Annotated in this window: 73 protein-coding genes and 2 other annotated features (1 of these 75 running past the window's edge); of the genes, 69 read left to right on the top strand and 4 right to left on the bottom strand. The window is 37.5% G+C overall.

The genetic code is table 11. From position 1 onward, the window contains the following. Together corA and CW357_RS03965 are read right to left on the bottom strand one after the other, a co-directional pair. A protein-coding gene (corA, locus tag CW357_RS03970) for a magnesium/cobalt transporter CorA (protein ID WP_119415329.1) crosses the window boundary here: on the bottom strand, window positions 1-784 show its 5' portion. 179 nt of this gene lie to the left of the window's left edge; 784 of the gene's 963 nt are visible here — the first part of the coding sequence; the start codon lies at window positions 782-784; the stop codon falls past the left edge of the window. Window positions 785-1009: 225 nt separating this feature from the next. Then, window positions 1010-1237: a hypothetical protein gene (locus CW357_RS03965; protein WP_119415328.1), complete on the bottom strand. Its 228-nt coding sequence runs from the start codon at window positions 1235-1237 to the stop codon at window positions 1010-1012. A 176-nt stretch (window positions 1238-1413) separates the two neighbouring features. Between CW357_RS03965 and CW357_RS03960 the strand changes: the two genes are divergently transcribed. The 68 genes from CW357_RS03960 to CW357_RS03620 all read left to right on the top strand — a co-directional run bounded on the left by CW357_RS03960 (window position 1414) and on the right by CW357_RS03620 (window position 55143). Further along, on the top strand, window positions 1414-1731 hold the full coding sequence (locus CW357_RS03960; RefSeq protein WP_119415327.1) for a magnetosome magnetite crystal formation protein family: 318 nt from the start codon (window positions 1414-1416) through the stop codon (window positions 1729-1731). Between the two features lie 165 nt (window positions 1732-1896). Beyond that, window positions 1897-2367 carry a CtsR family transcriptional regulator gene (locus CW357_RS03955; RefSeq protein ID WP_119415326.1) on the top strand — a complete coding sequence of 157 codons (471 nt, stop codon included), beginning with the start codon at window positions 1897-1899 and terminating at the stop codon, window positions 2365-2367. Between the two features lie 13 nt (window positions 2368-2380). After that, the gene (locus tag CW357_RS03950; RefSeq protein ID WP_124217393.1) at window positions 2381-2947 is read left to right on the top strand and encodes a UvrB/UvrC motif-containing protein; all 567 of its coding nucleotides are present in this window, start codon (window positions 2381-2383) and stop codon (window positions 2945-2947) included. 31 nt (window positions 2948-2978) lie between these two features. Next, window positions 2979-4016, top strand: a complete 1038-nt coding sequence (locus tag CW357_RS03945; protein WP_164489535.1) for a protein arginine kinase — start codon at window positions 2979-2981, stop codon at window positions 4014-4016. A 27-nt stretch (window positions 4017-4043) separates the two neighbouring features. Beyond that, on the top strand, window positions 4044-6482 hold the full coding sequence (locus CW357_RS03940) for an ATP-dependent Clp protease ATP-binding subunit (protein ID WP_124217391.1): 2439 nt from the start codon (window positions 4044-4046) through the stop codon (window positions 6480-6482). 117 nt (window positions 6483-6599) lie between these two features. Beyond that, window positions 6600-7976 (top strand): DNA repair protein RadA, encoded by a 1377-nt coding sequence (gene radA / locus CW357_RS03935; RefSeq protein WP_124217390.1) that lies wholly within the window; start codon window positions 6600-6602, stop codon window positions 7974-7976. A 112-nt stretch (window positions 7977-8088) separates the two neighbouring features. Then, complete coding sequence (locus CW357_RS03930; RefSeq protein WP_119415322.1) at window positions 8089-9183, top strand: PIN/TRAM domain-containing protein; 1095 nt, start codon at window positions 8089-8091, stop codon at window positions 9181-9183. Between the two features lie 67 nt (window positions 9184-9250). Beyond that, window positions 9251-9937, top strand: a complete 687-nt coding sequence (gene ispD, locus CW357_RS03925; RefSeq protein ID WP_124217389.1) for a 2-C-methyl-D-erythritol 4-phosphate cytidylyltransferase — start codon at window positions 9251-9253, stop codon at window positions 9935-9937. A gap of 2 nt (window positions 9938-9939) precedes the next feature. Further along, entirely contained in the window at window positions 9940-10416 is a 477-nt protein-coding gene (ispF, locus tag CW357_RS03920) for a 2-C-methyl-D-erythritol 2,4-cyclodiphosphate synthase (protein ID WP_124217387.1), read from the top strand. An 80-nt stretch (window positions 10417-10496) separates the two neighbouring features. Further along, window positions 10497-11957 carry a glutamate--tRNA ligase gene (gene gltX, locus CW357_RS03915; protein ID WP_119415319.1) on the top strand — a complete coding sequence of 487 codons (1461 nt, stop codon included), beginning with the start codon at window positions 10497-10499 and terminating at the stop codon, window positions 11955-11957. A 46-nt stretch (window positions 11958-12003) separates the two neighbouring features. Further along, window positions 12004-12263 (top strand) — a binding site (T-box leader). A 48-nt stretch (window positions 12264-12311) separates the two neighbouring features. After that, window positions 12312-12959: a serine O-acetyltransferase gene (gene cysE, locus CW357_RS03910; RefSeq protein ID WP_124217385.1), complete on the top strand. Its 648-nt coding sequence runs from the start codon at window positions 12312-12314 to the stop codon at window positions 12957-12959. A 6-nt stretch (window positions 12960-12965) separates the two neighbouring features. Next, window positions 12966-14366 carry a cysteine--tRNA ligase gene (gene cysS, locus CW357_RS03905; protein ID WP_119415317.1) on the top strand — a complete coding sequence of 467 codons (1401 nt, stop codon included), beginning with the start codon at window positions 12966-12968 and terminating at the stop codon, window positions 14364-14366. A 4-nt stretch (window positions 14367-14370) separates the two neighbouring features. Further along, a complete protein-coding gene (locus CW357_RS03900) occupies window positions 14371-14790 on the top strand; it encodes a Mini-ribonuclease 3 (RefSeq protein WP_119415316.1) in 420 nt (139 codons plus the stop codon). Beyond that, window positions 14790-15536, top strand: a complete 747-nt coding sequence (rlmB, locus tag CW357_RS03895) for a 23S rRNA (guanosine(2251)-2'-O)-methyltransferase RlmB (protein ID WP_119415315.1) — start codon at window positions 14790-14792, stop codon at window positions 15534-15536. Before CW357_RS03900 ends, rlmB begins: the two co-directional genes overlap by 1 nt. An 11-nt stretch (window positions 15537-15547) precedes the next feature. Continuing rightward, window positions 15548-16066, top strand: a complete 519-nt coding sequence (locus CW357_RS03890; RefSeq protein WP_119415314.1) for an NYN domain-containing protein — start codon at window positions 15548-15550, stop codon at window positions 16064-16066. 61 nt (window positions 16067-16127) lie between these two features. Then, window positions 16128-16769: an RNA polymerase sporulation sigma factor SigH gene (gene sigH, locus CW357_RS03885; RefSeq protein WP_119415313.1), complete on the top strand. Its 642-nt coding sequence runs from the start codon at window positions 16128-16130 to the stop codon at window positions 16767-16769. 85 nt (window positions 16770-16854) lie between these two features. After that, on the top strand, window positions 16855-17001 hold the full coding sequence (gene rpmG / locus CW357_RS03880; protein ID WP_119415340.1) for a 50S ribosomal protein L33: 147 nt from the start codon (window positions 16855-16857) through the stop codon (window positions 16999-17001). Between the two features lie 45 nt (window positions 17002-17046). After that, complete coding sequence (secE, locus tag CW357_RS03875; RefSeq protein ID WP_119415312.1) at window positions 17047-17232, top strand: preprotein translocase subunit SecE; 186 nt, start codon at window positions 17047-17049, stop codon at window positions 17230-17232. Window positions 17233-17331: 99 nt separating this feature from the next. Next, the gene (gene nusG, locus CW357_RS03870; RefSeq protein ID WP_119415311.1) at window positions 17332-17865 is read left to right on the top strand and encodes a transcription termination/antitermination protein NusG; all 534 of its coding nucleotides are present in this window, start codon (window positions 17332-17334) and stop codon (window positions 17863-17865) included. 179 nt (window positions 17866-18044) lie between these two features. Beyond that, window positions 18045-18470 carry a 50S ribosomal protein L11 gene (gene rplK, locus CW357_RS03865; RefSeq protein WP_146013888.1) on the top strand — a complete coding sequence of 142 codons (426 nt, stop codon included), beginning with the start codon at window positions 18045-18047 and terminating at the stop codon, window positions 18468-18470. 127 nt (window positions 18471-18597) lie between these two features. Beyond that, entirely contained in the window at window positions 18598-19299 is a 702-nt protein-coding gene (gene rplA, locus CW357_RS03860) for a 50S ribosomal protein L1 (protein WP_119415310.1), read from the top strand. 45 nt (window positions 19300-19344) lie between these two features. Next, window positions 19345-19491 (top strand) — a sequence feature (ribosomal protein L10 leader region). 32 nt (window positions 19492-19523) lie between these two features. After that, window positions 19524-20024, top strand: a complete 501-nt coding sequence (gene rplJ / locus CW357_RS03855; protein ID WP_119415309.1) for a 50S ribosomal protein L10 — start codon at window positions 19524-19526, stop codon at window positions 20022-20024. A gap of 71 nt (window positions 20025-20095) precedes the next feature. Next, entirely contained in the window at window positions 20096-20455 is a 360-nt protein-coding gene (rplL, locus tag CW357_RS03850) for a 50S ribosomal protein L7/L12 (RefSeq protein ID WP_119415308.1), read from the top strand. Between the two features lie 79 nt (window positions 20456-20534). After that, window positions 20535-21134 carry a class I SAM-dependent methyltransferase gene (locus tag CW357_RS03845; protein ID WP_119415307.1) on the top strand — a complete coding sequence of 200 codons (600 nt, stop codon included), beginning with the start codon at window positions 20535-20537 and terminating at the stop codon, window positions 21132-21134. A 234-nt stretch (window positions 21135-21368) separates the two neighbouring features. After that, on the top strand, window positions 21369-24932 hold the full coding sequence (gene rpoB, locus CW357_RS03840; RefSeq protein WP_199670688.1) for a DNA-directed RNA polymerase subunit beta: 3564 nt from the start codon (window positions 21369-21371) through the stop codon (window positions 24930-24932). A 129-nt stretch (window positions 24933-25061) separates the two neighbouring features. Continuing rightward, window positions 25062-28661, top strand: a complete 3600-nt coding sequence (rpoC, locus tag CW357_RS03835) for a DNA-directed RNA polymerase subunit beta' (protein ID WP_124217383.1) — start codon at window positions 25062-25064, stop codon at window positions 28659-28661. Between the two features lie 134 nt (window positions 28662-28795). Then, complete coding sequence (locus tag CW357_RS03830; RefSeq protein WP_124217381.1) at window positions 28796-29047, top strand: 50S ribosomal protein L7ae-like protein; 252 nt, start codon at window positions 28796-28798, stop codon at window positions 29045-29047. Window positions 29048-29143: 96 nt separating this feature from the next. Continuing rightward, the gene (gene rpsL, locus CW357_RS03825; protein ID WP_102693539.1) at window positions 29144-29563 is read left to right on the top strand and encodes a 30S ribosomal protein S12; all 420 of its coding nucleotides are present in this window, start codon (window positions 29144-29146) and stop codon (window positions 29561-29563) included. A 35-nt stretch (window positions 29564-29598) separates the two neighbouring features. Further along, window positions 29599-30069, top strand: a complete 471-nt coding sequence (gene rpsG, locus CW357_RS03820) for a 30S ribosomal protein S7 (RefSeq protein ID WP_119415303.1) — start codon at window positions 29599-29601, stop codon at window positions 30067-30069. A 42-nt stretch (window positions 30070-30111) separates the two neighbouring features. Beyond that, window positions 30112-32193: an elongation factor G gene (gene fusA, locus CW357_RS03815; protein ID WP_119415302.1), complete on the top strand. Its 2082-nt coding sequence runs from the start codon at window positions 30112-30114 to the stop codon at window positions 32191-32193. A gap of 143 nt (window positions 32194-32336) precedes the next feature. After that, entirely contained in the window at window positions 32337-33524 is a 1188-nt protein-coding gene (gene tuf, locus CW357_RS03810; RefSeq protein WP_119415301.1) for an elongation factor Tu, read from the top strand. A 414-nt stretch (window positions 33525-33938) separates the two neighbouring features. Continuing rightward, window positions 33939-34247 carry a 30S ribosomal protein S10 gene (gene rpsJ, locus CW357_RS03800; RefSeq protein WP_119415300.1) on the top strand — a complete coding sequence of 103 codons (309 nt, stop codon included), beginning with the start codon at window positions 33939-33941 and terminating at the stop codon, window positions 34245-34247. Window positions 34248-34292: 45 nt separating this feature from the next. Then, on the top strand, window positions 34293-34922 hold the full coding sequence (gene rplC, locus CW357_RS03795; protein ID WP_124217379.1) for a 50S ribosomal protein L3: 630 nt from the start codon (window positions 34293-34295) through the stop codon (window positions 34920-34922). Between the two features lie 26 nt (window positions 34923-34948). Beyond that, entirely contained in the window at window positions 34949-35572 is a 624-nt protein-coding gene (rplD, locus tag CW357_RS03790; protein ID WP_119415298.1) for a 50S ribosomal protein L4, read from the top strand. Next, a complete protein-coding gene (gene rplW, locus CW357_RS03785; protein ID WP_102693545.1) occupies window positions 35572-35850 on the top strand; it encodes a 50S ribosomal protein L23 in 279 nt (92 codons plus the stop codon). Before rplD ends, rplW begins: the two co-directional genes overlap by 1 nt. A 40-nt stretch (window positions 35851-35890) precedes the next feature. Beyond that, complete coding sequence (gene rplB, locus CW357_RS03780) at window positions 35891-36721, top strand: 50S ribosomal protein L2 (RefSeq protein WP_119415297.1); 831 nt, start codon at window positions 35891-35893, stop codon at window positions 36719-36721. A 60-nt stretch (window positions 36722-36781) separates the two neighbouring features. Next, complete coding sequence (gene rpsS, locus CW357_RS03775; protein WP_102693547.1) at window positions 36782-37063, top strand: 30S ribosomal protein S19; 282 nt, start codon at window positions 36782-36784, stop codon at window positions 37061-37063. 21 nt (window positions 37064-37084) lie between these two features. Next, complete coding sequence (gene rplV / locus CW357_RS03770) at window positions 37085-37429, top strand: 50S ribosomal protein L22 (protein ID WP_124217378.1); 345 nt, start codon at window positions 37085-37087, stop codon at window positions 37427-37429. A 3-nt stretch (window positions 37430-37432) separates the two neighbouring features. Beyond that, the gene (gene rpsC, locus CW357_RS03765; protein ID WP_119415295.1) at window positions 37433-38089 is read left to right on the top strand and encodes a 30S ribosomal protein S3; all 657 of its coding nucleotides are present in this window, start codon (window positions 37433-37435) and stop codon (window positions 38087-38089) included. Window position 38090: 1 nt separating this feature from the next. Beyond that, complete coding sequence (gene rplP, locus CW357_RS03760) at window positions 38091-38525, top strand: 50S ribosomal protein L16 (RefSeq protein WP_124217377.1); 435 nt, start codon at window positions 38091-38093, stop codon at window positions 38523-38525. Then, window positions 38515-38715: a 50S ribosomal protein L29 gene (gene rpmC, locus CW357_RS03755; RefSeq protein WP_066790908.1), complete on the top strand. Its 201-nt coding sequence runs from the start codon at window positions 38515-38517 to the stop codon at window positions 38713-38715. The genes rplP and rpmC overlap by 11 nt, the downstream gene beginning before the upstream one ends. Window positions 38716-38735: 20 nt before the next feature. Next, window positions 38736-38999 (top strand): 30S ribosomal protein S17, encoded by a 264-nt coding sequence (gene rpsQ / locus CW357_RS03750; RefSeq protein WP_119415293.1) that lies wholly within the window; start codon window positions 38736-38738, stop codon window positions 38997-38999. Window positions 39000-39038: 39 nt separating this feature from the next. Further along, window positions 39039-39407: a 50S ribosomal protein L14 gene (gene rplN, locus CW357_RS03745; RefSeq protein ID WP_066790904.1), complete on the top strand. Its 369-nt coding sequence runs from the start codon at window positions 39039-39041 to the stop codon at window positions 39405-39407. 35 nt (window positions 39408-39442) lie between these two features. Then, window positions 39443-39754 (top strand): 50S ribosomal protein L24, encoded by a 312-nt coding sequence (gene rplX, locus CW357_RS03740; protein WP_102693554.1) that lies wholly within the window; start codon window positions 39443-39445, stop codon window positions 39752-39754. Between the two features lie 26 nt (window positions 39755-39780). Continuing rightward, complete coding sequence (gene rplE, locus CW357_RS03735; RefSeq protein WP_124217376.1) at window positions 39781-40320, top strand: 50S ribosomal protein L5; 540 nt, start codon at window positions 39781-39783, stop codon at window positions 40318-40320. A 17-nt stretch (window positions 40321-40337) separates the two neighbouring features. Next, a complete protein-coding gene (locus CW357_RS03730; protein ID WP_119415291.1) occupies window positions 40338-40523 on the top strand; it encodes a type Z 30S ribosomal protein S14 in 186 nt (61 codons plus the stop codon). 30 nt (window positions 40524-40553) lie between these two features. Next, window positions 40554-40952: a 30S ribosomal protein S8 gene (rpsH, locus tag CW357_RS03725; RefSeq protein ID WP_119415290.1), complete on the top strand. Its 399-nt coding sequence runs from the start codon at window positions 40554-40556 to the stop codon at window positions 40950-40952. A 32-nt stretch (window positions 40953-40984) separates the two neighbouring features. Continuing rightward, entirely contained in the window at window positions 40985-41524 is a 540-nt protein-coding gene (rplF, locus tag CW357_RS03720; RefSeq protein WP_119415289.1) for a 50S ribosomal protein L6, read from the top strand. 33 nt (window positions 41525-41557) lie between these two features. After that, window positions 41558-41917 carry a 50S ribosomal protein L18 gene (gene rplR, locus CW357_RS03715; RefSeq protein WP_102693558.1) on the top strand — a complete coding sequence of 120 codons (360 nt, stop codon included), beginning with the start codon at window positions 41558-41560 and terminating at the stop codon, window positions 41915-41917. A 21-nt stretch (window positions 41918-41938) separates the two neighbouring features. Further along, window positions 41939-42442 (top strand): 30S ribosomal protein S5, encoded by a 504-nt coding sequence (gene rpsE, locus CW357_RS03710; protein ID WP_102693559.1) that lies wholly within the window; start codon window positions 41939-41941, stop codon window positions 42440-42442. A 14-nt stretch (window positions 42443-42456) separates the two neighbouring features. Next, complete coding sequence (gene rpmD, locus CW357_RS03705; protein WP_119415288.1) at window positions 42457-42639, top strand: 50S ribosomal protein L30; 183 nt, start codon at window positions 42457-42459, stop codon at window positions 42637-42639. A 32-nt stretch (window positions 42640-42671) separates the two neighbouring features. Beyond that, window positions 42672-43112, top strand: a complete 441-nt coding sequence (rplO, locus tag CW357_RS03700) for a 50S ribosomal protein L15 (protein WP_119415287.1) — start codon at window positions 42672-42674, stop codon at window positions 43110-43112. Continuing rightward, window positions 43112-44398 carry a preprotein translocase subunit SecY gene (secY, locus tag CW357_RS03695; RefSeq protein WP_119415286.1) on the top strand — a complete coding sequence of 429 codons (1287 nt, stop codon included), beginning with the start codon at window positions 43112-43114 and terminating at the stop codon, window positions 44396-44398. Before rplO ends, secY begins: the two co-directional genes overlap by 1 nt. 66 nt (window positions 44399-44464) lie before the next feature. Next, complete coding sequence (locus CW357_RS03690; protein ID WP_119415285.1) at window positions 44465-45118, top strand: adenylate kinase; 654 nt, start codon at window positions 44465-44467, stop codon at window positions 45116-45118. A gap of 423 nt (window positions 45119-45541) precedes the next feature. Beyond that, on the top strand, window positions 45542-45760 hold the full coding sequence (gene infA / locus CW357_RS03685) for a translation initiation factor IF-1 (protein ID WP_038179110.1): 219 nt from the start codon (window positions 45542-45544) through the stop codon (window positions 45758-45760). 37 nt (window positions 45761-45797) lie between these two features. After that, window positions 45798-45911 (top strand): 50S ribosomal protein L36, encoded by a 114-nt coding sequence (gene rpmJ, locus CW357_RS03680; protein WP_000868344.1) that lies wholly within the window; start codon window positions 45798-45800, stop codon window positions 45909-45911. Between the two features lie 24 nt (window positions 45912-45935). Further along, a complete protein-coding gene (gene rpsM, locus CW357_RS03675; RefSeq protein ID WP_119415284.1) occupies window positions 45936-46301 on the top strand; it encodes a 30S ribosomal protein S13 in 366 nt (121 codons plus the stop codon). A gap of 25 nt (window positions 46302-46326) precedes the next feature. Beyond that, complete coding sequence (gene rpsK, locus CW357_RS03670; protein WP_119415283.1) at window positions 46327-46716, top strand: 30S ribosomal protein S11; 390 nt, start codon at window positions 46327-46329, stop codon at window positions 46714-46716. A gap of 133 nt (window positions 46717-46849) precedes the next feature. Then, the gene (locus CW357_RS03665; RefSeq protein ID WP_119415282.1) at window positions 46850-47794 is read left to right on the top strand and encodes a DNA-directed RNA polymerase subunit alpha; all 945 of its coding nucleotides are present in this window, start codon (window positions 46850-46852) and stop codon (window positions 47792-47794) included. Window positions 47795-47846: 52 nt separating this feature from the next. After that, window positions 47847-48227 (top strand): 50S ribosomal protein L17, encoded by a 381-nt coding sequence (gene rplQ, locus CW357_RS03660; RefSeq protein WP_102693567.1) that lies wholly within the window; start codon window positions 47847-47849, stop codon window positions 48225-48227. Between the two features lie 389 nt (window positions 48228-48616). Then, window positions 48617-49462 carry an energy-coupling factor ABC transporter ATP-binding protein gene (locus CW357_RS03655; protein WP_124217375.1) on the top strand — a complete coding sequence of 282 codons (846 nt, stop codon included), beginning with the start codon at window positions 48617-48619 and terminating at the stop codon, window positions 49460-49462. Next, entirely contained in the window at window positions 49438-50310 is an 873-nt protein-coding gene (locus CW357_RS03650; RefSeq protein ID WP_124217374.1) for an energy-coupling factor ABC transporter ATP-binding protein, read from the top strand. The genes CW357_RS03655 and CW357_RS03650 overlap by 25 nt, the downstream gene beginning before the upstream one ends. After that, window positions 50307-51104, top strand: coding sequence for an energy-coupling factor transporter transmembrane component T family protein (locus CW357_RS03645; protein WP_124217373.1), 798 nt, complete (start codon window positions 50307-50309; stop codon window positions 51102-51104). The genes CW357_RS03650 and CW357_RS03645 overlap by 4 nt, the downstream gene beginning before the upstream one ends. 22 nt (window positions 51105-51126) lie before the next feature. Then, complete coding sequence (gene truA / locus CW357_RS03640) at window positions 51127-51876, top strand: tRNA pseudouridine(38-40) synthase TruA (protein ID WP_124217372.1); 750 nt, start codon at window positions 51127-51129, stop codon at window positions 51874-51876. 178 nt (window positions 51877-52054) lie between these two features. Beyond that, window positions 52055-52492 carry a 50S ribosomal protein L13 gene (rplM, locus tag CW357_RS03635; RefSeq protein WP_119415277.1) on the top strand — a complete coding sequence of 146 codons (438 nt, stop codon included), beginning with the start codon at window positions 52055-52057 and terminating at the stop codon, window positions 52490-52492. Window positions 52493-52513: 21 nt separating this feature from the next. Further along, window positions 52514-52906, top strand: a complete 393-nt coding sequence (gene rpsI, locus CW357_RS03630; protein WP_102693573.1) for a 30S ribosomal protein S9 — start codon at window positions 52514-52516, stop codon at window positions 52904-52906. A 388-nt stretch (window positions 52907-53294) separates the two neighbouring features. After that, the gene (gene cwlD, locus CW357_RS03625) at window positions 53295-54008 is read left to right on the top strand and encodes an N-acetylmuramoyl-L-alanine amidase CwlD (RefSeq protein WP_119415276.1); all 714 of its coding nucleotides are present in this window, start codon (window positions 53295-53297) and stop codon (window positions 54006-54008) included. A gap of 73 nt (window positions 54009-54081) precedes the next feature. Then, entirely contained in the window at window positions 54082-55143 is a 1062-nt protein-coding gene (locus tag CW357_RS03620) for an Mrp/NBP35 family ATP-binding protein (RefSeq protein WP_119415275.1), read from the top strand. 60 nt (window positions 55144-55203) lie between these two features. Here CW357_RS03620 and gerD read toward each other — a convergent pair whose 3' ends face one another. Then, window positions 55204-55809, bottom strand: coding sequence for a spore germination lipoprotein GerD (gene gerD / locus CW357_RS03615; protein ID WP_119415274.1), 606 nt, complete (start codon window positions 55807-55809; stop codon window positions 55204-55206). A gap of 146 nt (window positions 55810-55955) precedes the next feature. Here gerD and CW357_RS03610 point away from each other — a divergent pair, with 146 nt between their 5' ends. Beyond that, complete coding sequence (locus CW357_RS03610; RefSeq protein WP_119415273.1) at window positions 55956-56639, top strand: KinB-signaling pathway activation protein; 684 nt, start codon at window positions 55956-55958, stop codon at window positions 56637-56639. 107 nt (window positions 56640-56746) lie between these two features. On the opposite strand, the gene CW357_RS03605 is transcribed toward CW357_RS03610, so the two are convergent. Beyond that, a complete protein-coding gene (locus CW357_RS03605) occupies window positions 56747-57349 on the bottom strand; it encodes a hypothetical protein (protein WP_119415272.1) in 603 nt (200 codons plus the stop codon). Window positions 57350-57671 lie beyond the last annotated feature (322 nt).

Genomic DNA, 57671 nt, shown 5'->3' with positions numbered 1-57671 from the left:
AAATAATTGTTAAAATCATCATAATACCATTCATACGAGTAGCGTTTACTGACATATGGCTATCTCTCATATCAGCTGTTAGTTCACGATTCGACTCAACCATTTCAGTTAGTTTGAGTAAATGGTCATGAATATCTCCAAAATAGACCCTTTCTTGATCGCCCAAATTAAATCGGTAAGAATTTAATATACGATACAGTAAATCGCGCATTGGTAAAATCGTTCTTCTTATATGAAGTAAATCGCTTCGTAAGTCGAATACATTACCCATGGATTTTGTGCTATTTTGATAATTCAAATGATCTTCAATTTCATTTAAATGGTCTTCGATGTTATATACCATAGGAAAATAACTGTCTACAATTTTATCTATTGCTTGGTACATAACAAAAATAGACCCCCGTTCCCAAGTCTGTGGACGATTTGCTAATCGATTCCTTACAACGTCAAATTCCGGTACAGAGGATTTATGATAAGTTACCACAAAATTAGGGGAAACGAACAGGTTTACTTCTTCAGCTTCAAATGTTTCTTCGTTAATCTTATGGACAACTAGAAAATGATAATCATCGTAATAATCTATTTTTGGGCGTTGTAGACGCATTAAACAATCTTCAATTGCTAAAGGATGAAAGTGGAAAAAGGTATCTAATAATGCATCTTCTTTGGCATCAGGTTTCACAAAATCTACCCAATACCAATCGAATTGACCTTGTTTAATTTCTTCTAATGGGAAATTCACTTTTAGTTGTTGATCATTAGTCACTCCAAGTGTTCGAATCATTGTTACGCCTCATTTCAACCATTGTTATACTTATCCTCTCACAAAAATGCTAATGTTTCCATAAATTGAATAGAAAAAGGGCTTGTCTGAAAAGCTCTTTTGAGACAAGCCTCTTGTAATGAGAATGGTGGAATCTTAATTCGACAACCATAGCTAGCAAAATTTTATAGTAGAAAGGAATAGCCTAGTAAGTTTTCTCGTTATAAATGATCCCTACTAAAGATTTCAATAGCCGGGTTTATTAGTTGAAAGTTTCTCTAGTATATTAGAATCCCGAAAATCGGGGTGAATTGAAATTTCGTGGGATAATTTATGATGCATTGTTTCGGTACATGTCGCTGATTGCTCGCTGCAATTGTGCATTAATGAACTTTTTAGTAAGTAGTAGGGCATACCGATAAAAATGAGTAAGCTGAGTAGAATTGTCCCTATAAGTAAAAGTGCTTTTTTCATAGGAAACAACCTCCTTACTTTGTTATATAAAAAAAGACGAAACAATAATTGAAATGTTCCAGTTTAGTAGAAAGGGGTTATGTAAAGTTTTATAAAAAGTGAAACTTATTTATCGTATTGAACGTAAAATAGCTATAACATAAATGCTTTTAGTACATTGAAAGTGAGTGATTAGTTTGGAGGAAAAGGGAATAAAAGTGATCTTGCATGCAAGTGCATTTTTTGCTCCATGTTTAGTGCCAATACTCTTCTTCCTTTTTATTAAAGATGAAGAAGTAAAAAAATTATCCATTCAAGCGTTGTTATTCCAATTTGTAATGTGGTTATTAGTTGGTGTTGGGACCTTCTTATCCATCACCATAATTTTAGCTATAATTGGTATTCCGATGATTATTGTCTTCGGTCTTATGGGTATTATTGTTCCGATCATTGGGATTGTTAAAGCGTTGCAAGATGAAGCGTGGGATTATCCTATAGTGGGTAAGTGGATTTAATCAGTTAATTGTTGAGCATACTGCATATAGCGGTATGCTTTTTATGTATATTAGAAAAACGAAAACCATAAAAAGTAATGCAGAATATTTGCGACATTTTTTATAGCCTTATATAATATAGTCAAAGATAGTCAAAGTCAGTGATGCGAGTGAGGTGGAAGCTAAATGCGAAATATCTCTGACATTATTGAAGGGTATTTGAAGGAAGTTATTGAATTAGGTGGTAAAGGGCATATTGAGATAAAAAGAAGTGAGATTGCCGATAAATTTCAATGTGTACCGTCACAAATAAATTATGTCATTAATACAAGATTTACTGCTGAACGTGGTTATATAGTAGAAAGTAAACGTGGTGGAGGCGGCTATATTCGAATTTTACGTGTAAAGGCTAACTCTGAGGCAGAACTGATCGATGAAATTTTACAACAAGTCGGTGATTCAATATCCCAGTCGTCGACTCAAGATTTTATTTTCCGTTTGATTGACGAAGATGTGATTACCCGTAGAGAAGCCAAAATGATGATTGCAGCACTTGATCGTTCAGTACTATGTATTAACTTGCCGGTAAGGGATGAATTACGTGCACGAATATTGCACGCTATGTTATTAACGTTAAAGTATGACAAGCAAACGTAAAGAGGTGCAAGGTATGATTTGTGAAAATTGTAAACAGCGACCGGCTACTATCACAGTTACACAAATGAAAAATGGTAAAAAATTGACTAGGCATTATTGCGATGTGTGTAATAAGCAGTTGGATCATTTTCACTTGAACCTCGATTCAGATGAAGACCCAAATGCAGTGCAAAAATTATTTTCAAGTTGGTTTGGGACACCAAGCTGGTCGGTTCAGGCAGTTCCAATTAGTAATACTCAGACAAAAGTTCAAAACGATAGTTGTCCACAATGTGGTATGACTTATAGAAAGTTCTTAGAAGAAGGGAAATTTAATTGCCCAACTTGTTATGAAACTTTTAAGGAACAATTACCTCAAGTACTTAAAAGACTTCATAATGGTGCGATTGAGCATATTGGAAAAGTACCTGGTTCTATTAACGAAAGTTACCAGATGAAAAGGCAAATTGAAGCGTTACGGCAAGACATGAAATCGGCTGTTGAGGAAGAACGTTTTGAAGATGCAGCTACTATTCGAGACCAAGTTCGAGAATTAGAGAAAAAGTTACAATCGGGGGGTGAGGAAAGTGACGAGCATTGATCATTTTCTAAAAAGTAAGCCACCTCTTTGGATGCGTGGAGATATTAATTATGGGGATATTATTATGAGTACGCGTATTCGATTGGCTAGGAATTTAACAGGCTTTCGTTTTCCAAGGGCTTTTTCAGATGATGAAGCATTACAAATTGATAAGCTTGTATCTAGTGCAGTTATTGATGAAGACAATAATCTAGATGTTCCGTTTTCCTATTTTTCACTTCATGACATGCCAGCATTACAACGACAGGTATTAGTGGAAAAACATTTAATAAGTCCACAATTGGCAAATAAAACAAAAATGGGTTCAATCTTAGTATCAGAAGATGAAACGGTTAGTATTATGATAAATGAAGAGGATCATATCCGAATTCAATGCTTACAACCAGGGTTACAATTAGATAAAGCATATCATTTAGCGGATGAAATGGATCGCTTGTTAGAAAGAAAATTACCATACGCCTTTGATGATTCGTTTGGTTATTTAACAAGCTGCCCAACTAATACAGGTACTGGACTTAGAGCTTCTGTGATGATGCATTTACCTGCTCTAACAGTTACGAATCAAATGGGTCCACTTATTAATACGATGGCACGATTAGGAATGGTTGTGCGTGGGATTTATGGTGAGGGTACAGAGGCTATCGGAAATTACTATCAAATTTCAAACCAAATTACACTTGGTAAGCCCGAAGAAGATATAATTTTAGATTTACAAAGTGTTGCTGAACAAATCGTTCAAAAGGAAATTGGTGCAAGGAGAGCGTTATTAGAACATGCATCCATTGCTGTGTCTGACCGATTAAATCGCTCGCTAGGTGTTTTACAATATGCAAGAATCCTATCGAGTGAAGAAGCAGCAAATTGTTTATCAAATGTACGATTGGGTATAGATTTGGGGTTGATACCACCTATTCCGGATCGTGTGTTAAATGAGTGCATGTTAATCATGCAACCGGGTTTTTTACAACAACATGCAGGTACAACACTCCAAGCAAATGAAAGAGATGTTTACCGTGCATCCATTATTAGAGAACAATTGCAAATGAACAATAACGACTCTAAACAGTAGAAACGGTGAAGAAGGGGAGGATTTTTTATGATGTATAATCGTTTTACACAGCGTGCTCAAAAGGTTTTGCAACTTGCACAAGAAGAAGCAATTCGTATGAAACACGAGGCAATTGGTACTGAACATATATTATTAGGGCTAATCCGCGAGGGTGGCGGAATTGCTGCAAAGGCACTTGAAGCAATCGATGTAAGTACTGACATGATTGAAGAAGGTATTGAAGAATTAGTTGGAATGGGGACAAAAAATGTTGGCCCAATCGTTCATTATACACCTAGAGCTAAAAAGGTCATCGAGTTATCAGTTGATGAATCACGTAAATTAGGCCATTCCTATATTGGCACAGAACATTTACTTTTAGCATTAATTCGTGAAGGTGAAGGTGTAGCGGCACGAGTATTAAATAATGCAGGTGTAAGCCTGAACAAAGCTCGCCAACAGGTATTACAACTTTTGGGGAGTAGTGATCATCCACAAGCAAATACGAACGCAGCTCCAGCAGCAAATACACCAACTTTGGATGGCTTAGCACGTGACCTTACTCAAATTGCTAGAGAAGGTAGCTTAGATCCTGTAATTGGCCGTAGCAAAGAAATTACGCGTGTTATTGAAGTATTATCTCGTCGAACAAAAAATAATCCTGTATTAATCGGGGAACCCGGTGTAGGTAAAACAGCAATTGCTGAAGGTCTTGCTCAACAAATTGTGAACAATGAGGTTCCAGAAACACTACGTGATAAACGTGTGATGACTTTAGATATGGGGACTGTAGTGGCGGGTACCAAATACCGTGGTGAATTCGAAGATCGCTTGAAAAAAGTTATGGATGAAATACGTCAAGCTGGTAATGTCATCTTATTTATCGACGAATTGCATACATTGATTGGTGCGGGTGGTGCAGAGGGTGCAATTGATGCATCCAATATTTTAAAACCATCTCTAGCACGTGGTGAACTACAATGTATCGGTGCCACAACGTTAGATGAATATCGCAAATATATTGAAAAAGATGCTGCGCTTGAACGTCGTTTCCAACCAATTCAAGTAGATGAGCCAACTGTAGATGAAGCTATTCAAATTATTAAAGGATTGCGTGATCGTTATGAAGCACATCATCGTGTGAAAATTACAGATGCAGCAATTGAAGCAGCTGCTAAAATGTCAGATCGCTATATTTCGGACCGTTTCTTGCCAGATAAAGCAATCGATTTAATCGATGAAGCAGGTTCAAAAGTACGCTTACGTTCATTTACAACGCCGCCTGACTTAAAAGAATTAGAACAACAGCTAGATTCGATTCATTCAGAGAAAATGGCTGCAGTTCAATCACAAGAGTTTGAGAAAGCTGCATCATTACGTGACACTGAACAAAAGCTAAAAGACAAACTAAATACAACCAAAAAAGAGTGGAAAGAAGCTCAAGGAAAAGCAGAGTCAAAAGTAACGGTAAATGATATTGCGGAAGTCGTATCGATGTGGACAGGAGTGCCTGTCTCTAAATTAGCTCAAGAAGAATCTGAGAAGTTATTACATCTTGAAGAAGAATTGCACAAACGTGTCATAGGTCAAGGTGAAGCAGTTGAAGCTATTTCAAGAGCTATTCGTAGAGCACGTGCTGGATTAAAAGATCCGAAACGTCCAATTGGATCATTTATCTTCTTAGGCCCAACAGGTGTAGGTAAAACAGAACTTGCTCGAGCTTTGGCAGAAGTTATGTTTGGTGATGAAGATGCAATGATTCGAGTTGATATGTCTGAGTACATGGAAAAACATTCGACTTCACGCCTTGTAGGTTCACCACCAGGATATGTAGGTTTTGATGAAGGCGGTCAACTAACAGAAAAAGTTCGTCGTAAGCCATATTCTGTTATCTTACTTGATGAAATTGAAAAAGCACATCCAGATGTTTTCAATATTCTTCTACAAGTTCTTGATGACGGTCGATTGACTGATTCTAAAGGACGTGTTGTTGACTTCCGTAATACTGTAGTCATTATGACTTCTAATATTGGAGCAGAAGCATTAAAATATCGTAAATCCCTTGGGTTTGGTGCTCAAAGCGCAACACAAAGTCAAGAAAATGCAAAAAATGTAATGATGGAAGAGTTGAAAAAAGCTTTCCGTCCTGAGTTTTTAAACCGTATTGATGAAATGATTGTCTTCCATTCATTAGAAAAAGAAGAATTAAATAAAATTGTTGTTCTTATGGCGAAAACATTAACGAAACGATTAGAGGAACAAAATATTACACTTGAGTTAACACCAAGTGCTATTGAGAAAATAGCGAAGGAAGGATATGATCCACAGTATGGAGCACGACCATTACGTAGAGCTATCCAAAAACATGTGGAAGATCGACTTTCTGAAGAAATTTTAAAAGGCACCGTGTTAAATGGCCAACGAGTTGTATTTGATGTAGAAGACGATAAATTTGTTGTTAATGTAAAAGAACTTATTACAAAATGATGAATTACTTATAGCGAAAAGAGTATATATGTCGTAAAAGGCATTCCAAATGAGAAATTTGGGATGCCTTGTTTTATAATATGAAGTAAAGAAATGACACTATATAAGGAGAAAAATATGGTTAAAAAAAAGACTAAATTCTTTTGCAATTCATGCGGATACGAATCGCCAAAATGGCTAGGTAGATGTCCAGGGTGCGGAGAATGGAATACGATGGTAGAAGAGGTAGAGATAGTATCAAAAGGTCCGAGAGGTGCATTTCAACATTCTGATACTGTTTCACAAAAGGCAATGCCAATCATTTCTATAGAATCAGAAGAAGCCCCAAGAGTAGCAACTGAACTTAAAGAATTGAACCGCGTCTTAGGAGGTGGAGTGGTACCAGGATCACTTGTATTAGTTGGTGGGGATCCAGGTATCGGGAAATCTACATTGTTACTACAATTATCAGCACTTTTGTCAAATAAGGGCCATCGTGTACTCTATATCTCTGGAGAGGAATCTATTCGTCAAACGAAACTAAGAGCAGAACGTCTTGGAGTGAAGTCAGCTGAATTATATATTTACTCAGAAACCAATTTAGAATTTTTAAACCAAACTATTGAGGATGTAAAACCAAAGTTTGTTATTGTAGATTCAATTCAAACAGTTTACCATCCAAATGTAACGAGTGCACCAGGGAGTGTATCTCAAGTTCGAGAATGTACTGCTGAATTCATGAGAATTGCTAAAACAAAGAATATTGCCATCTTCCTAGTTGGGCATGTAACAAAAGAAGGTCAAATTGCAGGTCCTCGTATTTTGGAACATATGGTGGATACTGTATTGTATTTTGAAGGTGAGCGTCATCATACGTATCGAATCTTACGTAGCCAAAAGAATCGTTTTGGTTCAACAAATGAGATTGCTATCTTTGAGATGCTTCAGAATGGTTTGAAAGAAGTGTTAAATCCTTCAGAATTGTTTTTACAAGAGCGTTCGCAAGGAGCACCAGGTTCGACTGTTGTAGCTTCGATGGAAGGGACTAGACCCATCTTGGTGGAAATTCAAGCACTTGTAACACCATCAAGTTTTAACTATCCTAAACGAATGGCATCAGGTGTTGACCAAAATCGTATTTCACTATTGATGGCAGTGCTAGAAAAAAGAATGGGTATGCTACTACAAGCCCAAGATGCCTATATTAAAGTGGCTGGTGGTGTTAAATTAGATGAACCCGCCATTGACTTAGCGGTCTTAGTTAGCATTGTATCAAGTTTTAGAGACGTTGCAGCGAAACCGATGGATTGCTATATCGGAGAAGTAGGCTTGACCGGTGAAGTGCGTCGTGTTTCTCGCATTGAACAAAGAGTGCAAGAGGCAGCTAAATTAGGTTTTAAACGTGCTATAATTCCATCATCAAACATAGGTGGATGGGATTATCCAAATGATATTGAAGTGCTTGGAGTTGATACCGTGAACCAAGCATTAAAACTTAGTTTTAAAGGTTTGTAATTTTTTTGATCATTTAATGACTATATTTAAATTTATATGTCATAGATTGTTTTATATAGGTATACCACGCGTTGATATGTAATAATAATTGTTAATCTAGGAGGTGTAACAAATGCTTAAGAAAATTATCCAAATTGCGTTTCTTTTTATCGGAGGAACAATGGGTTTATTTATATTACCGCCATTATACGAATTGATTCATTTATCTTCAAACCCATGGCTAAATAATCCGTATACTTCAGTTGCTATTGGTGCGTTAATATTATTTGGATTTTCATTTTTACTTTCGGACTACTTTGTGAAATTTATCAGATGGATGGAAGAAAAACTATTGAAAGCACCTGTAGGAGATTTATTGTTCGGTACACTTGGTTTAATCATTGGACTGATTGTTGCATATTTAATAGGTTTTGCAATCGATAGTGTGAACATTCCTATTGTTACAACTGTTTTGCCGATTCTATTATCGATTGTGTTGGGATATTTAGGATTCCAAGTAGGGTTTAAAAAAAGAGATGAGTTAATCAATGTATTTACCACAGGTAAATCTCATAATAGCTCGAAGAAAAGATCTACAGATGAAATAGAAATTTCGGGGACTATCTATAAACTTTTAGATACAAGCGTCATTATCGATGGAAGAATTGCAGACATTTCTGAAACAGGTTTTGTCGAAGGAATTTTGGTTGTCCCTCAATTTGTGTTGACCGAGTTGCAACATATTGCCGATTCTTCAGATACATTAAAACGTACAAGGGGTCGCAGGGGACTTGATATTTTAAGAAAACTTCAAGATGAACGAGCTTCGCAAGTTTTAATAACAGAAGTCGATTTTGAAGATGTTCAAGAAGTGGATTTAAAATTAGTTCGTCTTGCCAAAAAAATGGGTGGAAAAATTTTAACAAATGATTTTAATTTAAATAAAGTTTGTGATTTGCATAATGTAGAGGTTCTTAATATAAATGATCTGGCAAATGCAGTGAAACCGGTAGTTATTCCTGGCGAAGAGATGAACGTGTTAGTGATCAAAGATGGTAAAGAACATAACCAAGGTATCGCGTATTTGGATGATGGTACGATGATTGTTGTTGAAGAAGGAAAAACGTATATTGGCCAAGCTATTGTTGTAATTGTCACAAGTGTATTACAAACTTCTGCAGGACGAATGATATTTGCAAAACCAAAGCAAAATGGAAGAATGGCATAATTCAAAAGAAAAAAGAGACAGGGCAATTTGCCTTGTCTTTTCATTGATGAGGAAGTGAGACAAGAACGTGCAATACGATGTTATATTACCAGCAGCAGGTAGTGGAAAAAGAATGGCTGCAGGGCGAAATAAATTATTTTTGGAATTACGACAAAAACCTATTTTGATACATACATTAGAGGTATTTCAACAAGATGGTGAATGTAAAGGGATATGGTTAGCGGTAAAACCGGAGGAACGTTCATATATTGAAATGCTTTTAGCCAAATATCAAATTACAAAAGTAAGAGCACTTCTTGATGGAGGTTCAGAAAGACAATATAGTGTGAATAATTGTGTTAAAAAGGTGGAAGACGGGAAAATCGTATTGGTTCATGATGCAGCAAGACCTTTTATCACAATACCTACTATCCATAAGTTAGTTGAGGCAGCACATGCCAAGGGAGCAGCAATAGCTGGAGTTCGTGCAAAGGATACAATGAAACGTGTAAAGGATGGTGTCATTGAAGAGACAGTAGACCGTTCGAGCCTATGGATGATTCAAACACCACAAGCATTTAACTTCGAGATACTAAAACGTGCAGAACAACAAGCAGAAGAAGATCATTTCTTGGGAACTGATGAAGCAATGCTTGTAGAACGTTTGGGACAATCTGTATATATTGTTGAAAGTAGCTATGAAAACGTTAAAATAACTACTAAAGAGGACTTAGTGTTTGGTGAAGCAATTCTGAGCCAACGTATAGGAGGATAATTATGTTTCGAATAGGACAAGGTTTTGATGTACATGCTTTTGCGGAAGGACTTCCGCTAATTATTGGAGGGATTACGATTCCTCATGATAAAGGATTATTAGGCCATTCAGATGCAGATGTATTGTTACATGCTGTCACAGATGCGGCGCTTGGCGCAATTGGTGAAGGTGATATAGGTCGTCATTTTCCGGATACAGACCCTGAATTCAAGAATGCAGATTCTGCAAAGTTATTAGCATTTATTTGGAAACTGGTAGAAGACAGAGGTTACTCATTAGGCAATGTAGATTGTACAATAATGGCTCAACGACCAAAGTTAGCGCCATATATCGAACAAATGCGTAATTGTATCGCAGAGCTTTTACATGCAGAACCTTCTCAAGTTAATGTAAAAGCAACGACTACAGAAAAACTAGGTTTTACTGGTCGTGAAGAAGGAATTGCTTCAATGGCAACAATTTTACTTATAAAAAATTGACTTTCTTTAATTTTTGTAGTTGCAGTGGTAAAATGGACAAAGTTGAATTTTTTTGAACGATAAATAGGAGGATTTTAATCATGGCTAACAAAGTTCGTGTTCGTTATGCACCAAGTCCAACAGGACACTTACACATCGGTGGTGCACGTACAGCACTGTTCAATTATTTATATGCAAAACACTATAACGGAGATTTCATCTTCCGTATTGAAGATACAGATATAGCTCGTAACATTGAAGGTGGCGAAGAATCACAACTTCATAACCTAGCTTGGTTAGGTATTGAACCTGTAGAATCACCAGTAATCGGTGGTCCATTCGCTCCTTATCGCCAAATGGAACGTTTAGACACTTATAAAGAAGCTGCTCAAAAATTAATCGATATGGGTATGGCTTACAAATGCTTCTGTACACCAGAAGAATTAGAAGCTGAACGTGAAACTCAACGTGCAAACGGTGTAGCTGCGCCAATGTACAAAGGGACTTGCCGTCACTTAACTGCTGAAGAAGTAGCTGAAAAAGAAGCAGCAGGTATGCCTTACACAATTCGCTTCAAGGTACCGGAAAATGAAACATACACATTTACTGATATTATTCGTGGAGAAGTAACATTTGAATCGAAAGATATCGGTGACTGGGTAATTGTAAAAGCAAACGGTATTCCAACATATAATTTTGCTGTTGTTCTTGATGATCACTTAATGGAAATGACACATGTATTCCGTGGTGAAGAACATTTATCAAATACACCAAAACAATTGATGATTTATCGTGCATTTGGCTGGGAAGCACCTCAATTCGGTCATATGACATTAATCGTTAACGAAAGCCATAAAAAACTTTCAAAACGTGATGAATCTATTATCCAATTCATCTCTCAATACAAAGAGCTAGGATATTTACCAGAAGCTATGCTAAACTTCTTAGCATTACTTGGCTGGTCTCCAGAAGGTGAAGAAGAAATATTCTCAATGGATGAGTTAATCGCTCAATTTGACGAATCACGTCTTTCTAAATCACCATCTATGTATGATACGCATAAATTAAAATGGATGAACAACCAATACATGAAAAAACTATCTCATGAGCAAGTGGTTGAACTATGTTTACCATTCCTACAAAAAGAAGGTATGGTAGCAGAAAATCCAACAGCTGAAGAAGCTGAATGGGCTAGTCAATTAATTGGTCTTTATCATGAGCAAATGAGCTATGGTGCTGAAATCGTAGAATTATCTCAAATGTTCTTTACAGAAGAACTAGAATTTAATGATGAAGAAAAAGAAGTTCTAGCTGGTGAACAAGTACCAGAAGTTATGGCTGCATTTAAAGAAAAACTTGAAACTTTAGAAGAATTTGAACCAGCAGAAATTAAAAAAGCTATCAAAGCCGTACAAAAAGAAACAGGTCATAAAGGTAAAAATCTTTATATGCCTATTCGCGTTGCTACAACAGGTGAAATGCATGGTCCAGAACTAAATGATGCACTTGTTCTACTTGGCAAAGAAACTGTACTTAAACGTATTGAAAAATATGTAAAATAATTTTTATTGATTTTTTTCTGCTTCATTGTACAATTAAGCTAATAAATGTAAAACGTTGAAGAGGAGAAGTATGTGGCGTACGCTCTAAAGAGAGGATCATCACCGGCTGAAAGTGATCTGAGCCAATGCAAAACAGAAATGCACCTCTGAGTGCTAAGTTGAAAATAATAAAAGCGTAACGCACCTGCTTTGCGTATGCAAATTAGTAAGCTTAGTCGGTTTGTCGCCGTTAAAGACGTTTGAGTGGAAAATATTTTAAAAATATTTTCAACCAGAGTGGAACCGCGCATTCAAGGCGCCTCTGTCTATTACGGCAGAGGCGTTTTTATTTTTTATTTAAAAGGAGGCTTATATATGTTTAAAAGAATGAGAGAAGATATTGCAACAATTTTTGAAAATGATCCAGCGGCTCGTAGTACACTAGAAGTAGTTTTAACTTATTCTGGTTTACATGCGATATGGTCCCATAGAATTGCACATGCTTTTTATAAACGTAAATTTTACTTTATAGCAAGGTCTATTTCACAAATTAGCCGCTTCTTTACGGGTATTGAAATTCACCCAGGTGCAAAAATTGGCCGTCGTTTCTTTATTGATCATGGAATGGGTGTTGTTATTGGTGAAACATGTGAAATTGGCAATGATTGTACTTTATATCAAGGTGTAACATTAGGAGGGACCGGAAAAGAAAAAGGTAAAAGACATCCTACACTACAAGATAATGTACTGGTTGCAACTGGTGCAAAAGTACTTGGTTCTATTACAATTGGAGAGAACAGTAAAATTGGTGCAGGTTCAGTTGTCTTGAAACCGGTACCCCCAAATGCTACAGTTGTTGGTATTCCAGGTAAAGTTGTGATACAAGATGGTGTTCGTGTAAACCGTGAGCAAAAACTAGATCATCAAAATATACCGGATCCAATGGAAGATCGTTGCCAGCAAATGGAACAAAAGATCAATGAATTGTATAGAGAATTAGAGCAGAGTAAAAAGGAGAGATAATTTCTCATGGGTATTCAAATTTTTAACTCATTAACACGTGAAAAGGAGCCTTTTGTACCTCTTGAAGAAGGCAAAGTTAAAATGTATGTGTGTGGTCCAACTGTATATAACTACATTCATATTGGGAATTCACGTCCTGTTATCGTCTATGATACAGTGCGTCGCTATTTAACATATCGCGGCTATGAAGTTACGTATGTTTCAAACTTTACAGACGTGGATGATAAGATTATTAAAGCGGCAAATGAGTTAGGAGAAGAAGTTTCCGAACTAACAGAACGTTTTATAAATGCTTATTTTGAAGATATTACAGCTCTTGGATGCCAAAAGGCAGATTCACATCCACGTGTAACGCAACATATGGATGAAATTATTAATTTCATCGCTGTATTGATTGAAAAAGGTTACGCTTATGAATCTCAAGGAGATGTGTATTATCGTACACGTAAGTTTAAGGATTACGGAAAATTATCACATCAATCTGTGGATGATTTGAAAATTGGTGCACGAATTGAAGCAGGAGAAAAGAAAGATGATGCACTCGATTTTGCGCTTTGGAAAGCAGCAAAACCAGGTGAAATTTTCTGGCAAAGTCCTTGGGGAAATGGTAGACCTGGCTGGCATATAGAGTGTTCGGTGATGGTCCATAACCATTTTGGTGATACAATTGATATTCATGCAGGAGGTCAAGATTTGACGTTCCCTCATCATGAAAATGAAATTGCTCAATCAGAAGCCTATACAGGCAAAACATTTGCTCGATATTGGATGCATAATGGTTATATTAATATTAATAATGAAAAAATGTCCAAATCACTTGGCAACTTCATCTTGGTACATGATATTATCCAACAGATAGATCCACAAGTATTGCGTTTCTTTATGCTTTCTGTTCATTATCGTCACCCAATCAACTTTTCACAAGACTTGGTCGAAGCAGCAGCTAATGGTTTAGAACGCATCCGTACTTCTTATAACAACTTAACACATCGCCTAAAAAATACGGCCAACATAGGCGACAAAGAGCAGTCTTGGTTAGATGTCATCCAACAAGAACGCCAAAACTTTGAAGTGGCAATGGATGATGACTTTAACACAGCAAATGCAATTGCAACCTTATTTAACATATCTACAGAGGCCAATAAATATTTAAACGAAACAAACACAAACGAAGAATTATTAAAAGAATTTATCAATACATTAAACGAACTTTCAAATGTGCTAGGTATTAAACTAGAAGTACAAGAAGAATTATTAGACGAAGAAATTGATGCGTTAATCGAAGAACGTCAACAAGCTAGAAAGAATCGTGATTTTAAACGTGCTGATGAAATTCGAGATCAATTGAAAGATATGAACATTATTTTGGAAGATACGCGTCAAGGTGTTCGATGGAAACGAGGTTAATGAAGTGGGAGAACTTCGTAATGCAGATGTAAAACAATTAAATGCACTCGCTTTAGCTTATATGGGCGATGCAGTATTAGAAATAGCGATTCGTGAACATTTATTAAGAGTAGGTCGTGTAAAGCCAAAAGTTCTACATCGTGAGGCAACTCATTATGTATCAGCGAAAGCCCAATCCATGGTGATTCATCAAATGATAGATGAGGATTACTTTACTGAAGAAGAGATGGCTGTATTAAAACGTGGCCGTAATGCTAAATCTGGTTCTATACCTAAAAATACAGATGTTCAAACTTATAATTATAGCTCGGCTTTTGAAGCGGTTCTCGGCTATTTATATTTAACAGGGCAGCATGAACGCGTTGATGCAATTATCCAATATGCTATTCATGTAGTTGAAAATAAGAAAGAGGTGTCGAAATAATGACTGAACAAATAAAAGAAATAATTGCCGGAAAAAATCCAGTACTTGAGGCACTTCGATCTACAAGAGATATTAATAAAATTTGGATTGCAGAAGGCGTCAAAAAAAGTGGCATTAACGAATTACTTAATTTAGCAAAAGAGCGTGGCGTAATCGTACAATTTGTTCCTAAGAAAAAAGTGGACCAATTATCTTCTGAAAATCATCAAGGAATTGTTGCTTCTGTTGCTGCTTATAATTATGCAGAACTCGATGATCTTTTTAAATTAGCTGAAAAAAGAGGAGAAGATCCATTCTTTATCATTTTGGATGAATTAGAGGATCCACATAATCTTGGTTCAATTATGCGAACAGCTGATGCAGTAGGTGCACATGGTATTATTATTCCGAAACGTCGTTCAGTTAGCTTAACAGCTGTTGTTGCAAAAGCATCTACAGGAGCTATTGAATATATTCCGACAGTACGTGTTAATAACTTGTCACAAACAGTGGAAGAGTTAAAAGAACGTGGTGTTTGGATCGCTGGTACTGATGCGAAAGGTTCGGTAGATTATCGTAAAATGGATGCTACATTACCTTTGGCTGTTATTATTGGTAGTGAAGGCAAAGGTATGAGTCGCATCCTAAAAGAAAAATGTGATTTTCTTTATAATTTACCAATGGTAGGACATGTCACATCTCTAAATGCTTCCGTCGCAGCTTCTTTACTGATGTATGAAGTACTTCGTAAACGTCAAGAAATTTAAGGTGGCTGCTGATGAACATACTCTTAGTTGATGGCTATAACATTATTGGTGCATGGAAGGAACTACAAGCGTTAAAAGAACATAAGCTAATAGATGCGAGAGATCGACTGATAGAGTTAATGGCAGACTATCAAGCTTACTCGGGAATGCGCGTCATTGTCGTTTTTGACGCGTATCTCGTTCCTGGCATCGCTACAAAGATGACACAGCATAATGTTGAAGTTATTTATACCAGAGCAAAAGAAACTGCAGATGATCGTATTGAAAAGCTCACTGCTGAACTAACAACCAAGAGAAACAAAATTTACGTAGCCACATCAGATATGGCTGAACAAAGTGTAATATTTGGAAATGGTGCTCTTCGAAAATCTGCGCGTGAATTTGAAATTGAAATCCAAAATGTACGCACTCAAATTTCTCAAAAAGTTAAAAATATTCAAGTCCAAAAACCTAGCTCTAAAATTGAATTATCAGCAGATGTTTTAGAAAAATTCGAACAAATGCGTAGAGGAAATAAATTGAGTGATTGACTGATATTTTCCAATTCCGTTATACTATGTTTAAATAGGCTAGCGCAATTGGGGTGATACTTTGTTAACAAGTGATCATTTACACGTTAAGCATCAACAATTTGAGACTTTGACTGATGAGCAACTAGTAGAAGCGGCACGCGATGGCGATACAGAAGCATTGGATTTCCTAATTAGTAAGTATAAGCCGGTTGTACGCTTAAAAGTTAAATCTTATTTTTTAATTGGTGCTGATAAAGAGGATATTGTGCAAGAGGGTATGATCGGATTGTATAAAGCAATCCGGGATTTTAAAGATGATAAATTAGCTTCTTTCAAAGCTTTTGCTGAACTTTGTGTTAAGCGTCAAATTATTACGGCTATAAAAACGGCCACTAGACAGAAACATATACCACTTAACTCATATGTTTCACTAGATAAGCCAGTTTTTGAAGAAGAATCAACGAAAACGCTAATGGATATGCTTACAGGGGCGACAGTTGATGATCCTGAGAAATTAATCATTCATCGTGAAGAGTTTAACTATTTAGAAGAGAAAATTGGACAAGTCTTAAGTGATTTAGAGAGACAAGTTTTAACCCTCTATTTAGAAGGTTGCTCTTACCAAGAAATTTCTGCTAGATTAGATCGGCACGTTAAGTCGATTGATAATGCTTTACAACGTATTAAGCGAAAATTAGAACGGCATTTAGAAGTAGAATAGTAGTTTTATAGGGTTAAGAGGTAAGTTGACAGCTTTTCTAATAGATGATAGGCTTTTAAAAGGACAATTCCGTAAAGGTGATAGCATGACACAAAAAGTAGCATTAAGCTGTGAAAAATGCGGGGCTAGAAATTATCATGTACCCGCGGCTAAAGACAGTTCAAAGAGAATGGAACTTAAAAAATATTGTTCACATTGTAATGAGCATACATTACATAAACAGACTAGATAATACAATACGTTATGTATATATGATTATATTCGGAGGTTTGGTTGGATGGGTAAGTTAGGTGTGTTTTTCCGCGGTGTTCTATCAGAAATGAGAAAAACAAGTTGGCCAAAACGTAAAGAATTGACGAAATATACAATTATCGTCATTACAACTTTGCTGTTTATGGCTGCATTTTTCATGGTAATCGATTTAGGTGTTTCTAAATTATTGCGCTGGTACTTGGAGTTATGATTTAATAAAGTTAATATGTCTGAAATAGCCCGTGTGTTGTAACGGGTTTTTTCATTTTGCCTTTAGAAAAGGAGGGAAGGACGAGTAGTCCTATCTATTATGGAGAAAAAATGGTATGTCGTTCATACTTATTCAGGTTATGAAAACAAAGTAAAAGCAAACCTAGAAAAACGTGTTGAAACAATGGGTATGCAAGATAAAATCTTCCGCGTGATTATTCCAGAAGAGCAAGAAACTGAAGTAAAAGACGGTCGTAAAAAAACATATATGCGTAAAACTTTCCCAGGCTATGTATTAGTAGAATTAGTTATGACAGATGATGCTTGGTATGTTGTTCGTAATACACCAGGGGTGACTGGTTTCATCGGTTCTTCAGGTGGTGGGGTAAAACCAACACCATTACTTCCTGAAGAAGTAGAAGCAATTCTACAACAAATGGGCGAAAACGAAGCAACTGTTGACCTAGACTTCGGTGTAGGTGATTTAGTTGAAGTTCTTGAAGGACCTTTTGCTCATTTCCAAGGAATTGTAGAAGAAATTGTCGCTGATAAAGGCAAAGTAAATGTTAAAGTGGACATGTTCGGTCGTGAAACAAAAATGGAACTAGATTTTGATCAAGTTCTAAAAGTTTAAATACAAGGTACTTGCCTTGCATTTTAAAAAGTGTTATCATTTCATAGGTCATACTGTGAAAAATATATCACATGTTATGATATAGTAATTTTTAATGTTATCGGATTCAGCCGACAGACAGATATTGAGTGGGAGGGGAAACCCAATTACCACATCACGGACTTAAGGAGGTGTGTCTCGTGGCTAAAAAAGTTGTTAAAGTTGTAAAACTTCAAATCCCAGCTGGTAAAGCAAATCCAGCACCACCAGTAGGTCCTGCATTGGGTCAAGCAGGTGTTAACATCATGGGATTCTGTAAAGAATTCAACGCTCGTACTGCGGACCAAGCAGGTTTGATTATTCCAGTTGAGATTTCTGTATTTGAAGATCGTTCATTCACTTTCATTACAAAAACTCCACCGGCAGCAGTTCTACTTAAAGTAGCAGCTGGTATCAAATCAGGTTCAGGTGAACCAAATCGTAAAAAAGTAGCTACAGTGAAACGTGATAAAGTACGCGAAATCGCTGAAACTAAAATGCCTGACTTAAATGCAGCATCAGTAGAAGCTGCTATGTCAATGGTAGAAGGTACTGCACGTAGCATGGGTATTGTGATCGAAGACTAATCCCATTACTTGATAAAGTATTGTTTTTGGAGGTTGCGATTGTTTCTTATAGTCATATTTGAAACTCGCAGCCTTTATTCGTGGGAGGTTTAACCCGTTACAACCACAATCAAGGAGGAAATATATAATGGCTAAAAAAGGTAAAAAAATGCAAGATGCAGCTAAATTAGTTGACCGTAACCAACTATACACAGTAGCTGAAGCAGCTGAACTTGCTAAAAAAACAAGCACTGTTAACTTTGACGCAACAGTTGAAGTAGCATTTAACTTAAACATCGATACTCGTAAAAACGACCAACAAATCCGTGGAGCAGTAGTACTTCCAAACGGTACTGGTAAAACTCAACGCGTTTTAGTTTTCGCTAAAGGTGAAAAAATTAAAGAAGCTGAAGCAGCTGGCGCTGATTACGTGGGCGATGCAGAATATATCCAAAAAATCCAACAAGGTTGGTTTGACTTCGATGTAATCGTTGCAACTCCAGATATGATGGGTGAAGTTGGTAAACTTGGTCGTGTATTAGGACCTAAAGGTTTAATGCCAAACCCTAAAACTGGTACAGTTACTTTCGACGTAACAAAAGCAGTTAATGAAATCAAAGCTGGTAAAGTTGAATACCGTGCAGATAAAGCTGGTATCATTCACGCACCAGTTGGTAAAGTTTCATTCGAAGCTGATAAACTAGCTGAAAACTTATCTACATTAATTGACGTAATCCTTAAAGCAAAACCTGCTGCATCAAAAGGTGCTTACGTAAAATCTTTACACGTAACTACTACAATGGGACCATCAATTAAAGTTGACCCACTATCAGCTACAGAAGCAAAATAATTTTTGATTGACAGAGTATACATCGTTTGTTATGATGAATACTGTTGTGAATATCCATTTGTACCGTAGACCGTAGGGGCGAATTATTTTCGCTTAATGTCCTACCGAGGGCAAAGGAACTCAGACTCTTACTTAAGATGATGAAATTCCGCCTCTTGTCTACTATTGGCAAGAGGCTTTTCTTTTGTCGGTATAAATGACCCATTCTAATAGGAGGTGTCAAGATGAACAAAGCAGTTGAAGCTAAACAAGCTGTTGTTCAAGAAATCGCTGACAAGTTTAAAAGTGCAGCATCAGTAGTAGTAGTTGACTACCGTGGCCTTACAGTATCTCAAGTTACTGAACTACGTAAACAATTACGTGAAGCTGGTGTAGAATTTAAAGTATACAAAAATACTTTAGTTCGTCGTGCTACTGTTGAAACTGGTTATGAAGAACTTAACGAAGTTCTTACAGGTCCAAATGCAATTGCATTTTCAAGTGAAGATGTTGTTGCTCCTGCACGTATCATCAACAACTTTGCGAAAGAAAACGAACAATTAGAAATTAAAGCTGGTCTTATCGAAGGCGCTTATGCAAGCGTTGAAGAAGTTAAAGCATTGGCAGAACTTCCATCTCGCGAAGGTTTACTATCTATGCTATTATCTGTACTTCAAGCTCCAATGCGCAACCTAGCTCTTGTAACAAAAGCTGTTGCAGAACAAAAAGAAGAACAAGGCGCTTAATAGCTGCTTAATCTTCTAGGCAACTATTGCCAAAACAAAAAAACTTACATTCCGTATAGGAGGAAAATATAATGAACAATGAGCAAATCTTAGAAGCTGTTAAAAATATGACAGTTCTTGAATTAAACGATTTAGTAAAAGCAATCGAAGAAGAATTCGGTGTTACTGCTGCTGCTCCTGTAGCAGTTGCTGGTGGCGCTGCTGCAGCTGCAGAAGAAAAAACTGAATTTGATGTAGTTTTAGCTTCTGCTGGTGATTCAAAAATTAAAGTAATCAAAGTGGTTCGTGAAATCACTGGTTTAGGTCTTAAAGAAGCTAAAGAAGTAGTTGATAACGCTCCTAAAGCTCTTAAAGAAGGCGTTGCTAAAGAAGAAGCTGAAGAAATCAAAGCTAAACTTGAAGAAGTTGGCGCATCTGTAGAAGTTAAATAATTTCTACTTGTTGATTGTGAAAAGCTCGTCAATTTTGGCGGGCTTTTTCTTTACCTTTAGATGATGGAGGGCATTATTCTTGTCAGAACATTATTATTCAAAAAAGCCTCAAGTAGAGAGTAAACCACGTAGATGGAATTTTACACTTCGGGGATTTTCTTTTGTTTTTGAAACAGATGCAGGGGTTTTTAGTAAAAGCGAAGTAGATTTTGGTTCCCGTGTATTAATTGATAGTTTTGAGATGCCAACTGTTGAAGGGTGTATTTTAGATGTAGGTTGTGGATATGGACCAATTGGATTGTCAATTGCAAAAAGTTATCCAAATCATATAATTCACATGATGGATGTCAATGAGCGAGCGGTTAATCTAGCAAAGAAAAATGCTGAATTGAACGGGGTTCAAAATGTACAGATCTATGAGAGTGATGCACTTTCATCTGTTCAAGAAGAACAAGTCGCTGTTGTTTTGACAAATCCTCCGATTCGCGCAGGAAAAAACACTATTTTTAGATTTTATGATGAAGCATATGAAAAACTAGTGGATTTAGGTGAACTGTGGATTGTCATTCAAAAAAAACAAGGTGCACCATCTACTGTAGAACATTTGGAATTAAAATTTTCAAAAGTGGAAATAGTAGAGAAGAAAAAAGGTTATTGGATTATCAAAGCAGTAAAATAAATTTGTCAAAACTTATAGATTGACTTGACAAAAACGCTGTGATAATATAATAAAATGCAAAAATATTAATTTGAGGGCGTTTGCCTATTGATTGAAAATGAAATAGCAAGAGCTTTCGAATTTAACTTTGGTTAATCGAAAATGAGCTCAAAATGAACTCGTTTTCTTTTTGTCTTTCGTAATCATACAACATTTATATGGTTTCTGAAAGACCTATTATCGCTTTATTGAGGGGTGAATGAGTTGACAGGTCAACTAGTTCAGTACGGACAACACCGCCAGCGTAGAAGCTTTGCGCGTATTAAAGAGGTGCTGGAACTTCCGAATCTTATTGAGATTCAAACCGCATCTAACGAATGGTTTCTTGAAGAAGGTTTACGTGAAATGTTCCGTGACATTTCACCAATTGAAGACTTCACAGGGAATCTATCACTAGAATTCGTCGACTACAGTCTCGGAGAACCGAAATATGATGTCGATGAATGCAAACAACGTGACGTGACTTATGCAGCACCATTACGTGTAAAAGTACGTCTTCTTAACAAAGAAACAGAAGAAGTGAAGGAACAAGAAGTATTCATGGGGGATTTCCCGCTCATGACAGAAACTGGTACTTTCATTATCAACGGCGCGGAACGCGTTATTGTTTCACAATTAGTAAGATCACCAAGTGTATACTATCACGATAAAACAGATAAAAACGGTAAAAAAGGTTTTGGTGCTACAGTTATTCCAAACCGTGGTGCTTGGCTTGAATACGAAACAGACGCTAAAGATGTTGTCTATGTTCGTATCGACCGTACTCGTAAATTGCCAATTACAGTACTTTTACGTGCGCTTGGCTTTGCATCCGATCAAGAAATCATCGAATTAATCGGTGATAACGAATTTTTACGTAACACATTGGAAAAAGATAATACAGATAGTACAGAAAAAGCACTATTAGAAATTTATGAACGTCTACGCCCTGGTGAACCACCAACAGTAGAAAGTGCAAAAAATCTATTGTATTCTCGTTTCTTTGATCCAAAACGTTATGATTTAGCAAACGTTGGTCGTTACAAAATGAACAAAAAGCTTCATATCAAAAACCGCCTATTCAACCAAACAATTGCTGAAACTTTAGCAGATCCTGAAACAGGCGAAATTTTGGTCGAAGCTGGTACATTAATCGACCGTCGTGTACTAGATCGTTTAATCCCATATTTAGAAAACGGTGTTGGCTTTAAAACGATTTCTAAAGTTGGAGGAGTTCTTGAAGGAGATATTCAAATTCAAGAAATTAAAATCTATGCACCAAATGATGAATCACAAAAAGAAATCAAAGTAATCAGTAATGCTTATATCGATGAAGAAGTGAAACATATCACTCCTGCTGATGTAGTATCATCTGTTTCTTATTTCTTTAACTTATTATATGGTGTGGGCGACACAGACGATATCGACCACTTAGGTAACCGTCGTCTACGTTCTGTAGGTGAACTTCTACAAAACCAATTCCGTATCGGGTTATCTCGTATGGAACGTGTCGTACGTGAACGTATGTCTATTAACGACACAGCGTCTATTGTTCCACAACAATTGATCAATATTCGTCCAGTAATTGCAGCTATTAAAGAATTCTTTGGTAGTTCTCAATTATCACAATTCATGGACCAAACAAACCCATTAGCTGAATTGACTCACAAACGTCGTCTATCAGCTCTAGGACCTGGTGGTTTAACACGTGAACGTGCTGGCTTTGAAGTACGTGATGTTCACTATTCTCACTATGGTCGTATGTGTCCGATTGAAACACCAGAAGGTCCAAACATTGGTTTGATCAACTCACTTTCAAGTTATGCAAAAGTGAACAAATTTGGTTTCATCGAAACACCATATCGTCGTGTTGATCCTGAAACTGGTTGCTTAACAGATCATATCGATTATTTAACTGCTGACGAAGAAGATAACTACGTTGTTGCTCAAGCAAATTCACCATTAAATCCAGATGGCTCTTTTGCTGAGGAAGAAGTTGTAGGACGTTTCCGTGGTGATAACTCAGTATTCAAACGTGAAACTGTTGACTACATGGACGTATCTCCAAAACAAGTAGTATCTGCAGCAACAGCATGTATTCCATTCTTAGAAAACGATGACTCAAACCGTGCTCTTATGGGTGCCAACATGCAACGACAAGCAGTTCCATTGTTAAATCCTGAAGCTCCATTCGTTGGTACAGGTATGGAACATGTAGATGCACGTGACTCAGGTGCGGCAGTAGTTGCAAAATATGCAGGTATTGTTGAACATGTTGAAGCACGTTCAATTCATGTACGCCGTATCGAAGTAATCGATGGAAAAGAAGTTAAAGGCGATTTAACAAAATATAAATTACAAAAATTTGTACGTTCTAACCAAGGTACAAGTTACAACCAACGTCCATTAGTGAAAGTTGGCGAACGTGTTAAACCACGTGATATTCTTGCAGATGGTCCTTCAATGGAACGCGGTGAGTTAGCACTTGGTCGAAACGTAGTCGTAGCATTCATGACTTGGAATGGTTATAACTATGAAGATGCTGTAATCATGAACGAACGTCTTGTTAAAAATGACGTTTATACTTCTGTTCATATCGAAGAATATGAATCAGAAGCACGTGATACTAAACTCGGACCTGAAGAAATCACTCGTGATATTCCTAACGTCGGAGAAGAAGCATTACGTAACCTAGATGAACGTGGTATTATCCGCATTGGTGCTGAAGTGCATGATGGTGACATTTTAGTCGGTAAAGTAACTCCTAAAGGGGTAACTGAATTGACTGCAGAAGAACGCCTATTACACGCAATCTTCGGTGAAAAAGCTCGTGAAGTTCGTGATACTTCATTACGTGTTCCTCACGGTGCAGGCGGTATCGTACTAGATGTCAAAGTCTTCAATCGTGAAGATGGAGATGAATTATCACCAGGTGTTAACCAAATGGTTCGCGTCTATATTGTTCAAAAACGTAAAATTCGCGTTGGGGACAAAATGGCCGGACGTCATGGTAACAAAGGGGTAATCTCTCGTATCTTACCTGAAGAAGATATGCCATTCTTGCCAGACGGTACTCCAGTAGATATCATGTTAAACCCATTAGGTGTACCATCTCGTATGAACATCGGACAAGTATTAGAGTTGCACCTAGGCATGGCCGCTCGTTACTTAGGCGTTCATATGGCAACACCGGTATTCGATGGTGCTACTGATGAAGACGTATGGAAAACAATGGAAGAAGCCGGCATGAATCGTGACGGTAAAACAATCCTTTATGATGGACGTACTGGTGAACCTTTCGATAACCGTGTATCAGTTGGTGTTATGTATATGATCAAACTTGCTCACATGGTTGATGATAAACTTCACGCTCGTTCAACAGGTCCTTACTCATTAGTTACGCAACAACCTCTTGGTGGTAAAGCGCAATTTGGTGGACAACGTTTTGGTGAAATGGAAGTTTGGGCTCTTGAAGCATATGGTTCTGCTTATACACTTCAAGAAATCTTAACAGTTAAATCAGATGACGTTGTAGGTCGTGTTAAAACTTACGAAGCAATCGTAAAAGGTGAAAGTGTTCCAGAACCAGGCGTTCCTGAATCTTTCAAAGTATTAATTAAAGAACTTCAATCTTTAGGTTTAGATGTGAAAATGCTAACAATCGATGATGAAGAAATAGAATTACGTGATAGTGAAGATGATGATGATCTTCAACCAAACGATTCATTTAACATTACTTCAAACAACGAAGAAGAAGCATCAGTAGGGTCACCTGAGTAATTCAATTACAGTACTGGGATGTTGGACAGGACCATTTATGGGCTTGTCCTCCTTCCCGTTTTATAAATAAATCAATCGTCGAGCTAAGAAAAGTCATTAAAGACTTCAGAATAAAGGGAGGTAGGCTCCTTGATAGACGTTAATAATTTTGAGTACATGAAAATAGGTTTAGCTTCACCTGATAAAATTCGCTCATGGTCTTATGGAGAAGTCAAGAAACCAGAAACTATTAACTATCGTACACTTAAACCAGAAAAAGACGGTTTGTTCTGTGAACGTATTTTCGGACCTACAAAGGACTGGGAATGTCACTGTGGTAAATACAAACGCGTACGTTATAAAGGCGTAGTTTGTGACCGTTGTGGTGTAGAAGTAACACGTGCAAAAGTACGTCGTGAACGTATGGGGCACATTGAATTAGCTGCTCCAGTTTCACATATTTGGTACTTTAAAGGTATCCCAAGTCGTATGGGTCTTATTTTGGATATGTCACCTCGTGCACTTGAAGAAGTTATTTACTTTGCTTCTTATGTAGTAATCGATCCAGCTGACACTCCACTTGAGAAAAAACAATTGCTTACTGAAAAAGAATACCGTGCATATCGCGAAAAATACGGCAAAACTTTTGATGCAGCAATGGGTGCAGAAGCCATTAAACAACTACTTCAAGAAATTGATCTTGATAAAGAATCAGAAGCTCTTAAAGAAGAACTTAAAACTGCACAAGGCCAACGCCGTACACGTGCTATTAAACGATTAGAAGTTGTTGAATCATTCCACCACTCAGGCAACCGTCCTGAATGGATGATCTTAGATGTACTACCTGTAATTCCTCCAGAATTACGTCCAATGGTACAACTAGATGGTGGTCGTTTCGCAACATCTGATTTAAACGATTTATATCGCCGTGTTATTAACCGTAATAACCGTTTAAAACGTCTTCTTGATCTTGGTGCTCCTGGAATCATCGTTCAAAACGAAAAACGTATGCTTCAAGAAGCGGTAGATGCTTTAATCGATAATGGTCGTCGTGGCCGTCCAGTTACTGGTCCTGGTAACCGCCCATTAAAATCTCTTTCTCATATGTTAAAAGGTAAACAAGGTCGTTTCCGTCAAAACTTACTTGGTAAACGTGTTGACTACTCTGGTCGTTCTGTTATCGTAGTAGGTCCATACTTAAAAATGTACCAATGTGGTCTTCCAAAAGGTATGGCAATCGAATTGTTTAAACCTTTTGTTATGAAAGAACTTGTTGAACGCGGTTTAGCACATAATATTAAATCTGCAAAACGTAAAATTGAACGTATGCACCCAGAAGTATGGGATGTCCTAGAAGATATCATCAAAGAACATCCAGTATTACTTAACCGTGCACCGACTCTTCACAGACTAGGTATCCAAGCGTTCGAACCAACTCTAGTTGAAGGGAAAGCAATTCGTCTTCACCCATTAGTATGTACAGCATATAACGCTGACTTCGATGGTGACCAAATGGCGGTTCACGTTCCACTATCAGCAGAAGCACAAGCAGAAGCACGTTTGTTAATGCTTGCAGCACAAAACATCTTGAATCCTAAAGATGGTAAACCAGTTGTAACACCTTCTCAAGATATGGTATTAGGTAACTACTACTTAACACTAGAACGTCAAGGTGCTGTCGGCGAAGGTACAATCTTCTACGGACCAGATGAATTGAATGTCGCTTATCAAAACCATGAAGTACATTTGCATACTCGTATTGCAATCAAAGCTTCATCTTTGCATAACAAAACATTCACAGAAGAACAAAATAATATGTTGTTGATTACAACTGTAGGTAAAGTTATTTTCAACGAAATTCTTGATGATGCTTTCCCATACATCAATGAACCAACAACTTCAAACTTACAAGATGGAACACCGGCTAAATACTTTGTTCCTACAACAACTAATGTTAAAGAACATTTAAAAACGCAAGAACTTATTAAACCATTCACGAAAAAATACCTTGGTAAGATTATTGCTGAAGTATTTGCTCGTTATCACATTACTGAAACATCTAAAATGCTTGACCGTCTTAAAGACCTTGGTTTCAAATTCTCTACTAAAGCTGGTATTTCAATCGGTATCTCAGATATCATCGTATTACCAGGTAAACAAGAAATTTTACACCATGCTCAAGAACAAGTAGATAAAGTAATGAAACAATTCCGTCGTGGTTTAATAACTGAAGAAGAACGTTACGATCGAGTAATTTCATTCTGGAGTGCTGCAAAAGATGAAATCCAATCTAAATTGATGGACTCACTTCCAGCAGATAACCCAATCTTCATGATGAGTGACTCTGGTGCCCGTGGTAACGCATCTAACTTCACTCAACTTGCTGGTATGCGTGGTCTGATGGCCAACCCAGCTGGTCGTATTATTGAACTTCCAATCAAATCTTCATTCCGTGAAGGTTTAACAGTATTGGAATACTTCATCTCAACTCATGGTGCTCGTAAAGGTCTTGCCGATACAGCACTTAAAACAGCCGATTCAGGTTACCTTACTCGTCGTCTAGTAGACGTTGCACAAGATGTAATTGTCCGTGAAGATGATTGTGGTACTGACCGTGGTTTAGCTATTACTTCTTTAAAAGAAGGAACAGAAATTATTGAAACATTAGAAGAACGTGTTACAGGACGTTATGCTAAGAAAACAATCCGTCACCCAGAAACAAACGAAGTACTTGTAGCTAAAGATGAATTGATCACACCAGAATTAGCTCGTCAAATTGCCGAAGCTGGTATTGAAGAAGTGACAATTCGATCTGCATATACATGTAATACAAAACATGGTGTATGTAAAAAATGTTATGGTATGAACTTAGCAACTGGTGACAAAGTTGAAGTGGGTGAAGCAGTTGGTATCATCGCTGCTCAATCTATTGGTGAACCAGGTACACAATTAACAATGCGTACATTCCACCAAGGTGGTGTAGCAGGTGCCGATATCACACAAGGTCTTCCACGTATCCAAGAAATTTTTGAAGCACGTAACCCTAAAGGTCAAGCAGTTATTACTGAAATCGCTGGGGTTGTAACTGATATTGAAGAAGTTCGCGAAGGACAAAAAGAAATTACAGTTACAGGAGCAGTAGAAGCACGTAAATACTTAGCTCCATACAATGCGCGATTAAAAGTACAAGTTAACGATCAAGTGAAACATGGTCAAATTCTTACAGAAGGTTCTATCGATCCTAAAGAATTGTTGAAAGTGACAGATGTTTCTACTGTAGAAGAATATCTACTAAAAGAAGTTCAAAAAGTATACCGTATGCAAGGGGTAGAAATTGGAGATAAACACGTTGAAGTAATGGTTCGTCAAATGCTTCGTAAAGTACGTGTTATTGAAGCTGGGGAAACTGAATTACTTCCAGGTACATTACTAGACATTCACCAATTCTCTGAAGCGAATGCAGAAGCTGTACATGAAGGTAAAATTCCTGCAACATGTCGCCCAGTTATCCTAGGTATTACAAAAGCTTCTCTTGAAACAGAATCATTCTTATCTGCTGCATCATTCCAAGAAACAACTCGTGTCTTAACTGATGCTGCTATTAAAGGTAAACGAGATGAATTACTTGGTCTTAAAGAAAATGTTATCTTAGGTAAACTTGTTCCAGCTGGTACAGGTATGCAACGCTATCGTCAAATTGAAATTGCCGAAAGCGAAGAAAAAGCTGAGGAAACACTTGCTGCTGAGTAATTTTTAAAGAAATCCAAGGAGAAGATATAATCTTCTCCTTGAGATTTTTATTTAATTCATTGACAATATTGTCGATGGATGATACTATATGTAAGGTTGATAGTTGATTGTCTATCATTTCGGAGGATATGAAAATGTCTTATGAAAAAGTCAAACAGGCTAAAAAAACAATCGTTGGCATTAAACAAACAGTTAAAGCATTACAAACTGGTCATGTTACTGAAGTTTTCGTTGCTCTAGATGCAGACGTTCGAATGACCAAGCGCGCGGTGCTATTAGCACAAAATAAAGGTATTCCCGTTGTATTAGTAGACTCGAAAAGAGAACTTGGTAGAGCCTGCAAAATTCAAGTAGGCGCTGCAGTTTGTGCGATTACTGAATGGTAGTTTTTGCGATGATCACGCAAAGACTTTGTTTTTTGTCTTAAAATGAACCACCTGGATGTGTGGATTTAACAAACATTATGAAGGGAGGAAAAATCGATGCCTACAATTAACCAATTAGTACGTAAGCCTCGTCAATCCAAAAGTAAAAAATCAAAATCACCAGCATTGAACAAAAGCTATAACAGCTTTGCAAAATCATTGACTGATGTTAACTCACCACAAAAACGTGGTGTTTGTACACGTGTTGGTACAATGACTCCAAAAAAACCAAACTCAGCGTTACGTAAATACGCTCGTGTACGTTTAACTAACCAAATCGAGGTTAATGCTTACATTCCTGGTGAAGGCCATAACCTACAAGAACACAGTGTTGTTCTTATTCGTGGCGGTCGTGTAAAGGATTTACCAGGGGTACGTTATCACGTTGTACGTGGTGCATTAGATACTGCTGCTGTAAACGGTCGTATGCAATCTCGTTCTCTATATGGTGCTAAAAAACCAAAAGAAAAAAAATAATGTAAATTAGCTTTTTGCTGAAAGGAGGAAAACAAATGCCTCGTAAAGGTCCTGTTTCCAAACGTGACGTGTTACCAGATCCAATTTATAATTCAAAACTAGTAACTCGCTTAATCAATAAAATGATGGTAGATGGTAAAAAAGGTACTTCAGAAAAAATCTTATACGGAGCTTTCGAATTAGTAAAAGAACGCTCAGGTAAAGATCCTCTAGAAGTATTCGATGCTGCATTAAACAATGTAATGCCTGTTCTTGAAGTTCGTGCTCGCCGTGTAGGTGGTGCTAACTATCAAGTACCAGTAGAAGTACGCCCTGATCGTCGTACAACTCTTGGTCTTCGTTACCTAGTAAACTACTCTCGCCTTCGTGGTGAAAAAACAATGGAAGAACGTCTAGCTAACGAAATTCTAGATGCTTCTAACAACACTGGTGCATCAGTTAAAAAACGCGAAGATATGCACAAAATGGCAGAAGCGAACAAAGCATTCGCTCACTACCGTTGGTAATCGCGATTTAATCTTAATCCATTATGGAAGGAGAAATACAGCATGACTAGAGAGTTCTCCCTTGAGAATACTCGTAATATCGGAATCATGGCTCACATTGATGCTGGTAAAACAACAACAACTGAGCGTATCCTTTATTACACTGGTAAGATTCACAAAATCGGTGAAACTCATGAAGGTGCTTCTCAAATGGACTGGATGGAGCAAGAACAAGAACGTGGTATCACTATCACTTCTGCTGCTACAACAGCTCAATGGAAAGGTCACCGAGTTAACATCATCGACACACCAGGACACGTAGACTTCACAGTTGAAGTTGAACGTTCTCTTCGTGTACTTGATGGTGCTGTGACTGTACTTGATGCACAATCAGGTGTAGAACCACAAACCGAAACTGTATGGCGTCAAGCTACAACTTACGGCGTACCTCGTATCGTATTCATCAATAAAATGGATAAAATCGGTGCTGACTTCTTATATTCTGTAAAAACTTTACACGAACGTTTAGAAGCTAACGCTCACCCAATCCAATTACCAATCGGTGCTGAAGATGAATTCCATGCAATCATTGACCTTGTAGAAATGAACGCTACATTCTACAAAGAAGGCGATGACGGTTCAAACGCTGAAGTTAAAGAAATTCCAGAAGAATACAAAGCACAAGCAGAAGAATATCACGAAAAATTAATCGAAGCTGTAGCTGAATTAGATGAAGATCTAATGGAAAAATACTTCGCTGGTGAAGAAATCACTAAAGAAGAATTAAAAGCTGCAATTCGTAAAGCAACTTTAAACGTTGAATTCTACCCTGTAACTTGTGGTACTGCATTCAAAAACAAAGGTGTTCAATTAATGCTAGATGCAGTAATTGATTACCTACCAGCTCCAACAGACGTTGCTTCTATTAAAGGTACATCTGTTGATGGCGAAGAAGAAATCGTGCGTCATTCATCTGATGAAGAACCATTCTCTGCACTAGCATTCAAAGTTATGACTGACCCTTATGTTGGTAAATTAACTTTCTTCCGTGTATACTCTGGTGTTCTTGAATCAGGTTCATACGTACAAAACTCTACAAAAGGGAAACGTGAACGTGTAGGTCGTATCCTACAAATGCACGCTAACTCTCGTTCAGAAATCCAAGAAGTATATGCTGGGGACATTGCAGCTGCTGTAGGTCTTAAAGCAACTACTACTGGTGATACTCTATGTGATGAAAATAACTTAGTTATTCTTGAATCAATGGAATTCCCTGAACCAGTTATTTCACTTTCTGTAGAACCTAAATCTAAAGCAGACCAAGATAAAATGGGTCAAGCTTTACAAAAACTACAAGAAGAAGACCCAACATTCCGTGCTCACACTGACACAGAAACAGGCCAAACAATTATCTCTGGTATGGGTGAACTTCACTTAGATATCATCGTTGATCGTATGAAACGTGAGTTCCACGTTGAAGCTAACGTAGGTGCTCCTCAAGTATCTTACCGTGAAACTTTCCGTACTGGAGCTCAAGTTGAAGGTAAATTCGTACGTCAATCAGGTGGTCGTGGTCAATACGGTCACGTTTGGATCGAATTCGAACCAAACGAAGAAGGTAAAGGCTTCGAATTTGAAAATGCTATCGTCGGTGGTGTAGTACCTCGTGAATACATTCCAGCAGTAGAAGCAGGTCTTAAAGACTCTCTACAAAATGGTGTACTTGCAGGCTTCCCATTAATCGATATTAAAGCAAAATTATTCGATGGTTCTTACCATGATGTCGATTCAAATGAAATGGCATTCAAAGTTGCTGCTTCAATGGCACTTAAAAACGCAGTTTCTAAATGTAATCCAGTTCTATTAGAACCAATTATGAAAGTAGAAGTTGTAATGCCAGAAGAATATCTTGGCGATATTATGGGTAACATTACTTCTCGCCGTGGTCGCGTAGAAGGTATGGAAGCTCGCGGTAACGCTCAAGTTGTTCGTGCAATGGTTCCACTTGCTGAAATGTTTGGTTATGCAACAACTTTACGTTCAGCTACACAAGGTCGCGGTACATTCTCAATGGTATTTGACCATTATGAAGAAGTTCCAAAATCTATTAGTGAAGAAATCATTAAACAAAACAAAGGTGAATAATATTAAATTTTTTAATTGAAATTTACCTAACTATCAAGTATAAATAACATGTAAGCTATGACATCTTCAGGAAGTAGGGCCCTGCTTCTTAAAGGTGCATAACTATAAACTAAAACTTAAAACGCTGAGGAGGCAATTTTAAAATGGCTAAAGAAAAATTCGACCGTTCTAAAACACATGCTAACATTGGTACAATCGGACACGTTGACCATGGTAAAACAACTTTAACAGCTGCAATCGCTACTGTTCTTTCTAAAAAACAAGGCGGAGAAGCTAAATCATACGCTGATATCGATAACGCTCCAGAAGAAAAAGAACGCGGTATCACTATCAACACTTCTCACATCGAATATGAAACTGACACTCGTCACTACGCTCACGTTGACTGCCCAGGACACGCTGACTATGTTAAAAACATGATCACTGGTGCTGCACAAATGGACGGCGCTATCCTTGTAGTATCTGCTGCTGATGGCCCAATGCCACAAACTCGTGAACACATCCTATTATCTAAAAACGTTGGTGTACCTTACATCGTAGTATTCTTAAACAAATGCGATATGGTAGACGACGAAGAATTACTTGAATTAGTAGAAATGGAAGTACGTGACTTACTATCTGAATACGACTTCCCTGGCGACGATGTTCCTGTAATCAAAGGTTCTGCTCTTAAAGCTCTTGAAGGTGAAGCAGAATGGGAAGAAAAAATCGTTGAATTAATGGACGCTGTAGACTCTTACATCCCAACTCCAGAACGTCAAACTGACAAACCATTCATGATGCCAGTCGAAGACGTATTCTCTATCACTGGTCGTGGTACAGTTGCAACTGGTCGTGTAGAACGCGGTCAATTAAAAGTTGGTGACGTTGTTGATATCGTAGGTATCGCTGAAGAAACTAAACAAACAACTGTAACTGGTGTTGAAATGTTCCGTAAATTATTAGACTATGCTGAAGCAGGCGATAACATCGGTGCTTTACTACGTGGTGTTGCTCGTGAAGATATCCAACGTGGACAAGTATTAGCTAAACCAGGTACAATCACTCCACATACTAAATTTACTGCTGAAGTTTATGTATTATCAAAAGAAGAAGGTGGCCGTCATACTCCATTCTTCTCTAACTACCGCCCACAATTCTATTTCCGTACAACTGATGTAACTGGTGTAATCACTTTACCAGAAGGTACTGAAATGGTAATGCCTGGCGATAACACTAAAATGAACATCGAATTGATCCACCCAATCGCTATCGAAGACGGTACTCGTTTCTCAATCCGTGAAGGTGGCCGTACAGTAGGTTCAGGTGTAGTATCAAGCATCGAAAAATAATTATTGATAATAATTTAATTATCAATTTTCTAAAAGCCATTCCGAGTGCACACGGGATGGCTTTTTTGCTTAAAAAAGTTTTATAACGCTATAAGAAACTTAATTGGATAAAAGAATTCCTTTAATTAACAAGAAAATAAAAGACCAAATTGATTGTAAAAAACGAAAAAATCTAATATACTGTAGAACGTTGAAAAGAGAAGCTTTAATAAGAGCAAAGAAAATAACCAACATTATAAAGTATTTAGTGAAATTACTTGCTAAATCTATAGATTGCATGTATAATAATTACTGTTGGTCTTTGACTGCGATGAAGCGGGAGGTTGCCGGCACACCCGGCCGCATTGCCATGGCGAGCGTGCGGGAAATTTCCGTGGAGAATGTCTAGGAAATAGGCGAAAGGGAGGGAAAATAATGGCAAAGCAAAAAATTCGTATTCGTTTAAAAGCATATGATCACAAGATTCTTGATCAATCCGCTGAAAAAATTGTGGAAACTGCTAAACGTTCAGGTGCAAGCGTATCAGGTCCGATACCACTTCCAACTGAAAAATCTGTTTACACTATTCTTCGTGCGGTTCATAAGTACAAAGATTCTCGTGAACAATTTGAAATGCGCACACATAAACGTCTAATTGATATCGTTAACCCAACACCACAAACTGTTGATGCGTTAATGAAATTAGATTTACCATCAGGCGTTGATATCGAAATCAAACTATAATGGTAAAGTAAAATAAAATTATAAAATCCACAGGAGGTGTGACGAATGACCAAAGGAATCTTAGGTAGAAAAATCGGTATGACGCAAGTTTTTGCTGAGAATGGTGATTTGATCCCTGTAACTGTTGTTGAAGCTGCTCCAAACGTAGTACTTCAAAAGAAAACAGTTGAAACAGACGGCTACGAAGCAATCCAAATCGGTTTCGACGATAAACGTGAAAAACTTTCAAACAAACCTGAAAAAGGACATGTAGCAAAAGCAAACACTACTCCTAAGCGCTTCATCCGCGAAATTCGCGATGTAAACTTAGCTGAGTACGAAATTGGTCAAGAAGTCAAAGTTGAAATTTTCGCAGAAGGCGATGTAGTAGATGTAACAGGTGTTACTAAAGGTAAAGGTTTCCAAGGTGTTATCAAACGCCACGGACAATCTCGTGGTCCTATGGCCCACGGTTCTCGTTACCACCGTCGTCCTGGTTCAATGGGTCCAGTTGCTCCGAACCGCGTATTTAAACAAAAAAAATTACCTGGTCAAATGGGTGGCAATACAGTAACAATTCAAAACTTAACTGTTGTTAAAGTTGATGCTGAACGTAACTTGCTTCTTATTAAAGGTAATGTTCCTGGTTCTCGTAAAGCATTAGTAACAGTTAAATCTGCTACTAAAGCTAACTAATTATCCGAAGAAAGGAGGAAACAGGAATGACAAAAGTTAACGTGCTTAGTCAAACAGGTTCTTCTGTAGGTGAAATCGAATTAAACGATGCGATCTTCGGAATTGAACCAAATCAATCAGTATTATTTGACGCTGTAATCGCTCAACGCGCTTCATTACGTCAAGGTACACATAAAGTTAAAAATCGTTCAGAAGTTGCTGGTGGTGGTCGTAAACCATGGCGTCAAAAAGGTACAGGTCGTGCTCGTCAAGGTTCTATCCGTTCTCCACAATGGCGTGGCGGTGGTACTGTATTCGGTCCTACACCTCGTAGCTACAGCTACAAACTTCCTAAAAAAGTTCGTCGCCTAGCTCTTAAATCAGCATTATCTTCTAAAGTTGCTGAAACAAACTTTGTAGTTTTAGATGCTCTTAAACTAGATGCACCAAAAACAAAAGATTTCGTAAAAGTTCTTTCTGATCTTTCTATCGAATCTAAATCATTATTCGTAACTGCTGACCTTGATGAAAACGTAGCATTATCTGCTCGTAACATCCCAGGTGTAACAGTTTTAACTGCTGCTGGAATCAACGTACTTGATCTTGTAGGTCATGATAAAGTTGTATTCACTCAAGCTGCTGTACAAAAAATTGAGGAGGTGCTTGGTTAATGGAAGCACGTGAAGTTTTAAAACGTCCTGTCATTACTGAGCGTTCTTCAGAACAAATGGCAGAAAACAAATATACTTTTGAAGTTGACACTCGTGCCAACAAAACAGAAGTAAAAGACGCAGTTGAAGAAATCTTTGGCGTGAAAGTTGAAAAAGTCAACATCATGAACTACAAAGGTAAATTCAAACGTGTCGGTAAATTCGGTGGTTACACAAACAAACGTCGTAAAGCTATTGTAAAATTAGCTGAAGGCGAAATCGAATTATTCGAAATGTAATGATCGTTCAACTTGAACAATAAAGAAGGAGGGAACACAAATGGCGATTAAAAAGTATAAGCCTACCTCAAATGGTCGTCGTAATATGACATCATCTGACTTTGCTGAGATTACTACTAACAAACCTGAAAAATCATTGTTAGAATCTACAAAACGCAAAGCTGGTCGTAATAACCAAGGTAAAATCACTGTTCGTCATAATGGTGGTGGCCACAAACGTCAATACCGTGTCATCGATTTCAAACGTTTGAAAGATGGCGTTGAAGGACGCGTTGCTACTATCGAGTATGATCCAAACCGATCTGCAAACATCGCATTAATTAACTATGCTGATGGTGAAAAACGTTACATCCTAGCACCAAAAGGTCTAGAAGTTGGAATGACAATTGTATCTGGTCCAGAAGTTGATATTAAAGTAGGTAACGCCCTACCATTATCAAACATCCCAATGGGTACAACAATCCACAACATTGAAATGAAACCTGGTAAAGGTGGCCAACTAGTTCGTTCTGCTGGTACATCTGCTCAAGTATTAGGTAAAGAAGGTAAATACGTAATCGTTCGTCTTCAATCTGGCGAAGTTCGTATGATCCTAGGTACATGCCGCGCTACTATTGGTGAAGTTGGTAATGAACAACATGAACTTATCCACCTTGGTAAAGCTGGTCGTACTCGCTGGTTAGGTAAACGCCCAACAGTTCGTGGTTCTGTAATGAACCCTAACGATCACCCACATGGTGGTGGTGAAGGTAAAGCTCCAGTAGGACGTAAATCACCAATGACTCCTTGGGGTAAACCAGCACTTGGTTACAAAACTCGTAACAAGAAAAACAAATCCGACAAACTTATCATTCGTCGTCGTAAAAAATAATGTGATTAGACTACGGTTCAATGAAAGAGCCGTGGTGGAATCACGGAGGGAGGTTCCAAAATGGGTCGTAGCTTGAAAAAAGGACCTTTTGTTGATGAACACTTAATGAAAAAAGTGGAAGCTCAACAAGATTCAGAAAAAAAACAAGTGATCAAAACTTGGTCTCGCCGCTCTACAATCTTCCCGAATTTCATCGGTCTAACAATCGCTGTATATGATGGACGTAAACACGTGCCTGTATACGTGACTGAAGATATGGTAGGTCATAAACTAGGCGAATTTGCACCAACTCGTACTTTCAAAGGTCATGGTGCAGATGATAAGAAAACTTCAGTACGCTAATTTGAGGGGAGGTAAATCCTGATGCAACAAGCTAAAGCTATTGCTCGCACAGTTCGAATTGCTCCTCGTAAAGTCCGCTTAGTAGTTGATTTAATCCGAGGCAAGCAAGTTGGCGAAGCAGTTGCGATTTTACGCCATACTCCAAGAGCAGCATCTCCTGTAGTAGAAAAAGTGCTAAAATCTGCAGTCGCTAACGCTGAACACAATTATGATTTAGACGTTAACAACTTAGTAATTTCAGAAGTATTCGTTGACGAAGGTCCAACGATGAAACGTTTCCGTCCACGTGCTCAAGGACGTGCAAGCGCAATTAACAAACGTACAAGCCACATTACAATCGTGGTATCTGAGAAGAAGGAGGGATAATACGTGGGACAAAAAGTACATCCAATAGGATTACGTGTCGGTGTCATTCGTGATTGGGAATCTAGATGGTATGCAGAAAAAGACTATGCTACATTACTTCACGAAGACATTAAAGTTCGTAAATTCATCGAAACTAGTTTAAAAGAAGCATCGGTTTCTAAAGTTGAAATCGAACGTGCTGCAAACAAAATTAACATTACAATTAGCACAGCGAAACCAGGTATGGTTATCGGTAAAGGCGGTACAGAAGTAGAAACACTTCGTAAAAACCTTAACGCTATGACTGGCAAACGCGTACACATCAACATTGTTGAAATCAAACGCGCTGATCTTGACGCTAAATTAGTAGCTGAAAACATTGCTCGTCAATTAGAAAACCGTGTATCATTCCGTCGTGCACAAAAACAAGCAATTCAACGTACAATTCGTGCAGGTGCTCAAGGTATTAAAACTCAAGTATCTGGTCGTCTAGGTGGCGCTGATATCGCTCGTGCTGAACACTACAGCGAAGGAACTGTTCCACTTCATACTCTTCGTGCTGACATTGATTATGCTCATGCAGAAGCTGACACTACTTATGGTAAATTAGGTGTTAAAGTATGGATTTATCGTGGTGAAGTCCTTCCAGTTAAGAAGAACTCTGAGGAAGGAGGCAAATAATATGTTATTGCCAAAACGCGTTAAATATCGTCGTGTACATCGTGGTAAAATGCGTGGTACATCAAAAGGCGGCACTAAAGTATCATTTGGTGAATTTGGTTTACAAGCTCTAGATGCTAGTTGGATCACTAACCGTCAAATCGAAGCTGCTCGTATTGCTATGACTCGTTATACAAAACGTGGCGGTAAAGTTTGGATTAATATCTTCCCACACAAACCATACACTAAAAAGCCTCTTGAAGTACGTATGGGTTCAGGGAAAGGTGCTCCTGAAGGTTGGGTAGCCGTAGTAAAACCAGGTAGAATTATGTTTGAAATCGGCGGCGTTACTGAAGAAGTAGCTCGCGAAGCACTTCGTTTAGCAGCTCATAAATTGCCTGTTAAATGTAAGATTGTTAAACGTGAAGAAATTGGTGGTGAATCTAATGAAAGCTAATGAAATCCGTGAACTTACAACTGCAGAAATCGAAGTAAAAGTAAAATCACTGAAAGAAGAGCTTTTCAACCTTCGCTTCCAATTGGCGACTGGTCAATTAGAAAACACAGCTCGCATTCGTGAAGTACGCAAAGCGATTGCGCGAATGAAAACTGTGATTCGCGAAAGAGAAATCAGTGCAAATAACTGATAAAGAGGAGGTTTGCAAGCATGACTGAGCGTAACCAACGCAAAGTTTACACAGGCCGCGTAGTTTCTGACAAAATGGATAAAACAGTTTCTGTTTTAGTTGAAACTTACAAAAAGCATACGCTTTATGGTAAACGTGTAAAATACTCTAAAAAGTTCAAAGCGCATGATGAAAACAACGTAGCTAAAGTTGGAGATATCGTACGCATCATGGAAACTCGTCCGCTATCAGCTACTAAACGCTTCCGTTTAGTTGAAGTTGTAGAAAAAGCGGTTATTATCTAATATAATTCGGAATAAACAGTCCGAAGGGAGGTAACCTAAGTGATTCAACAAGAAAGTCGTTTGAAAGTTGCCGACAACTCAGGTGCGAAAGAAGTACTAACTATTAAAGTACTTGGTGGTTCTGGACGTAAAACAGCTAACATCGGTGATGTTATTGTTTGTACAGTTAAGAAAGCAACACCAGGTGGCGTTGTCAAGAAAGGCGAAGTAGTTAAAGCTGTTATCGTTCGTACGAAAAGCGGTGTTCGTCGTAAAGACGGTACTTACATCAAATTTGATGAAAACGCATGTGTAATCATTCGTGATGATAAATCACCACGCGGAACACGTATTTTCGGACCAGTTGCACGTGAATTACGTGACAATAGCTTTATGAAAATCGTTTCATTAGCTCCGGAAGTTCTTTAATTACATGAAAGTGCCAATCAAGGAGGTGCGACAGAATGCATGTTAAAAAAGGCGACAAAGTAATGGTTATTACAGGTAAAGATAAAGGCAAAACAGGAGTGATCCTAGCTGCTTTTCCTAAAAAAGATCGCGTTTTAGTTGAAGGTGTTAACATCGTTAAAAAACACGTGAAACCTAACCAACTTAATCCACAAGGTGGAATTGTCAGCCAAGAGGCAGCAATTCACGTTTCGAACGTAATGCTAATTGATCCTAAATCTGGCGAGCCGACTCGCGTAGGTTATAAAGAAGAAAACGGCAAAAAAGTTCGTGTAGCAAAAAAATCAGGTGCAGTAATCGATAAATAAGTTTAAAAGAGAAGGGAGGTACAAACATGAACCGCCTAAAAGAAAAATACGAAAATGAAGTTTCTAAAGCTCTTATGAGCAAATTCGAATACACTTCAACAATGCAAGTACCAAAAGTTGAAAAAATCGTTGTCAACATGGGTGTTGGTGACACTGTTCAAAACTCAAAAGTTCTTGATGCAGCTGTTGAAGAATTAACACTTATCACTGGTCAAAAACCAGTTGTAACTAAAGCTAAAAAATCTATCGCTGGCTTCCGTCTTCGTGAAGGTATGCCAATCGGTGCAAAAGTTACATTACGTGGTGAACGTATGTATGACTTCTTGGACAAATTAATTTCTATTTCTCTTCCTCGTGTACGTGACTTCCACGGTGTTTCTAAAAAAGCATTTGATGGTCGCGGTAACTACACACTTGGTGTGAAAGAACAATTAATCTTCCCTGAAATCGACTATGATAAAGTTTCAAAAGTACGCGGTATGGATATCGTTATCGTTACTACTGCGAACTCAGATGAAGAAGCTCGCGAGTTGTTAACACAATTCGGTATGCCATTCCAAAAATAATATAGGGAGGCGAGAACGTGGCTAAAAAATCAATGATCATAAAACAACAACGTGGTGCAAAGTATAAAGTTCAAGACTATACTCGTTGTGAACGCTGTGGCCGTCCACACTCTGTATACCGCAAATTCAAACTTTGCCGTATTTGTTTCCGTGAACTTGCTTACAAGGGACAAATTCCTGGCGTTAAAAAAGCCAGCTGGTAATCCCCTAATTTGGGAAGGAGGTAAATTTTAATGACTATGACAGATCCAATTGCAGATATGCTTACTCGCATTCGTAATGCAAACATGGTCCGTCACGAAAAATTAGAGCTTCCAGCTTCTAATATTAAAAAAGAGATCGCTGAAATTCTTAAGCGTGAAGGTTTTATTCGTGACGTTGAATATGTTGAAGATGACAAACAAGGTATTATCCGTATCTTCTTAAAATACGGTCAAAATAACGAACGCGTTATCACAGGTTTAAAACGTATTTCTAAACCAGGTTTACGTGTTTATGCAAAAACTGATGAAGTACCTAAAGTATTGAACGGTCTAGGTATCGCTTTAGTATCAACTTCACAAGGTTTATTAACAGACAAAGAAGCTCGCGCTAAAAAAGTTGGCGGCGAAGTTCTAGCATACGTTTGGTAATTAGCAACAATAGAATGGAGGTGCAACATTAAATGTCTCGTATAGGTAAAAAACCGATCGAGGTACCTGCAGGTGTTACAGTATCTATCGATGCTGAAAACGTAGCAACTGTAAAAGGTCCAAAAGGCGAACTAGTTCGTGCTTTTAACAAAGATATTAAAATCGAACAAGAAGGAAATGTTCTTACATTAACACGTCCTTCTGAATCTAAAGAACACCGTACAAACCACGGTACAACTCGTGCTTTGCTTGCTAATATGGTAACTGGTGTTTCTGAAGGCTTTGCTAAATCTCTAGAATTAGTTGGGGTTGGTTATCGTGCTCAATTACAAGGTAAAAAACTTGTATTGAACGTTGGTTACTCTCACCCAGTAGAATTCACAGCTGAAGAAGGCATAGAATTCGAAGTACCTTCAAACACTAAAGTAGTTGTTAAAGGTATCTCTAAAGAAAAAGTTGGAGCTTATGCTTCAAACATTCGTGACGTACGTCCACCAGAACCTTATAAAGGTAAAGGGATTCGTTATGAAGGCGAATATGTTCGTCGTAAAGAAGGTAAAACAGGTAAATAATGCTGCCTAAGCATTAGAAAGGAGTGACCCTTTGTGATTACGAAACAAGATAAAAATCAAGTTCGTAAAAAACGTCATGCTCGCGTACGTGCTAAAATTTCAGGTACTACACAACGTCCACGTTTAAATGTATACCGTTCAAATAAACACATCTACGCTCAAATCATTGACGATACTCAAGGCGTAACACTTGCTTCAGCTTCAACTATGGATAAAGATTTTGAAGGAACTGCAAGCAATGTGGAAGCTGCAACAAAAATTGGTGAAACAATCGCTAAACGTGCTGCGGAAAAAAATATCAAAGCTGTTGTATTTGACCGCGGTGGTTACTTATATCATGGACGCGTAAAAGCTTTAGCTGAAGCTGCTCGCGAAAACGGTTTAGAATTTTAATAAGAAGGAGGTACACTTTTCATGGGTCTTAATATTGACGCAAACAATCTAGAACTTGAAGAACGCGTTGTTACTATCAACCGCGTTGCTAAAGTTGTAAAAGGTGGACGTCGTTTCCGCTTCACTGCACTAGTTGTAGTTGGAGATCGTAATGGCCATGTAGGTTTTGGTACTGGTAAAGCACAAGAAGTACCTGATGCAATTCGCAAAGCTGTTGAAGATGCGAAGAAAAACCTTATTGAAGTTCCACGTGTTGGTGGTACTACACCTCACTTAGTAATTGGAAACTTTGGTGCAGGCCATATTATGATTAAACCTGCTGCTCCTGGTACAGGTGTTATCGCTGGTGGTCCAGTACGTGCCGTACTTGAACTTGCTGGTATTACTGATATTCTTTCTAAATCTTTAGGTTCAAACACACCAATCAACATGGTACGTGCGACTATTAAAGGTTTATCTGAATTAAAACAAGCTGCTGAAGTTGCAAAACTTCGTGGTAAATCAGTAGAAGAACTACTAGGTTAAGGGAGGGAAATAACATGTCAAATAAACTAGAAATTACCCTCACTAAAAGTTTAATTGGTGCTAAACCAGCACAACGTAAAACTATCGAAGCATTAGGTTTACGTAAAATGCATCAAACTGTTGAACATGCTGACAACGAAGCTATTCGCGGTGCGATCACTAAAGTTGCTCATTTAGTAACAGTTACTGAAAAATAATTTTAAATTTAATAACAAGGAGGTGCCATCTAATGAAACTTCATGAGTTAGAACCAGCTACTGGTTCACGTAAAGAACGTAACCGTGTAGGTCGTGGTATTGCGACTGGTAATGGTAAAACTTCTGGTAGAGGTCAAAAAGGTCAAAAATCACGTTCAGGCGGCGGTGTACGCCCTGGATTTGAAGGTGGTCAAAACCCTATCTTCCGTCGTTTACCAAAACGTGGATTCACTAACATTAACCGCAAAGAATACGCTATTGTAAATCTTGATGCGTTAAATCGTTTTGAAGAAGGCACAGAAGTTACACCAGCTTTACTTGTTGAAACTGGCGTTGTGGGTAAAGAAAAAGCAGGTATCAAAGTTCTTGGTAATGGAACTCTTGATAAAAAGCTTACTGTCAAAGCTCATAAATTCTCTGCATCTGCAAAAGCAGCAATTGAAAATGTCGGCGGAAACATTGAGGTGATTTAATGTTTCGTACAATCTCTAACTTTATGCGCGTGAGAGATATAAGAAATAAAATCATTTTCACACTTTTGATGTTGGTGATTTTCCGTATAGGATCATTCATTCCAGTACCAAATGTAGACGCTGAAGTATTACAACAAACTGATCAATATAGCTTGGTTGGTTTCTTGAATACTTTCGGTGGTGGAGCACTTAAAAACTTCTCTATTTTTGCGATGGGGATTATGCCTTATATTACGGCATCAATTATTGTTCAACTGTTACAAATGGATGTTGTGAAGAAGTTCACCGAGTGGTCAAAACAAGGTGAAGTTGGGCGTAAAAAAATCGCTCAATTTACACGCTATTTTGCAATTGTACTTGCATTTATTCAATCAATCGCTATGTCTTACGGTTTTAACCGTATGTACGGCGGTTCATTGATTAGAGAAGAAGGCGTAATGACTTACTTAACAATTGCAATCGTGTTAACTGCTGGTACAGCGTTCTTATTATGGCTAGGTGAACAGATTACAGAAAAAGGTGTTGGAAATGGTATTTCCATTATTATCTTCGCTGGGATCGTTGCTGCGTTACCTACAACAGTGAACCAAATTTATGCTCAGCAATTTGAAGATGCTGGTGAACAATTATTTATCAACATTATCAAACTTGTAATTATTGCATTAGCAGCTCTAGCAATTGTAGTTGGAGTTATTTATGTTCAACAAGCGAATCGTAAAATTCCAATTCAATATGCAAAAGGTTCTGGTGCACAACGTGGTGCTCAACAATCGCATCTTCCATTGAAAGTCAATTCTGCTGGGGTTATCCCGGTAATCTTTGCTGTTGCATTTCTTGTAACACCTAGAACGATTGCTACTTTCTTTGAAGATAATAAAATAACTGGATTTATTGAAAGAACGTTTGATTATTCTCAACCACTTGGAATGATCATATATGTAGCGTTAATCGTTGCGTTTACGTATTTCTATGCATTCGTTCAAGTTAATCCAGAAAAAGTTTCAGATAATCTTAAGAAACAAGGTGCTTATATTCCGGGCATACGTCCAGGTAAAAGTACACAAGATTATTTAACTTCTGTTTTATATCGCTTAACATTTGTAGGTGCTATTTTCTTGTCAGTTGTGGCAGTTCTTCCAATCTTGTTTATCAATATTGCAAATCTTCCATCATCTGCACAAATTGGTGGTACTAGTTTGCTAATCGTAGTTAGTGTTGCACTAGAAACGATGAAACAATTAGAATCTCAACTTGTAAAACGACACTACAAAGGTTTTATGAAATAAAAGTCGGTTTTTTGGAACGTTATTCGTTCCTAAAAACCTTCATACTAATATTTGGGGGCAGTCCGTATGAATATCGTTTTAATGGGTTTGCCTGGTGCTGGTAAAGGTACTCAAGCAGATAAAATTATTGAGAAATACGATATCCCTCATATTTCTACAGGCGATATGTTCCGTGCAGCTATTAAAAATGGTACGGAATTAGGACTTAAAGCTAAATCGTTTATGGATAAAGGTGCCTTGGTACCTGATGAAGTAACGATTGGTATCGTTCGTGAACGTTTAAGTCAACCTGATTGTGATCAAGGATTTCTATTAGATGGTTTCCCACGTACTACTGGTCAAGCTGAGGCTTTAGATGGAATTCTAACTGATCTTGGAAAACAAGTAGAACATGTTATTAACATCGAAGTAGAAAAAGAAGAATTGGTCAAACGTTTAACAGGTCGTCGCATCTGTAAAGTATGTGGCTCTTCCTATCATCTAGTTTTCAATCCTCCTAAAGAGGAAGGAAAATGTGATAAAGATAGAGGAGAACTTTATCAAAGAGCAGACGATAATCCGGAAACGGTCACTAACCGTCTGGAAGTAAATATCAAGCAATCTCAACCGTTACTTGATTTTTATGGTAAGAAAAATGTTTTAACTAACATTAATGGTCAGCAAGATATCAATGATGTATTTGCTGATATTGATGCTCTATTAAAAGGCAACCGCAACTAATACCCGATGAAGTGCGCAGATATCTGCAATCGCGGGAGTATGTGGTAGCATAGCGAAAATTCATTTTCGAGAGCTGCAAAAGCATATTGTACCCGGTCTATGCACTGAAGAATTATTTGTATCTTAGGGATACCATATATATCCTTGATGCATTCTTTATTCTGAAAGGGTATAATGAGTTTCGTGGAAAAGTATCTGTGTAAACGGGTATGCAGGATCTCATCCAGGGTAGCCGGGGAGCGTGTGAGAATCAGGTAAACCCTGCATCTATATATCTTGGTTCGAGAAGCGAAGCCTGATGAGCGTCTTTCGAACATCTCTCATACAAACCAAACATATGTTGAAAAGTAGTAAAACTTGCAGCGGATTCCGAAAGAATTTGGCGATAGTTCATGAATTGCATATAGAAGGGAGACAGGGTCGATGGCGAAAGACGATGTAATTGAAATCGAAGGCACAGTTGTTGAAACTTTGCCAAACGCGATGTTTAAGGTAGAATTAGAAAATGGTCATACAGTTCTTGCACATGTTTCAGGCAAAATTCGTATGCACTTTATTCGCATCTTACCTGGAGATAAGGTAACAATTGAGTTATCTCCATATGACTTAACTCGCGGTCGTATCACATACCGTTTTAAATAATCTTTTGCACTCCGGACCACTAAGGAGGTTAGGTTAGATGAAAGTGAGACCATCTGTGAAACCGATCTGCGAAAAATGTAAAGTTATTCGCCGACGCGGTAAAGTAATGGTAATCTGTGAAAATCCTAAACACAAACAAAAACAAGGATAATTCCCAAGGAGGTGTACATCTTACATGGCACGTATTGCTGGTGTTGACATTCCACGCGAAAAACGCGTTGTAATTTCATTAACATACATTTTCGGTATCGGTAACACTACTGCTAAGAAAATTCTTGCAGATGCAGGTGTTTCAGAAGATACTCGTGTTCGCGACTTAACAGAAGACGAACAAAACAAAATCCGTGAACAAGTTGACAAATACAAAGTAGAAGGTGACTTACGTCGCGAAACTTCTCTTAACATTAAACGCTTAATGGAAATCGGTTCTTACCGAGGTATGCGTCACCGTCGCGGTTTACCAGTACGCGGACAACATTCTAAAAACAACGCACGTACTCGTAAAGGTCCTCGTAAAACTGTAGCTAACAAGAAAAAATAATAGGTAAAGGAGGTTTATTCTTAACATGGCACGTAAACAACAAACTCGTAAACGTCGTGTGAAAAAAAATATCGAATCAGGTATTGCACACATCCGTTCTACATTTAATAACACAATTGTAACCATTACAGATATGCAAGGTAATGCTGTTTCTTGGTCTTCAGCTGGTGCACTAGGTTTCAGAGGTTCTCGTAAATCTACACCATTCGCTGCACAAATGGCTGCTGAAACTGCTGCTAAAGCATCATTAGAACATGGTTTAAAATCTTTAGAAGTAACTGTTAAAGGTCCTGGTGCAGGTCGTGAAGCTGCTATCCGTGCACTTCAAGCTGCAGGTTTAGAAGTTACAGCTATTAAAGATGTAACTCCAGTTCCTCATAATGGTTGCCGCCCACCAAAACGTCGTCGTGTATAATAGTTGCAACTCTTGTTTGTATTGAGTACACTTTTTATACACAAATGGATAATATTTTTTAAATGATTGATTGACATTCGATTTAAATGGAAATAATACCATATATTCGATGTTTTGAAGGAGGGTAAATTGAATGATCGAAATTGAAAAACCAAAGATTGAAACCGTAGAGATCAGTGATGATTTAAAATACGGCAAATTTGTTGTAGAACCACTTGAACGTGGGTATGGAACTACTTTGGGTAATTCACTACGTCGTATCCTTCTGTCTTCTTTACCAGGAGCTGCTGTAACTTCAATTCAAATTGACGGCGTACTACACGAATTCTCTACTATTGAAGGCGTTGTAGAAGATGTTGCATCAATTATATTGAACATTAAAAAGCTAGCTTTGAAAATCTACTCTGACGAAGAAAAAGTCATTGAAATTGATTTTAAAGGTGACGGGGTTGTAACTGCTGCGGATATTACGCATGACAGTGATGTAGAAGTATTAAACCCAGATCTATATATTGCAACAGTTGCTAATAATGGTCATCTTCGTATGCGTATGTATGCGCAACGTGGACGTGGATACACTCCAGCTGATCAAAACAAACGTGAGGATCTTCCTATCGGCGTGATCCCGATCGACTCTATTTACACTCCAGTTTCACGCGTCAACTACACAGTTGAAAATACTCGAGTTGGACAATCTTCTGACTACGATAAACTTTCACTTGATGTGTGGACAGATGGCAGCATCGGTCCAAAAGAGGCGATTTCGCTCGGAGCGAAAATATTAACCGAGCACTTAAATATCTTCGTTGGTTTAACAGATGAAGCAAAAACTGCTGAAATCATGGTTGAAAAAGAAGAAGATCAAAAAGAAAAAGTTCTAGAGATGACTATTGAAGAACTAGATCTTTCTGTTCGTTCTTACAACTGCCTAAAACGCGCTGGTATCAATACTGTTCTTGAACTTGCTAACAAGTCTGAAGACGATATGATGAAAGTACGCAATTTAGGACGTAAATCATTAGAAGAAGTAAAAGCGAAGTTAGAAGAGCTTGGTTTAGGGTTACGAGAAGAAGACTAAGCGACTATAAAGATATGAAAGATCAGTAATTGAACGAAGGAGGGAAACATCCATGGGTTACAGAAAACTTGGACGTACAAGTTCTCAACGTAAAGCTTTGTTACGTGATTTAGCAACTGACTTAATCATTAACGAGCGCATTGAAACAACAGAAACTCGTGCGAAAGAATTACGCTCAGTAGTTGAAAAAATGATTACTTTAGGTAAACGCGGTGACTTACACGCTCGTCGTCAAGCTGCAGCATTTATCCGTCATGAAGTAGCAACTTCAACTGATGCTGAAGGTAATGAATCTACAGTTTTTGCACTTCAAAAATTGTTTGATGATGTAGCACCACGCTACGCTGACCGTCAAGGCGGTTATACTCGTATTATGAAAATGGGACCTCGCCGTGGTGACGGTGCACCTGTTGTTGTAATTGAATTAGTTTAATTATAACGATTGGGAGAGGGTGTACTTGTTCACAACAATATGAACTTACACCCTCTTTTTTTCAAAAAGAAGATTTATACGACAAATTTAAAAGCTGAGCGTTATGATGAGCAGACATAAGTGCTGTCTCGTTTAGCTCTACGCACCCCATTCACGTTTAAGGTCTGAGCAACCTTTGAACGGGAGATATCCAATTAGCGCGTTTCTCTGAATGGGGTGCGCGCTTTTTTATTTTTATTTTGATAATTTTTAAAATTCGACTTTAGCCTTATTGGACAAAGTCGTATTTTTTTTAAGAAACGTTATTTCCAACTAGTAATCATACATAAAACAGTGTAAGTTATAGAAGAGTAGAGCCTAGGATAGTCTAGCGAGAGGAGTTAAAACAAATGCATGAAATTCTATCACTGAATAATGTGACTTATACATATGCACCAGAAGAACCTCAAGTGAAAAATGCAGTAGAAGATGTTTCTTTCCATGTAGCAGAAGGTGAGTGGATTGCTATTGTAGGACACAATGGATCGGGTAAATCCACTATTGCGAGACTTATTAACGGTCTCCTTTTTCCTCAGAGTGGAACTGTGAAAGTGATGGGGAAAGTATTAAATGAAGAAAATTTATGGAATTCTCGTTCTCAGATGGGAATGGTGTTCCAAAATCCTGACAATCAATTCGTAGGTGCTACTGTACAAGATGATGTAGCATTTGCTTTAGAGAATAATGGCATACCTTATAAAGAAATGGTTCAACGTGTGCATGAAGCATTAAAACAAGTCAAAATGGATGCTTTTTTAAATCATGAGCCGCAGCACTTATCTGGTGGGCAAAAGCAACGTGTTGCGATTGCAGGTGCGCTTGCATTGCAACCGCGATTGCTTATATTGGATGAGGCAACATCTATGTTGGATCCTCAAGGACGTCAAGAAGTCCTTTCAGTTGTAAGAGCATTACGTGAGAAAACAGGGCTGACGGTCTTATCAATCACCCATGATTTAGAAGAAGCTATTATGGCTGATCGTTTAATATTTATGAATGGTGGGAAAAAGTTTGCTGAAGGTACCCCATCTGAAATTTTCGCATTAGGTGATCAATTAGTTGAACTTGGTTTAGATTTACCGTTTGCGATGAAGCTTACAAAACTTTTAAAAGCCGAGGGTGTACAACTTCAAGGTGAACATATGACGGAAGAACAGTTGGTGAATGATTTATGGATATCGAACTTCAAAAAGTAAGTTTTGCATATGCGCCGAATACTCCTTTTGAGAAAAGGGCGTTATTTGATGTAGATTTAACTATTCCTTCAGGTAGTTATCAAGCGATTATCGGCCATACCGGTTCAGGCAAATCGACGATATTACAGCATTTAAATGCATTATTGAAACCAACAGATGGATCAGTACGCATTGGTGATAAAACAATTAATGCTGGTAAGAAAGAAAAAGATCTACGACCAGTACGTCAAAAAGTAGGTATTGTCTTTCAATTTCCAGAGCATCAATTATTCGAAGAAACTGTACTAAAAGATATTATTTTTGGACCTATGAATTTTGGTGTACCAGAACAAGAAGCTATTAAGAGGGCACATACTTTATTACAGCTTGTAGGTCTTCCAGAATCAGTTCTTGAGAAATCACCTTTTGACTTATCAGGCGGTCAAATGCGTCGAGTTGCTATAGCTGGTGTTTTAGCAATGGAGCCAGAAGTGATTGTTTTAGATGAGCCAACCGCAGGGTTAGACCCAAGAGGCCGTATGGAGATTATGGAATTGTTCTATCAGTTGCATCAAGAAAGACATTTAACAACCATTCTCGTAACGCATAGTATGGAAGATGCAGCACGTTATGCAGATCATATTGCAATTATGCATGAAGGTCGTTGTGTATTAACGGGTAGTCCAGAGGAGATCTTTAGTGACGCAGAGCAATTAGCCAATTATCGTTTAGAACTGCCTCATATAGTCCATTTTCAACATCAATTTGAAAAGAAAATAGGTCGTAAGCTTCCAAATGTTTGTTTAACTGAAGAAGAGTTGGCAAAGTCAATTGCGCAATTGCTACGAGAGGAGCGTGATTGTCAATGATGGATAAAATGATTTTTGGACGTTTCATACCAGGAGATTCGTTTGTTCATAGATTGGATCCACGCTCGAAACTAATATTTGTATTTGCCTTTATCATTGTAGTTTTTTTAGCGAATAATACGCCTACATATATAGCGCTATTCGCCTTTACATTACTAATCATTTTAATGTCTCGGATTAAATTATATTTTTTAATTAATGGATTAAAGCCTATTATAATCTTGATGGCCTTTACCTTTTTATTGCATATATTCTTTACAAAAGAGGGACCACTAATCTTCGAATGGAAGTTTATCCATATTTACGAAGAAGGTCTTAGACAGGGTATATACATTTCAATTCGTTTCTTAGTTCTGGTTTTTGTAACATCAGTCTTAACTTTAACGACCTCACCTATTTCGATTACTGATGGGATGGAAGTGCTTTTTAATCCTCTTAAAAAGTTAAATCTTCCAGTACATGAATTAGCATTAATGATGTCGATATCTTTACGTTTCATACCAACATTGATGGATGAGACAGACAAGATTATGAAAGCACAGATGGCAAGAGGTTCCGATATTACCACGGGTCCTGTTAAAGAAAGAATAAAAGCGGTAGTACCATTACTAGTGCCCCTCTTTGTTAGTGCATTTAAACGAGCAGAAGACTTAGCTACTGCTATGGAGGTTCGTGGTTACCGTGGAGGGGAAGGAAGAACCCGTTATCGCCAGTTGAAATGGCGATTAGGAGATACTTTAGCACTTCTCTTTATCGTGGTAATGGCAGCTATATTAGTGTACTTGCGTAGTTAAAAGAAATAGGAGATTGCTTAATATGAAAAGAAGAATCAAAGCTACAATTGCATATGACGGTACTAATTTCTCAGGATATCAAGTGCAACCGAAGCAAAGAACTGTACAAGAGGAAATTGAGAAGGTACTTACAAAAATGCATAAAGGCGAAATTGTTCATGTGACAGCTAGTGGTAGAACAGATGCTAGAGTACATGCAACGGGACAAGTCATTCATTTTGATACTACATTGTCTATTCCTGTTGATCGTTATGCCCGTGCGCTAAATGTGCAATTACCTCAAGATATTCGTATATTGAAAATAGAAGAGGTTTCTGCTGATTTTCACGCACGTTATAGTGTACATGGGAAAAGATATCGTTATATTTGGTCTTGTGAGGATATACAGAGCCCATTTAGGAGATTTTATGTTACACACACTAATGGGATGAAGCCAGATGTTGCAGCAATGGAGGAAGCAGCACAGTATATCCTAGGGACACATGATTTTTCATGTTTCTGTGCCGCAAACACAAGCGTAAAGGATAAAGTACGTACAGTCTCTTCGTTAACATTCGAGTGGCATGGAGAAGAATTGCATATGGTTATTGAAGGAAATGGCTTTTTGTATAATATGGTACGTATTATTGCTGGTACATTATGGGAAGTTGGGATTGGCAAGCGTAAGTCTGCACAATTAGCTGAGATTATTGCTTCTATGGATAGAGGAAAGGCCGGCAAAACTGCGCCAGCACAAGGTTTATACCTTGAAAATGTGCATTATGAAGATTGAAGCAACATTTCCAGGCGTTTTTTGTGAAATACTTGACTTACATTGCTATATGTTGTAAGATGACATATGGTATTTTCATTACCCCACAAGATAAGCCCCGAATCTTACTTTTGAGGATAAAGAAAACAATTGGAACAGAGTAATAGAAACAATTTGAAAATTGTAGGAGGATACTAAAATGCGTACAACATTCTTGGCTAAAGGTCACGAAGTAGAACGTAAATGGTTAGTTGTAGACGCTGAAGGCCAAACTCTTGGTCGCTTAGCTTCAGAAGTAGCTGCTCTTTTACGTGGTAAACATAAAGCAATCTATACACCAAACGTTGACACAGGTGATCACGTTATCATTCTCAATGCTGATAAAATTGAGTTAACTGGTAACAAATTAAAAGGTAAAATTTACTACCGTCACACTCAATTTGCTGGTGGTTTAAAAACTCGCACAGCAGGCGAAATGAAAGAAAAATACCCAACTCAAATGTTGGAATTAGCAATCAAAGGCATGCTTCCTAAAAACTCTTTAGGTCGTCAAATGTTCAATAAACTACATGTTTATACTGGTTCTGAACATCCACATGCTGCACAAAAACCTGAAGCTTACGAGCTTCGCGGATAATAATTAGAGGAGGATACAACCTTGGCACAAGTTCAATATATCGGCACTGGTCGTCGTAAAAGCTCAACTGCCCGCGTACGTTTAGTACCAGGCGAAGGCAAAATCGTTATCAACAACCGCGACGTTGAAAACTACGTCCCATTCGCATCTTTACGCGAAGTTATTAAACAACCATTAGTAGCAACTGAAACTCTTGGTAGCTATGATGTTTACGTAAACGTAAATGGTGGTGGCTTTACAGGTCAAGCTGGCGCAATCCGTCATGGTATCGCTCGTGCGTTACTAACAGTTGACCCTGATTTCCGTCCAGCACTTAAATCAGCAGGTTTACTTACTCGTGACCCTCGTATGAAAGAACGTAAAAAATACGGTCTTAAAGGTGCTCGTCGTGCACCACAATTCTCAAAACGTTAATATTTCTTATATATATCAGCGTTTTCAAACCCTTTCTCGTTTTCTCGAGAAAGGGTTTTTTGCGTTTTAAAACCAATTGGGTGTTCATAAGGTACTTATATTTGTAAGTGAATGGTAAAAGCCTTTTTAATCGATTGAAGTAAATATAGATGATTTTCTATATTGAATAGAATATATAGTATCTCCTTTTTACAAAGAAAAAACGCATAGTCGTTAAAAGATATTCAGAATATAACTGATACTTATCAAATAATATATATTAAAGTTGATTTGCTTATGTATTTCTATCAATTAAAGTTGGCTAATATCATGGATAGAGGTTCATTAAATGAAACGGTATATACACTCTCAATCTGGCATATGTTAGTGTAAAAGGTGGTGTCTATGATTGAAACGTTGGCTCATATGGAGTGTAGTATTAGTAGCTTGTATACTACTAGTTGTTTATGAAACAAAAGCATCTAATCGTGGTTTCTTCATTTCAGAAACTTTAGGAGGAGTCAAAATTGCAATAGATGCTGGTCATGGCGGAATTGATGGTGGGGCTTCTACGTCTGAACTAATTGAGAAGGATGTAACACTGGCTATTTCAAAAAACGTGGAAAAGCTATTAAAGAAAAAAGGTGCAACAGTGATCATGACGCGCACAAAGGATGAGGATGTAATTGCAGAGCATAAGCCTGATGCAGACTATTCAACACTTAGGGAAAGAAAAAAAGAAGATATTTTCTTAAGGGAAAGAATAGTAAATGAGGCCAAGCCGGATCTTTTCCTGAGCATTCATGCAAATGCTATTCCACAATCAAAGTGGCGTGGTGCTCAAGTATTTTATCATAAGGACGGCCATCCGGCGGGCGAACTTTTAGCTAAAGCGATTCAAAGTTCTATAAAAGAGAATCTAAAGAATACTGATCGTGAAGCATTAGCTATAAAACAAGTGTATTTACTGAAAAAAGCTACAATGCCATCAGTTCTAGTAGAAACGGGCTTTTTAAGCAATCCAGAAGAAGCGGAATTACTGTCTTCATCAGATTATCAACAAAAAATGGCAGAAGCAATAGTAGAAGGGATTGAGCGTTACTCTGATTCGATTGTAGAATGAGTAGCGTATTAATACCTTTTTGAAAGCGTTATGATATACTAAAATCGAAATCATAATTGAAGGAGTGTCTACAGTGATTAATGAACAACAAGTTCGAGAATTAGTTGGAGCATTAAAAGATCCTTTTTTACATAAAACATTAACAGAAACTGGCGGTATTGTTGAAGTTTCTATTAAGGAAGAGAAAGAACATGTTAGTGTAAAAATTGCGATTGCAAAGACAAATACACCCGAACAACTTACGCTTCAAATGGAAATAGTAAATGTATTAAAAGGTGCAGGATGTAAAACTGTCGGTATTCGATTCTCAGAACTCTCACCAGAAGCTATTGAAAAATTCCGTGGTACTGCAACTCGTGCAGATGCACAGGATTTATTGTCACCATTGAATAAAGTCAATTTTATTTCAATTGCATCTGGTAAAGGTGGCGTTGGTAAATCAACTGTTGCTGTAAACTTAGCTGTAGCATTATCTCGATTAGGTAAAAAAGTGGGTCTAATCGATGCAGATATTTATGGCTTTAGTGTTCCTGATATGATGGGTGTACAAACTATGCCTGTTGTTAAAGAAAATCGCATTATTCCAGTTGAACGTTTTGGTGTCAAAATGATTTCAATGGGATTTTTCGTGGAAAATAATGCACCAGTAGTATGGCGTGGTCCAATGTTGGGTAAAGTATTAGATCAATTCTTCCGCGATGTAGAATGGGGAGACCTTGATTATTTACTATTAGACTTACCACCAGGTACAGGTGACATAGCTTTAGATATTCATCAAATGTTACCTGAATCAAATGAAATCGTTGTTACTACTCCACACCCTACAGCAGCATTTGTAGCAGCTCGTGCTGGGGCAATGGCGATAAAAACTGAACATAACATTTTAGGTGTTATCGAAAATATGTCTTGGTTCCAATCTGAAGTATCAGGGGAACGAGAATATGTATTTGGTCAAGGTGGAGGTCCTAAACTAGCGGATGAGCTTCGTACTGATCTTCTTGGACAAATTCCTTTAGGTCAACCAGATTGGAATGAAGTTGACTTTGCTCCATCTGTATATGCTAAAAATCATCCAACAGGACAAACATATTTAGAGATTGCACAACGTGTAATTGATAAATTAGATAAAGAATAATGATAAAAAGGATGTATCTTAAAGTGAAGGTCACTTTAGATACATCCTTAAATTTTTTACTTATCCTTGTCCTTGTCCTTTTTCTCCAGAAGAACTACCTCCGCCGCCACCACCGGATTGTGATTTTTCATCACCAGTTTTTTCACCCGCAGATTGAATGAGTTTCGTCCATTTTTCTTGCATTAAAGGGCTATTGATAACCTCGACAATTACTTTCTTTAATTCCTCTTTTGAGTTCGATGATTTCATAATTTTTTCAAGCTGTTTTTGCATATCGGGCTGTGAGAAGAATTGTTCTAAGTCTTTTTGGAAAGTATCATCTTTCATCAAATCTTTCATCAGATTTTGCTGTTCTTTTTTCATGCTTTTTGCAAAGGTTTCACGGAACTTAGGATCTTCAAATTGCTTTTTCCAATATTCTTCAGCTTTTTTAGACATCAACGTTTCTTGAACAGCTTTGTTCACGTCATCATGCTCTAAAACAAGTAAATCCTTCATCGTTGGATCTTCTAATAACTGTCGAATCACTTTTTTACCTTCCTCTGTTTGTAAGGCATCAAGTGTTGACTTCTTTATATCATCATAAGATTGGCTCTGTTGGGGGGCAGCGGAACAACCAGATAAAATAACAAATAGAAGTGTAATAATAATGTGCTTTTTGTACATATTGCTTCCCTCGCTTTAGCGTAGTTGTTTCAATTATTGTTCACAATTCTTAATGGAATATGTATGAAATGCGGTGATAAATAGATTTTTTCGAAATTCGTTGATAGAATGGAACAAGAACTTGAAAAAACGGAGGCAGTTTAATCGTGACGATACGAAATTGGTTTAAATTTGCTTTAAGAGCCCTCATTATTGGTGGCGTTGTCACTGGATTGATGAGCTTGATCGTACGTTGGGGAGATTTTTATGCTCAACATGTTTCAAATGGTGAATGGGGAGAGGCTCTTTTCGGTTTACTGTGGTTTGTGTTCCTAGGCTTTACAATGAGTATGGTTTGTCAAATGGGGTATTTTGCATATTTAACAGTCCATCAAATCGGTGTTAATATTTGCCGCTCATTGACTTTATGGAACTGGGTACAATTATTATTGATGCTCGTGGCTTTAGTCGATGTTGTTTTATTCCGTTTTAAGCCATATGCACATAACGCTAGTGATTGGCTTCTTTACATAGGTTTATTGCTATTATTGATTGTAATTGCTACTTTAACTGCTATTAAGAAAGTGAAAATGACTGGTAAAAAGCATATTTTAATTTCCGCATTATTCTTTATGATTTTTGTCAGTATAATTGAATGGCTTATTGCATTATGGGTACGTTCATCTGGAGGTAACGAGTACATTACATTGTTATTATTCCCGATTCTTGCTGTTAATGCATTTCAACTTCTTGAATTACCGAAGTATAATGCGAAGTCAGCTGAGGATTTAATGAAAAGAGAAGAACGTCGGGCTACTCGAAGAAAATTAGAAGGAAATAAGGCAAAGTAAAATAAAAAGGCTGTTTCATAACGAATGATTGTTATGAGATAGCCTTTTTTATTATCCCAAATATCTTGTAACATTTCTAAATGCTATGAATAATATGGGAGGGCGGGTTAAGGATAGCTCTTCGTTTTGAGTGAATATCCAAATATAGTTTCTTCAATCGATTGGAATGAATTATTTTGGATTAATTGATTAATGTTTTGCAATTTTATCCTTTCTTCTTGATGATAGGGTATAGATACTATGTCACCATGTACTAGCTTTAACTTGCTATTGTCAGTTTGTATTTTAGAAGCGCCAAGCATATTAATTTGTTCTTTCCATAATACCTTTATAACGTCTGGTGAAAAAACATAATCCTTTGTTCTAAACCAAAGAGGCGGCTTTTTCATAATTGAGTTAAAAGTACTGATATCTTTTTTTAGTTGAGAAGGATTTGCCTCATAGAACTCACTGCTTTTTCCTAGCAAGCCTATTGGGATGTTTTTTGTTTTAATCATTTTTACTAGTGTTGGAGATCTCTCTAATAATTCGGGATCTACCATTAGTAATGGATACGGTGCTTCTACTTCGTTTAACCATTCGATAAATTTTGCATCAGCATAAGATAAATCAATAGTTAATGACATACCATAGTTGCCTTTTGTAATAATATTAGGTTCGTTAGTTAAACGAAAAACCTCTGATATTGTACCTTTTGAAGGTATAAACATTAACAATAAAGCCATCATAATAAGAGTTGATATAATTATTCTTTTAATCAGAACACTCACCTCGTCAATATATATATGATTGGAAAATGTTATTTAAAACTTTTTTGATATAAAGTGTTGACATATATATATAAACAGCGTATAGTTATCAACGTTAACTCGTAATGAGAAAACAAATTAAAAAATATAAACTTATAAATCCTAAAAAAGTTCTTGACTTTTGAAAATGGATATGATAAGATATATAAGTCGTTAAAATGACGACACGATATGAACCTTGAAAACTGAACAAGCAAGATGTTAATCAATAAACTTTGTTTTT

Source organism: Rummeliibacillus sp. TYF005 (genome assembly GCF_003844195.1).
Lineage (GTDB): Bacteria > Bacillota > Bacilli > Bacillales_A > Planococcaceae > Rummeliibacillus.
The sequence above is the reverse complement of the archived record's forward strand: the minus strand, read 5'-3'. Positions and strand labels throughout refer to the sequence as shown.

Coding starts and splice junctions, on each gene's coding strand:
- CW357_RS03965 (WP_119415328.1), bottom strand. CDS start 1,237: ATGAAAAAAGCACTTTTACTTATAGGGACAATTCTACTCAGCTTACTC.
- CW357_RS03955 (WP_119415326.1), top strand. CDS start 1,897: ATGCGAAATATCTCTGACATTATTGAAGGGTATTTGAAGGAAGTTATT.
- CW357_RS03950 (WP_124217393.1), top strand. CDS start 2,381: ATGATTTGTGAAAATTGTAAACAGCGACCGGCTACTATCACAGTTACA.
- CW357_RS03945 (WP_164489535.1), top strand. CDS start 2,979: ATGCGTGGAGATATTAATTATGGGGATATTATTATGAGTACGCGTATT.
- CW357_RS03940 (WP_124217391.1), top strand. CDS start 4,044: ATGATGTATAATCGTTTTACACAGCGTGCTCAAAAGGTTTTGCAACTT.
- radA (WP_124217390.1), top strand. CDS start 6,600: ATGGTTAAAAAAAAGACTAAATTCTTTTGCAATTCATGCGGATACGAA.
- CW357_RS03930 (WP_119415322.1), top strand. CDS start 8,089: ATGCTTAAGAAAATTATCCAAATTGCGTTTCTTTTTATCGGAGGAACA.
- ispF (WP_124217387.1), top strand. CDS start 9,940: ATGTTTCGAATAGGACAAGGTTTTGATGTACATGCTTTTGCGGAAGGA.
- gltX (WP_119415319.1), top strand. CDS start 10,497: ATGGCTAACAAAGTTCGTGTTCGTTATGCACCAAGTCCAACAGGACAC.
- cysE (WP_124217385.1), top strand. CDS start 12,312: ATGTTTAAAAGAATGAGAGAAGATATTGCAACAATTTTTGAAAATGAT.
- cysS (WP_119415317.1), top strand. CDS start 12,966: ATGGGTATTCAAATTTTTAACTCATTAACACGTGAAAAGGAGCCTTTT.
- rlmB (WP_119415315.1), top strand. CDS start 14,790: ATGACTGAACAAATAAAAGAAATAATTGCCGGAAAAAATCCAGTACTT.
- CW357_RS03890 (WP_119415314.1), top strand. CDS start 15,548: ATGAACATACTCTTAGTTGATGGCTATAACATTATTGGTGCATGGAAG.
- rpmG (WP_119415340.1), top strand. CDS start 16,855: ATGACACAAAAAGTAGCATTAAGCTGTGAAAAATGCGGGGCTAGAAAT.
- secE (WP_119415312.1), top strand. CDS start 17,047: ATGGGTAAGTTAGGTGTGTTTTTCCGCGGTGTTCTATCAGAAATGAGA.
- nusG (WP_119415311.1), top strand. CDS start 17,332: ATGGAGAAAAAATGGTATGTCGTTCATACTTATTCAGGTTATGAAAAC.
- rplA (WP_119415310.1), top strand. CDS start 18,598: ATGGCTAAAAAAGGTAAAAAAATGCAAGATGCAGCTAAATTAGTTGAC.
- rplJ (WP_119415309.1), top strand. CDS start 19,524: ATGAACAAAGCAGTTGAAGCTAAACAAGCTGTTGTTCAAGAAATCGCT.
- rplL (WP_119415308.1), top strand. CDS start 20,096: ATGAACAATGAGCAAATCTTAGAAGCTGTTAAAAATATGACAGTTCTT.
- CW357_RS03830 (WP_124217381.1), top strand. CDS start 28,796: ATGTCTTATGAAAAAGTCAAACAGGCTAAAAAAACAATCGTTGGCATT.
- rpsL (WP_102693539.1), top strand. CDS start 29,144: ATGCCTACAATTAACCAATTAGTACGTAAGCCTCGTCAATCCAAAAGT.
- rpsG (WP_119415303.1), top strand. CDS start 29,599: ATGCCTCGTAAAGGTCCTGTTTCCAAACGTGACGTGTTACCAGATCCA.
- fusA (WP_119415302.1), top strand. CDS start 30,112: ATGACTAGAGAGTTCTCCCTTGAGAATACTCGTAATATCGGAATCATG.
- tuf (WP_119415301.1), top strand. CDS start 32,337: ATGGCTAAAGAAAAATTCGACCGTTCTAAAACACATGCTAACATTGGT.
- rpsJ (WP_119415300.1), top strand. CDS start 33,939: ATGGCAAAGCAAAAAATTCGTATTCGTTTAAAAGCATATGATCACAAG.
- rplC (WP_124217379.1), top strand. CDS start 34,293: ATGACCAAAGGAATCTTAGGTAGAAAAATCGGTATGACGCAAGTTTTT.
- rplD (WP_119415298.1), top strand. CDS start 34,949: ATGACAAAAGTTAACGTGCTTAGTCAAACAGGTTCTTCTGTAGGTGAA.
- rplW (WP_102693545.1), top strand. CDS start 35,572: ATGGAAGCACGTGAAGTTTTAAAACGTCCTGTCATTACTGAGCGTTCT.
- rplB (WP_119415297.1), top strand. CDS start 35,891: ATGGCGATTAAAAAGTATAAGCCTACCTCAAATGGTCGTCGTAATATG.
- rpsS (WP_102693547.1), top strand. CDS start 36,782: ATGGGTCGTAGCTTGAAAAAAGGACCTTTTGTTGATGAACACTTAATG.
- rplV (WP_124217378.1), top strand. CDS start 37,085: ATGCAACAAGCTAAAGCTATTGCTCGCACAGTTCGAATTGCTCCTCGT.
- rplP (WP_124217377.1), top strand. CDS start 38,091: ATGTTATTGCCAAAACGCGTTAAATATCGTCGTGTACATCGTGGTAAA.
- rpmC (WP_066790908.1), top strand. CDS start 38,515: ATGAAAGCTAATGAAATCCGTGAACTTACAACTGCAGAAATCGAAGTA.
- rpsQ (WP_119415293.1), top strand. CDS start 38,736: ATGACTGAGCGTAACCAACGCAAAGTTTACACAGGCCGCGTAGTTTCT.
- rplX (WP_102693554.1), top strand. CDS start 39,443: ATGCATGTTAAAAAAGGCGACAAAGTAATGGTTATTACAGGTAAAGAT.
- rplE (WP_124217376.1), top strand. CDS start 39,781: ATGAACCGCCTAAAAGAAAAATACGAAAATGAAGTTTCTAAAGCTCTT.
- rpsH (WP_119415290.1), top strand. CDS start 40,554: ATGACTATGACAGATCCAATTGCAGATATGCTTACTCGCATTCGTAAT.
- rplF (WP_119415289.1), top strand. CDS start 40,985: ATGTCTCGTATAGGTAAAAAACCGATCGAGGTACCTGCAGGTGTTACA.
- rpsE (WP_102693559.1), top strand. CDS start 41,939: ATGGGTCTTAATATTGACGCAAACAATCTAGAACTTGAAGAACGCGTT.
- rpmD (WP_119415288.1), top strand. CDS start 42,457: ATGTCAAATAAACTAGAAATTACCCTCACTAAAAGTTTAATTGGTGCT.
- rplO (WP_119415287.1), top strand. CDS start 42,672: ATGAAACTTCATGAGTTAGAACCAGCTACTGGTTCACGTAAAGAACGT.
- secY (WP_119415286.1), top strand. CDS start 43,112: ATGTTTCGTACAATCTCTAACTTTATGCGCGTGAGAGATATAAGAAAT.
- CW357_RS03690 (WP_119415285.1), top strand. CDS start 44,465: ATGAATATCGTTTTAATGGGTTTGCCTGGTGCTGGTAAAGGTACTCAA.
- infA (WP_038179110.1), top strand. CDS start 45,542: ATGGCGAAAGACGATGTAATTGAAATCGAAGGCACAGTTGTTGAAACT.
- rpmJ (WP_000868344.1), top strand. CDS start 45,798: ATGAAAGTGAGACCATCTGTGAAACCGATCTGCGAAAAATGTAAAGTT.
- rpsM (WP_119415284.1), top strand. CDS start 45,936: ATGGCACGTATTGCTGGTGTTGACATTCCACGCGAAAAACGCGTTGTA.
- rpsK (WP_119415283.1), top strand. CDS start 46,327: ATGGCACGTAAACAACAAACTCGTAAACGTCGTGTGAAAAAAAATATC.
- CW357_RS03665 (WP_119415282.1), top strand. CDS start 46,850: ATGATCGAAATTGAAAAACCAAAGATTGAAACCGTAGAGATCAGTGAT.
- rplQ (WP_102693567.1), top strand. CDS start 47,847: ATGGGTTACAGAAAACTTGGACGTACAAGTTCTCAACGTAAAGCTTTG.
- CW357_RS03655 (WP_124217375.1), top strand. CDS start 48,617: ATGCATGAAATTCTATCACTGAATAATGTGACTTATACATATGCACCA.
- CW357_RS03650 (WP_124217374.1), top strand. CDS start 49,438: ATGGATATCGAACTTCAAAAAGTAAGTTTTGCATATGCGCCGAATACT.
- CW357_RS03645 (WP_124217373.1), top strand. CDS start 50,307: ATGATGGATAAAATGATTTTTGGACGTTTCATACCAGGAGATTCGTTT.
- truA (WP_124217372.1), top strand. CDS start 51,127: ATGAAAAGAAGAATCAAAGCTACAATTGCATATGACGGTACTAATTTC.
- rplM (WP_119415277.1), top strand. CDS start 52,055: ATGCGTACAACATTCTTGGCTAAAGGTCACGAAGTAGAACGTAAATGG.
- gerD (WP_119415274.1), bottom strand. CDS start 55,809: ATGTACAAAAAGCACATTATTATTACACTTCTATTTGTTATTTTATCT.
- CW357_RS03605 (WP_119415272.1), bottom strand. CDS start 57,349: ATGTTTATACCTTCAAAAGGTACAATATCAGAGGTTTTTCGTTTAACT.